At 53.4% G+C, this 57671-nt stretch carries 50 protein-coding genes, 1 tRNA gene and 1 riboswitch; of the genes, 13 read left to right on the forward strand and 38 right to left on the reverse strand.

All coding sequences use genetic code 11. The features are described 5' to 3' along the window. The 8 genes from M1136_05365 to rfbD all read right to left on the reverse strand — a co-directional run. Positions 1-261 (reverse strand): hypothetical protein (locus tag M1136_05365; protein MCL5075066.1); only part of this gene is annotated, 261 nt, incomplete at its 3' end. Between the two features lie 473 nt (positions 262-734). Next, positions 735-1445: a cyclase family protein gene (locus M1136_05370; protein MCL5075067.1), complete on the reverse strand. Its 711-nt coding sequence runs from the start codon at positions 1443-1445 to the stop codon at positions 735-737. 20 nt (positions 1446-1465) lie between these two features. Further along, positions 1466-2311 (reverse strand): ABC transporter ATP-binding protein, encoded by an 846-nt coding sequence (locus tag M1136_05375; GenBank protein ID MCL5075068.1) that lies wholly within the window; start codon positions 2309-2311, stop codon positions 1466-1468. Positions 2312-2344: 33 nt separating this feature from the next. Further along, a complete protein-coding gene (locus tag M1136_05380) occupies positions 2345-3181 on the reverse strand; it encodes an ABC transporter permease (GenBank protein MCL5075069.1) in 837 nt (278 codons plus the stop codon). 57 nt (positions 3182-3238) lie between these two features. Next, a complete protein-coding gene (locus tag M1136_05385) occupies positions 3239-3997 on the reverse strand; it encodes a sulfite exporter TauE/SafE family protein (protein ID MCL5075070.1) in 759 nt (252 codons plus the stop codon). 8 nt (positions 3998-4005) lie between these two features. Continuing rightward, positions 4006-4797, reverse strand: coding sequence for a GntR family transcriptional regulator (locus M1136_05390; protein ID MCL5075071.1), 792 nt, complete (start codon positions 4795-4797; stop codon positions 4006-4008). Between the two features lie 343 nt (positions 4798-5140). Further along, a complete protein-coding gene (locus M1136_05395; protein MCL5075072.1) occupies positions 5141-6085 on the reverse strand; it encodes a glycosyltransferase family 2 protein in 945 nt (314 codons plus the stop codon). Next, positions 6070-6918 carry a dTDP-4-dehydrorhamnose reductase gene (gene rfbD / locus M1136_05400; GenBank protein ID MCL5075073.1) on the reverse strand — a complete coding sequence of 283 codons (849 nt, stop codon included), beginning with the start codon at positions 6916-6918 and terminating at the stop codon, positions 6070-6072. The genes M1136_05395 and rfbD overlap by 16 nt, the downstream gene beginning before the upstream one ends. A gap of 254 nt (positions 6919-7172) precedes the next feature. Here rfbD and M1136_05405 point away from each other — a divergent pair, with 254 nt between their 5' ends. Beyond that, positions 7173-7757, forward strand: a complete 585-nt coding sequence (locus M1136_05405) for a LysE family translocator (GenBank protein MCL5075074.1) — start codon at positions 7173-7175, stop codon at positions 7755-7757. Positions 7758-7770: 13 nt separating this feature from the next. On the opposite strand, the gene M1136_05410 is transcribed toward M1136_05405, so the two are convergent. The 8 genes from M1136_05410 to asnS all read right to left on the reverse strand — a co-directional run bounded on the left by M1136_05410 (position 7771) and on the right by asnS (position 15340). Continuing rightward, positions 7771-8355 (reverse strand): SagB/ThcOx family dehydrogenase, encoded by a 585-nt coding sequence (locus M1136_05410; protein MCL5075075.1) that lies wholly within the window; start codon positions 8353-8355, stop codon positions 7771-7773. Position 8356: 1 nt separating this feature from the next. Further along, positions 8357-9328, reverse strand: a complete 972-nt coding sequence (pfkA, locus tag M1136_05415; GenBank protein MCL5075076.1) for a 6-phosphofructokinase — start codon at positions 9326-9328, stop codon at positions 8357-8359. A 174-nt stretch (positions 9329-9502) separates the two neighbouring features. Then, complete coding sequence (gene gatB, locus M1136_05420; protein MCL5075077.1) at positions 9503-10993, reverse strand: Asp-tRNA(Asn)/Glu-tRNA(Gln) amidotransferase subunit GatB; 1491 nt, start codon at positions 10991-10993, stop codon at positions 9503-9505. Next, positions 10983-11273 (reverse strand): hypothetical protein, encoded by a 291-nt coding sequence (locus M1136_05425; GenBank protein ID MCL5075078.1) that lies wholly within the window; start codon positions 11271-11273, stop codon positions 10983-10985. The genes gatB and M1136_05425 overlap by 11 nt, the downstream gene beginning before the upstream one ends. Positions 11274-11283: 10 nt before the next feature. Beyond that, positions 11284-12261 (reverse strand): sugar phosphate nucleotidyltransferase, encoded by a 978-nt coding sequence (locus M1136_05430; GenBank protein MCL5075079.1) that lies wholly within the window; start codon positions 12259-12261, stop codon positions 11284-11286. Then, positions 12258-13697 (reverse strand): Asp-tRNA(Asn)/Glu-tRNA(Gln) amidotransferase subunit GatA, encoded by a 1440-nt coding sequence (gatA, locus tag M1136_05435; GenBank protein ID MCL5075080.1) that lies wholly within the window; start codon positions 13695-13697, stop codon positions 12258-12260. Before gatA ends, M1136_05430 begins: the two co-directional genes overlap by 4 nt. A gap of 14 nt (positions 13698-13711) precedes the next feature. Beyond that, entirely contained in the window at positions 13712-14002 is a 291-nt protein-coding gene (gene gatC / locus M1136_05440; GenBank protein ID MCL5075081.1) for an Asp-tRNA(Asn)/Glu-tRNA(Gln) amidotransferase subunit GatC, read from the reverse strand. A 42-nt stretch (positions 14003-14044) separates the two neighbouring features. After that, positions 14045-15340 carry an asparagine--tRNA ligase gene (asnS, locus tag M1136_05445; GenBank protein ID MCL5075082.1) on the reverse strand — a complete coding sequence of 432 codons (1296 nt, stop codon included), beginning with the start codon at positions 15338-15340 and terminating at the stop codon, positions 14045-14047. A gap of 150 nt (positions 15341-15490) precedes the next feature. Here asnS and M1136_05450 point away from each other — a divergent pair, with 150 nt between their 5' ends. The 7 genes from M1136_05450 to M1136_05480 all read left to right on the forward strand — a co-directional run bounded on the left by M1136_05450 (position 15491) and on the right by M1136_05480 (position 25727). Further along, the gene (locus tag M1136_05450) at positions 15491-16819 is read left to right on the forward strand and encodes an ROK family protein (GenBank protein ID MCL5075083.1); all 1329 of its coding nucleotides are present in this window, start codon (positions 15491-15493) and stop codon (positions 16817-16819) included. 184 nt (positions 16820-17003) lie between these two features. Beyond that, positions 17004-18398 (forward strand): ABC transporter substrate-binding protein, encoded by a 1395-nt coding sequence (locus M1136_05455; protein MCL5075084.1) that lies wholly within the window; start codon positions 17004-17006, stop codon positions 18396-18398. Positions 18399-18546: 148 nt separating this feature from the next. Further along, positions 18547-20517: an alkaline phosphatase family protein gene (locus M1136_05460; GenBank protein ID MCL5075085.1), complete on the forward strand. Its 1971-nt coding sequence runs from the start codon at positions 18547-18549 to the stop codon at positions 20515-20517. Between the two features lie 200 nt (positions 20518-20717). After that, entirely contained in the window at positions 20718-22817 is a 2100-nt protein-coding gene (locus M1136_05465; GenBank protein ID MCL5075086.1) for an alkaline phosphatase family protein, read from the forward strand. An 85-nt stretch (positions 22818-22902) separates the two neighbouring features. Next, on the forward strand, positions 22903-23985 hold the full coding sequence (locus M1136_05470) for a Gfo/Idh/MocA family oxidoreductase (protein MCL5075087.1): 1083 nt from the start codon (positions 22903-22905) through the stop codon (positions 23983-23985). A gap of 93 nt (positions 23986-24078) precedes the next feature. Next, on the forward strand, positions 24079-24321 hold the full coding sequence (locus M1136_05475; GenBank protein ID MCL5075088.1) for an Os1348 family NHLP clan protein: 243 nt from the start codon (positions 24079-24081) through the stop codon (positions 24319-24321). A gap of 23 nt (positions 24322-24344) precedes the next feature. Further along, on the forward strand, positions 24345-25727 hold the full coding sequence (locus tag M1136_05480) for a bifunctional folylpolyglutamate synthase/dihydrofolate synthase (protein MCL5075089.1): 1383 nt from the start codon (positions 24345-24347) through the stop codon (positions 25725-25727). Here the strand turns inward: M1136_05480 and trxA are convergent. The 7 genes from trxA to tatC all read right to left on the reverse strand — a co-directional run bounded on the left by trxA (position 25701) and on the right by tatC (position 31714). Next, a complete protein-coding gene (gene trxA, locus M1136_05485; GenBank protein ID MCL5075090.1) occupies positions 25701-26024 on the reverse strand; it encodes a thioredoxin in 324 nt (107 codons plus the stop codon). The two genes, M1136_05480 and trxA, sit on opposite strands and share 27 nt — an antisense overlap. A gap of 149 nt (positions 26025-26173) precedes the next feature. Next, entirely contained in the window at positions 26174-27139 is a 966-nt protein-coding gene (locus tag M1136_05490) for an XcyI family restriction endonuclease (protein ID MCL5075091.1), read from the reverse strand. Further along, the gene (locus M1136_05495; GenBank protein MCL5075092.1) at positions 27124-28461 is read right to left on the reverse strand and encodes a site-specific DNA-methyltransferase; all 1338 of its coding nucleotides are present in this window, start codon (positions 28459-28461) and stop codon (positions 27124-27126) included. The genes M1136_05490 and M1136_05495 overlap by 16 nt, the downstream gene beginning before the upstream one ends. A 56-nt stretch (positions 28462-28517) precedes the next feature. Then, positions 28518-29117 carry an AAA family ATPase gene (locus tag M1136_05500; protein MCL5075093.1) on the reverse strand — a complete coding sequence of 200 codons (600 nt, stop codon included), beginning with the start codon at positions 29115-29117 and terminating at the stop codon, positions 28518-28520. A 76-nt stretch (positions 29118-29193) separates the two neighbouring features. Then, positions 29194-30144, reverse strand: coding sequence for a methionyl-tRNA formyltransferase (gene fmt / locus M1136_05505; GenBank protein ID MCL5075094.1), 951 nt, complete (start codon positions 30142-30144; stop codon positions 29194-29196). Continuing rightward, positions 30141-30764, reverse strand: a complete 624-nt coding sequence (locus M1136_05510; protein MCL5075095.1) for a class I SAM-dependent methyltransferase — start codon at positions 30762-30764, stop codon at positions 30141-30143. Before M1136_05510 ends, fmt begins: the two co-directional genes overlap by 4 nt. Positions 30765-31015: 251 nt before the next feature. Then, complete coding sequence (gene tatC / locus M1136_05515; GenBank protein MCL5075096.1) at positions 31016-31714, reverse strand: twin-arginine translocase subunit TatC; 699 nt, start codon at positions 31712-31714, stop codon at positions 31016-31018. Positions 31715-31820: 106 nt separating this feature from the next. Further along, positions 31821-31981, forward strand: a riboswitch (molybdenum cofactor riboswitch). A 115-nt stretch (positions 31982-32096) separates the two neighbouring features. Between tatC and modA the strand changes: the two genes are divergently transcribed. From modA to M1136_05530, 3 genes are read left to right on the forward strand one after another with little or no spacing between them, the layout of a single operon-like run. Further along, a complete protein-coding gene (gene modA / locus M1136_05520; protein ID MCL5075097.1) occupies positions 32097-32987 on the forward strand; it encodes a molybdate ABC transporter substrate-binding protein in 891 nt (296 codons plus the stop codon). After that, positions 32965-33810 carry an ABC transporter permease gene (locus M1136_05525; GenBank protein ID MCL5075098.1) on the forward strand — a complete coding sequence of 282 codons (846 nt, stop codon included), beginning with the start codon at positions 32965-32967 and terminating at the stop codon, positions 33808-33810. The genes modA and M1136_05525 overlap by 23 nt, the downstream gene beginning before the upstream one ends. Continuing rightward, positions 33807-34925, forward strand: coding sequence for an ATP-binding cassette domain-containing protein (locus tag M1136_05530; protein ID MCL5075099.1), 1119 nt, complete (start codon positions 33807-33809; stop codon positions 34923-34925). The genes M1136_05525 and M1136_05530 overlap by 4 nt, the downstream gene beginning before the upstream one ends. A 234-nt stretch (positions 34926-35159) precedes the next feature. Here the strand turns inward: M1136_05530 and M1136_05535 are convergent, their stop codons facing one another. Further along, positions 35160-37619, reverse strand: coding sequence for an ATP-dependent Clp protease ATP-binding subunit (locus M1136_05535; protein ID MCL5075100.1), 2460 nt, complete (start codon positions 37617-37619; stop codon positions 35160-35162). A gap of 142 nt (positions 37620-37761) precedes the next feature. Next, complete coding sequence (locus tag M1136_05540; GenBank protein MCL5075101.1) at positions 37762-39294, reverse strand: S1 RNA-binding domain-containing protein; 1533 nt, start codon at positions 39292-39294, stop codon at positions 37762-37764. A gap of 280 nt (positions 39295-39574) precedes the next feature. On the opposite strand from M1136_05540, the gene M1136_05545 reads away from it, so the two are divergent. After that, a complete protein-coding gene (locus tag M1136_05545; GenBank protein MCL5075102.1) occupies positions 39575-42061 on the forward strand; it encodes a YfhO family protein in 2487 nt (828 codons plus the stop codon). A gap of 22 nt (positions 42062-42083) precedes the next feature. On the opposite strand, the gene M1136_05550 is transcribed toward M1136_05545, so the two are convergent. The 11 genes from M1136_05550 to M1136_05600 form a co-directional block, all read right to left on the reverse strand. Then, complete coding sequence (locus tag M1136_05550) at positions 42084-44588, reverse strand: glycosyltransferase (protein ID MCL5075103.1); 2505 nt, start codon at positions 44586-44588, stop codon at positions 42084-42086. After that, positions 44588-45847, reverse strand: coding sequence for an ABC transporter ATP-binding protein (locus M1136_05555; protein MCL5075104.1), 1260 nt, complete (start codon positions 45845-45847; stop codon positions 44588-44590). The genes M1136_05550 and M1136_05555 overlap by 1 nt, the downstream gene beginning before the upstream one ends. After that, positions 45844-46653, reverse strand: coding sequence for an ABC transporter permease (locus M1136_05560; protein MCL5075105.1), 810 nt, complete (start codon positions 46651-46653; stop codon positions 45844-45846). Before M1136_05560 ends, M1136_05555 begins: the two co-directional genes overlap by 4 nt. Positions 46654-46788: 135 nt before the next feature. Further along, the gene (locus M1136_05565; GenBank protein ID MCL5075106.1) at positions 46789-47991 is read right to left on the reverse strand and encodes a VWA domain-containing protein; all 1203 of its coding nucleotides are present in this window, start codon (positions 47989-47991) and stop codon (positions 46789-46791) included. Positions 47992-48023: 32 nt separating this feature from the next. Next, the gene (locus M1136_05570) at positions 48024-48914 is read right to left on the reverse strand and encodes a MoxR family ATPase (GenBank protein ID MCL5075107.1); all 891 of its coding nucleotides are present in this window, start codon (positions 48912-48914) and stop codon (positions 48024-48026) included. 181 nt (positions 48915-49095) lie between these two features. Beyond that, positions 49096-49908 carry an ABC transporter permease gene (locus tag M1136_05575; GenBank protein ID MCL5075108.1) on the reverse strand — a complete coding sequence of 271 codons (813 nt, stop codon included), beginning with the start codon at positions 49906-49908 and terminating at the stop codon, positions 49096-49098. Further along, a complete protein-coding gene (locus M1136_05580; GenBank protein ID MCL5075109.1) occupies positions 49901-50677 on the reverse strand; it encodes an ABC transporter ATP-binding protein in 777 nt (258 codons plus the stop codon). Before M1136_05580 ends, M1136_05575 begins: the two co-directional genes overlap by 8 nt. A 6-nt stretch (positions 50678-50683) precedes the next feature. Beyond that, entirely contained in the window at positions 50684-52060 is a 1377-nt protein-coding gene (locus M1136_05585; protein ID MCL5075110.1) for a UbiD family decarboxylase, read from the reverse strand. Beyond that, on the reverse strand, positions 52057-53436 hold the full coding sequence (locus tag M1136_05590; GenBank protein MCL5075111.1) for an amidohydrolase: 1380 nt from the start codon (positions 53434-53436) through the stop codon (positions 52057-52059). Before M1136_05590 ends, M1136_05585 begins: the two co-directional genes overlap by 4 nt. Positions 53437-53524: 88 nt before the next feature. Further along, positions 53525-54571, reverse strand: a complete 1047-nt coding sequence (locus M1136_05595; GenBank protein ID MCL5075112.1) for an ABC transporter substrate-binding protein — start codon at positions 54569-54571, stop codon at positions 53525-53527. A 178-nt stretch (positions 54572-54749) separates the two neighbouring features. Further along, positions 54750-55487: a GntR family transcriptional regulator gene (locus M1136_05600; GenBank protein MCL5075113.1), complete on the reverse strand. Its 738-nt coding sequence runs from the start codon at positions 55485-55487 to the stop codon at positions 54750-54752. Positions 55488-55659: 172 nt separating this feature from the next. Between M1136_05600 and M1136_05605 the strand changes: the two genes are divergently transcribed. Further along, positions 55660-56265, forward strand: coding sequence for a hypothetical protein (locus M1136_05605; protein ID MCL5075114.1), 606 nt, complete (start codon positions 55660-55662; stop codon positions 56263-56265). Positions 56266-56426: 161 nt separating this feature from the next. Here the strand turns inward: M1136_05605 and M1136_05610 are convergent. Together M1136_05610 and M1136_05615 are read right to left on the reverse strand one after the other, a co-directional pair. Further along, positions 56427-56503 (reverse strand) — tRNA-Arg (locus M1136_05610). A gap of 501 nt (positions 56504-57004) precedes the next feature. Continuing rightward, a complete protein-coding gene (locus M1136_05615) occupies positions 57005-57187 on the reverse strand; it encodes a helix-turn-helix transcriptional regulator (GenBank protein ID MCL5075115.1) in 183 nt (60 codons plus the stop codon). Between the last annotated feature and the right edge of the window lie 484 nt (positions 57188-57671).

Genomic DNA, 57671 nt, shown 5'->3' on the forward strand with positions numbered 1-57671 from the left:
CGCCCAAAGTTCCTTAGCATCAGCGATAGGGATCTGAGCCCAGCCCATCGAAGGTGACTCAGCGATGGTCAGTTCCACCGGTTTCACGGCCACTTTCGTTGGCGTCGCCTCCGGAGCCTTAGTCGGGGTTGGCGCTGGCTTGGTCGGCGTCGGCGCCACCACTTTCGTTGGCGTTGGCGTTGGGGCAGCCGCCGGGGCACAGCTGGCCACAAGTAGTGACACAAGGCATAGCATCGAGACAGTGAACACAATTCTCTTCATAGTTCGGTCTGCTCCTTTCTGCTTTTAATCTTGGGAATCACCAGTATTCAGCCGACTTCTCTTACTGTCATCACCTCCTTTTATTTTCAGGTGCCCTCATCCCCCTTACCCCCTTCTCCCGCAAAGCGGGAGAAGGGGGAATTGGGAGCTAGGGCGGAGCCCTAGAACCCTCCCAGAAGGGGGATTCCCCTTCTGGACTATCCCCTTGAGAGATGGGGGGATCGGATCTAGTCTGTATCCCGATTCACTCCAAGTAGTGGGGCTGCGCCCTCCCTCCTTGACCACCCCAGCGGGAGAGGTAAGAAGCGTAGGCTAGACACAGCCCCAGAACCCCTCCCAGAGGGGGTGATTCCTCTTCTGGACTACCCCCCAGGCGGGAGAGGGGAAATCATAATCTGGACGTAGCCCCGGAACCCTCCCTAAGTGTGGGGCTCGTCTCTGCCCTCGGTACCCCTCCTCGACCTCCCCATCTACTAGTCCTCCTCGACGGCGATCACCCTGGCCGGGGCGCCATCGGTCCCCTTCAGCTTCAGCGGCAGACAGATGAACGTAACCCTTGGCTTGGTAATCGCCCCCAGGTTGGTACACCACTCGATCAGGATGATCCCTTTTCCCAAGAACTTCTTATGATTTTGTTCATGCAATGGGGATGGCCAACGACGCTCTGGAGGGGGATGCAAGGGATGGTCATCGGTCATGAAATCCTGGGCCAGGGCCTTTATCCCCTTGCTTATCAGCCAGTCACAGGCATCGGGGGCAAGGTGGATCATCTCCTCCCAGAACCGTTCGGTGCCCCAGGCGCGGTCGGTCCAACCGGTGCGGATTATGGCGATGTCACCCTCCTGCACCTCTGCCCCTGAGGCCTCTAAATCAGCAGCCGTGACGGCCTCGTTCGGCCGCTTATGGCTCATATCAATGACCACAGCCTCGCCTACCAGTTGCTCAAGGGGGATCTCATGATTGGCTAGGCCACCCTTTATGCAGTGATTAGGAGCATCGATATGGGTATAGCTCTGAGTCGTGGTCTCGAACCGCTGGACGAAGAAGCCATGCTCCTCGATAGTTTCAATCGTCTCGAATTTCGTCGGCGGCTCTGGCGCCCCCATCACCTTACTGCGGGGAAATTGGACCCATTTCACCTCTGGATCAACGGTTAGACTCAGGTCGATCAGTCGCTTCACCATCAGAGTACTCCTTTTGCTTTTTAAGCTGAAGGGCGGCGGCGCCCCTCCTGGGGCAGAATCGCCTTGACCTCCTGGTCAAAGGCGATCAAGATCTCCTCCCGAATCAGGTCGAGGATAGTATGTTTCGTCTCCACATAGGTGGAGGAGGTGATGATTTCAGGGGTGCGGGGGCACGGGAGGAGGTTAGTGATGATCTGTTTGACCCGCCCCGGACGAGCCGTCATCAGGCAGATCCTGTCACCCAGGAGGATGGACTCATCAATGTCGTGGGTCACGAAGACGATCGTCGTCCGGAATTGTTCACGGACATGCAGGAGCAACCCCTGCATCATGTAGCGGGTCTGAGAATCGAGGGAGCCGAAGGGCTCATCCATCAGCATCACCTTGGGATTGCTGGCCAGGATACGGGCAATGCCCACCCGCTGCTGCATCCCTCCGGAGAGCTCCTTAGGATACTTCCTCTCAAACCCACTCAGTCCCACCAGCTTGATGTACTGCTCGGCTATCTCCCTCCGCGTAGTCTTATCCATCCCTCGCATCTTCAGCCCAAATTCGACGTTCCCCAGGACAGAGAGCCAAGGAAAAAGGACGTATTGTTGGAAGACCACCCCCCGATCGGCCCCGGGCGTGGTCACCGCCTGGCCATCGATGTCGACGAAGCCGGCTGCCGCCGGAACGAAGCCGGCAATGACGTTCAAGACAGTGGACTTCCCACAGCCTGAGGGCCCCAGGAGACAGACGAGCTCCCCTGGCTCCGCCTCCAGATCAAAATCTTGTACGGCGTGTACCGTGCCCCGCCCGGTTTCATAGATAACATTCAACCCCTTGATAACGATCTTGCCTTGCGCTGCGCTGGTTCTCTCCATGACGATCACTCCCCTCTGGATTCACCTCGTCTCCTACTTGGACCAGAACAGCAACTTAGAAGAGACGAAGTTGAAGATGGCATCGGCCGTAGCCCCCAGGATGCCCAACATCAAAAGCCCGACAAGCATCCGATCGGCGCGGAAGATCAGGTGCGATTCCTCGATGCGGAACCCCAATCCGGCCGAAGCACCAGTCATCTCGGCCGCAACCAGAACGATGAACGAGACGGCGATGCCCAGCCGTAGCCCGGCGACGACGAAGGGCAGGGCCGCCGGCAGCACCACCTCCAGGAATAACTGCCTATCTTTCGCCCCAAGACATTTGGCCGCCCGGATATAGTTGATATCTACCGCTCCCACCCCAACGTGTGTGTTCAACCAAACGGGGAAGAATACACCATAGGTGATCAGAAAGAGCTTCGGCGACTCCCCAAGACCGAACCAGAGGATGGCTAAGGGAACGAAAGCGATGGAGGGTATGGGACGGAAGAGTTGGATGATAGGCTCAAATAGCTGCCGCAGTAGTTGTACCCGCCCGGTAAGCAGTCCCATAGCGATGCCGATGAGTGAGCCAAGGGCAAAACCGCCCAGGGAGCGCTTAAGACTGGCGGCCAGGTCCTGCACAAGCATGCGGGTTTGAACCATAGAAATAGCCTCAGCTACCACCACGGTGGGTGGTGGTACGAAGTTGGGATCCAGAAGCCTGAGCCTGGCCGCCATCTCCCAGACGAATAGAAAGAGAAGTATGGAACTGATGCCAGCCAGGCCACCCGTAGGCTTCACCCTTTGCAGCCATCCCCCCCTTTTGGAAGCAGCCAGTAACATAGAACCGGCCTCATTTAGGGCACCTTCCGTTTTCGATATCTCCACCTCGACACCCCCTTATCTAGACATCCTCAACTAGCGCAGGGCTACACCTTCGCCCTATCACCCCCCAAGGATGACCTTCAGGCCGCTTAAGATACCGACCATCCCCGTGCCAATGACCAGGGCGAAGACCAAGCCCTGAAATAGGCCACCTTGAATATACTTGGATAACTTGACACTGGCCAGAAAGCCAACGACCACAGCCGGGGTGAACAACATAGCATTTTGCAGGACATGTCCATTCAGGGCTCCCAGAGGGGACAGCATCCCTATCGCCACCAGGTTTGAAAGGAGGAAAAAGGCCACCAGCGTGGTACGGAACTTCTCCTTGTCATAGCGTTGGTTTGTAAAGTAGAGAGCTACGGGGGGGCCGCTCATGGCGGTGCTGCTGTTCATAGCACCACTGATAAATCCCACAACGGCAGAGGCGAGGGTCTCATTCTTGACCGTCCTCGTGTAGCCAAATATCAGCGGAAGAGAGGAGAGCACCACAGACGTTCCAATCAATATTTTCAATAGTGGGGCACTCATTACTACTAAGAGGTAAGCCCCCAGTGGCGTTCCTACAACACTGGCGATGGACAGGGGCACGATTCGACTAATGTCCAAATAGTGCCTTCCCTGCCAGATGATGAACACGTCCAGCAATGAGCCCAAGAGAAGCACTAACATAACCGTGCTTCTCGGTTCGAAGAACAGGAGGAGAATGGGGGCGCTCACCAGGGCAAAGCCGAAACCGGTCGAGCCCTGCGTGAGTGCGGCAAAAAGGATCCCCCCAAAGGCTAGAAGAGGTAGTTGCTGGGCTAAGAGCTGTCCCATTCAATCTCCTAAGATGGTCTACTGAGCAAGTTAGGGCTGTCGAAATCCAGGACGGTGGCTGGTCTTTTCCTTTTCAACCTCATGGCGTACCTTATTCGATCTCCTCGATAATGTAGCTCCTCATACTCAAGCACTGACGAATCCACCGCAAAGACAGTGCGCTGGATGAGCAGGATCGGTGCCCCCACAGGCACCCCCAGTACTTCTGCTGTATGCTTATCGGCGGCCGATGCTTCGATGCAGTAATCGGCCTCTCCCAGGAGGATGCCATATTTATCCTCCAAGAGGCTGAAGATCGGATGGGCGGTGAGGTCATCTTCAGCAATCTGACGCCCTAAGCGGGGTGGGATATAGGTAACGTCAAGAGAAACCGGCTGTCCATTTGCCAGGCGGACACGTTCGATGCGGACAACCTCATCACCCAGAGAAAGATGGAGCTGCTCAGCCACCCCCTTCGTCGCCGGTACAGTCTCGATGCCGATGACCCTGGCCGTTGGTTGAAAACCGAGGGCTACCATGTCCTCAACGAAGCCAGTGAGCCCGCTGAGCTCCTGTTCGATGCGTGGCTGACGGATGAAGGTTCCCTTTCCTCTTTTGCGATAGAGCAGCCCATCTTTGACAAGGTCGTTGATCGCCTGACGTACAGTAGTACGGCTCACACCAAACCTGGTGGTGAGCTCCTGCTCTGTCTCCAGGCGGGCTCCAGGCAGCAGATCACCCTTCTCGATCTGCTGGCGGATGATCTCGCGTACCTGGTAGTAAAGGGGCAAGGGGCTCTCTTCAGAGACTATCTCCGCCATAGATTCCGCTCCTTGTGGCATCCATCATTCGAGTTATCTTTCCCAGCTGGTACGCTATCGGCCTAAACGCCCACTAATAATTAGTAGTAATGTAGTTACATTATACCATATTTGTCAAGAGATTCCGCATGAAGGTGAATAGCAAGTGGCCAGGGGCAGAACCCTCCGTAGGTCTTTGGAGATGTGCCTCCCTCGTAGCAGGAGCCCCAAAGGCTATCTTGAACATCCCTTGGGAAGTTGGAAATGCTGTTCAACGCCCTCCCCGGAGGCTTCAACCAATATTCGGGTGAGACAACTATGAAAGACTGAACCACAGAGGAAGCCCGCTGTAACAAGGATGATCTCACGACGTCGGCGTGAGGATGGATTCGATATACTCCTCGCTGACCTTTCTTCGCCCTTGGATCTCCTGTCGCTTATGGAGCATCAAGGGCAACTGCAGCAGGGCCGCCAGCTGTCCCCGTAGTCGGGCTCGGGCAGCTGGCTCACAGAGATGGAGCAATGCTTCTCCAGCGAGCCTGAGTTGAGTCCAAACGATGCGCAAAATATATTTCCGCAGCAGTCCCGGCGGCATATCCTTAACGATAACGTTGATGAAATTACGTCCACAATAGAAGCTAGCCACCTCCCCTCCACCACTGGCGCTCAGATGATGATAGACACGAGCGGTAGGGACGTACCGACAGCGATAACCAGCCAGTTGTGCCCGAAAGCTGAGATCGACATCCTCGCAATAGCCGCCAAAATCCTCGTCGAACAGGCCTATTTCTTCCAGCAAGGAGCGCCGATAAGCCGCTGCTCCAGCACAGGCGCCGAAGACATATATCTGGTCATCGAATCGACCATCATCCTTCTGCCAAACGCCACGATTACCTGGCCTTCCATCACAGGTGTAGAAATCGCCGGCCGAGTGAATGGTATCGCGCCGGTCAAACAGTAGAATCTTTGAGGCACAAAGTCTCGCTTGCGGATCACCTTCTAGAGCCGTGCAGAGCTCGGCTAACCACTGCGGCGCAACCTCTGTATCATTGTTCAAAACGGCTATTATTTCGCCCCTCGAACGGCGAATCCCCTCATTAACTGCCCCACTGAAGAAGCGATTTTGGGGCAGCTTGATGAGGACCACTTCAGGATAGTGCTGGGTAATGAGCTGTACGGAATCATCCGTTGAGCCATTGTCGACAACTATCGTCTCAAAGTGCCGGTAGGTCTGGGACCTGAGGGAATCAAGACAGGTGGGTAACAGCCTAGCCCCATTCCAGTTGGGAATGATCACAGAGGCGAACACAAAAAGTCCTCCAGGGCCTCCTCCCAGGGGCGCATGGTGATCCCTAAAGCCGTCGCAGCGCAGAAGTTACGCAGCTCTGAGCAGGTCGGCCTGGCGGCCGGCAGAGGGTACTTTTTAATGTATTCAGCAGTGGTCATCGGCACCAGGCGAACCTTCTTCTTAATTAACCCAAGGATCTTGCTTATATATTCGTAACGAGAGCAGCGGCCTTCATTAGTGAGGTGATAGAGTCCATAGAGCGGACGCTCAATCAATTTAGCTAAGGCCAGGGCCAAATCGCGGGCATAGGTAGGAGAACCGCTCTCATCAGTCACGGCCAGAATCTCCTCCTGCTGCTCAGCCAGGTGCATAATGGTCTTAACGAAATTGCGTCCCGTGGCACTATAGAGCCAGGCTGTGCGCACGATATAGAAGCGATCGAGCAGCATCTGCACGTAGCGTTCGCCGGCCAGTTTGGATTTACCGTACATGTTGATGGGGTTCGGCTCATCGAACTCCAGGTATGGCTCACCCTTCTTTCCATCGAAGACATAGTCGGTGCTGATATAGACCATCGCTGCCCCCACCTGATGAGCAGCCAGGGCTACGCTTTGCGTGCCCAGTCCATTCACACGGTAAGCAGTGTCCGGATCGAGCTCGCAGCCATCGACATTCGTAAGGGCTGCGGCGTGAATGATGACATCTGGGGCAAATTCTTCGATAGCCCTCAGCGTAGCCTCGTAATCCGTAATATCTAGATCGGGTAAGTCAGCCAGGCCAAGTGTCTGAGTCTCCAGAACCTTCTGGAGATCTACCCCCAACTGACCTCGGCTGCCGGTGATGAAGATCCTCATCTTACCTCTCCCTAGCAGGTTCGCCTATCTGGTGGATGTATTCTACCATAACCGTACGTATTGCCCTCTGTATACTTATGGGTGTAACATTGATTTGTGAACTATTTTGTGAACTATGCTGGGTAGAAGAGGCTGTCCTCTTTGACCCATACTGAACATTCTCCAGTAATTGTACTGAAAGGTACAGAACCTTGGACCTTTCCCTGCTCGTCATCTTTATCACCTCTTTGATAGTGGGGCTCTCAGGGGCGCTGATGCCAGGGCCATTACTCACGGTGACTATAAGTGAAAGTGCCCGCATCGGCCGCCGCGCCGGCCCACTTCTGATCCTGGGGCATGGCCTGATCGAGCTAATCTTAGTAGTTGCCCTTTTCATTGGACTCAGCAGACTACTCAGTCATAACCTGGTGGCTGGAAGTATTGGGGCCTTAGGGGGTAGCTTCCTTATCTGGATGGGCTTCAGTCTGACTTATGATGCCTGGAAGGATAGGATACAATTGTTTGGAGGATCAGGTCAGGCAGCTCGGTCCCATCGCCCCATCTTGACCGGGATACTCGCCAGCATCGCCAATCCTTATTGGGTACTCTGGTGGATCACGGTCGGGGCCAGCTATATCATCTGGTCACTACAACACGGCCTCGCCGGACTAATCTCATTTTACACTGGACACATCTTGTCAGACCTGGGTTGGTATAGCCTGGTAGCCGTAATCGTCGTTAGCAGTAGAAAAATAATCAACGATACGGTCTATCGAGGCATCTTTCTCGCCTGTGGACTGTTTCTCATCCTTCTCGGCCTCTATTTCATCAACTTTGGCCTGGGCTTCTGGCTAAGATGAGCAGCCGAGGAGATCAGCGAGGCACACCAACAGGAATAATATAGAGTGGCTGATGATTGGGTGGACAGCCGATAGCCAATTGCACCTTCTGATCGTAGAAGGCGGCGATAGGGACGCTGGCCAGAGCCAGGGCTACCGCCTGTAAATGGACATTCTGCGCTATATGCCCAGCCTCGAGGATGACATATCGCTCGGCCCTAGCACCGTATTTTGCCGCCGTTCGTTCGTAGATGACAGTGATGATCATATTCAATGGGGCTTCCCAGATATACCTCTGTCCGAGAGCCGCTGCTGATAGTTGTTCTCGCCAATCGCCGGGCTTGACCATCTTCAAGGAGTGGTCTCTCGGTGAATAATGATAAATCCCCTGTGACAACACTGCGTACAGTTCCACCGGATAAAGAGCCCCTGCAGAAGGGGCCGCTCGTAATCCTTCCCTCCTATCCGTGATCCCTTGAGCCACCCAGAGCAGTTGGGAAATCTCTTCTAGCGACAGCTCCCTCCGGCTATAGCGGCGAACGGAGCGTCGCCTCATGACGGCCTCTTCCAGAGACATCTGACCCGATAAGCGCGGTGTTGGTAGCTGAATAGTCTCCATCTCACCTGGCCAAGACTTCAGCCAAGGTATAAAGATGCTTATCGACCTTCTTTTTCTCAGCGAGCACAGTGGCGATGTCGGTGGCCTTGATCTCGTTTCCGACAAGACCCACCATTTTACCAGAAATGCCTGATAGCAGCTGCTCCACAGCCACTGCTCCCAGGCGTGTAGCCAGGATACGATCGAAGGCAGTAGGCGAACCACCTCGCTGGATATGGCCGAGGATGGTGACCCTGGTCTCGAACCCAGCTTCTTCTTTCCTATCCTCAATATACTGGGCGAGGGCAGCTGCGTCGTATTTAGCCCCTTCAGCCACAATGGCGATAAAATGCGGCTTGCCCTTGGCATAGGCACGCTTCAGTTCCTCGACCACCATAGCCGGGTTCGCCTCCACTTCGGGGATGAGAACCACCTCCGCCCCACCAGCCATTCCAGCCATCAGGGCTAGATACCCACAGTGACGCCCCATCACCTGAACGATGAAGGCTCGATGATGAGCACTGGCCGTATCCTTCACTCGGTCGATGGCCTCCAGAATGGTATTGAGAGCAGTATCAACCCCGATGCTCATATCCGTCCCCCTCAGGTCATTATCGATGCTTGCGGGTACCCCTACCACTGGGAAGCCCAACCTATGTATGGCCAGAGCTCCATGCATGGAGCCATCTCCGCCGATTACTACTAAACCCTCGATGCCGTGCTCAACCAGATTGCGTACCCCCGCCCTCTGTCCATCTTCTGTTTTGAACTCCTCACAGCGGGCTGTTTGCAGGATGGTACCACCCCTTTGCATGATCTCACTCACAGAACGGCTGTTCAGCGGCTTCAGCTCTCCCTGGATGAGGCCGGCGTATCCCTTCGATACACCCCAAACCTTCGCCTCGCGGCTCAGGGCGACGCGCACCGAGGCTCTGATGGCCGCATTCATGCCTGGGGCATCGCCCCCACTAGTCAAGACCGCAATCCTCTCCATCAATTACCTCCTCATGCCTGAATGTTTGCCGAAAATGGCGATGGCTACGGTGATTCCATTGCCTATAAGATTCACTTTGATCGTAACCGTCTAGTACTTGCTTGAAGGCGAAGAGGTGTGGGCGAACACCCTCAGTTGGCAGAGACAAGCGCCCTTGGTCAAGCCCGAGGCCCATCAACGAGCGTCCAGCTTTGCCCTTAACAATTGATTCACCAATGCCGGATTAGCCTTGCCCTCGGTAGCGCGCATGACCTGCCCAACGAGGAAGCCAAGCGCCTGTGTCTTGCCAGAGCGGTAATCGGCTACGCCCTGGGGATAATCCGCCAACACGCGCTCCACAATCGCCCGCAACGCCTCCGCATCGCTGACCTGGGCGAGTTGTTGCTCCTTGACGATCAGTGCAGGGCTCTTACCCGTATAAAACATCTCTTCGAAGACCATCTTGGCTGTACGACCACTGAGGACGCCTTCATCTATCAACCGCAGCATCTCCGCCAGATGATCAGGGGTGATTCTGGTCTGCTCCAGTTCCAGTCCGCTAGCGTTTAACAGGCGAAACAGCTCTCCACCGATCCAGTTGCTGATGGGCTTGGGATGCGGATAGAGAGTCAGGCAGGACTCGAAGAAGAGTGCGACGGACTTATCAGAGGTCAGGATGCCAGCATCGTAGTCAGATAGTCCGTATTCCCGTTTGAACCTCTCCCACTTAGTATCAGGCAATTCCGGTAAGCGTTGCCGAATCTCCTCGATCCATTCTCGACTCAGGATAAGCGGGGGAAGATCCGGCTCGGAGAAATAGCGGTAATCGTGCGCATATTCCTTGGAACGCTGGGAGACTGTCACCCCCCTATCTTCGACCCAGCCTCGCGTCTCCTGTTCGATACATCCCCCATTGGCCAGCACCTCCATTTGGCGCTTCGCCTCGTAGGATAGGGCACGGTAAACGGCCCGGAAGGAATTCATATTCTTGATCTCTACTTTACTGCCCAATTCCTTACCACCCCAGGGACGAACAGAGATATTGGCATCGCACCGAAAGGAGCCCTCCTCCATGTTGCCGGTTGAAACCCCCAGATAGCGCAGGATATTGCGCAGCTTGATGAGATAGAGTCTGGTCTCTTCAGCCGAACGCAGATCAGGCTCACTGACGATCTCCATCAGTGGCACGCCGGAACGATTGACGTCCAGGAGACTATACGTCTCTCCCGATGGTTCATTGTGATGCAGGAGTTTCGCCGTGTCCTCCTCAAGGTGGACATGATTGATACCGATGCGTTTAAGTTGACCGTTGACTTCGATCATCAGCCACCCCTGTTGGGAAATAGGGAGGGCATATTGAGAGATCTGGTAGCCCTTCATCAGATCAGGGTAAGGGTAGTTCTTACGATCGAAGCGGGTTACTTCGGGTAGACTGCAATTAAGGGCTAAGGCCGTCATAATCGTATACTCTATGGCCTTCCGATTTATCGTCGGTAAGACGCCCGGCATTCCCAAACAGATGGGGCAAACGAGCGTGTTCGGCGGGGCAGCCGCATACTGGGCGCTGCAACCGCAGAACATCTTGCTCTTGGTCAACAACTGAGCATGTACCTCAAGCCCAATGACCACCTCATAAGGGGAGAGCTCCCTCTCCTCAATCGTGATCCGTTGTTCTTCAATCCTCATTTGACCCAACCGCAATAGAGCAATCGTTCATCTTCTGTATCAGCCACAGATCATCATCTTCGTCGTACGATAGTTCCACGATCGTCCCCTCCTCAGTCCGCAGGCGAAAATGGCGACGTCTTCTTCCTGGCACATTGGCCGCGACGCTATACCAGGTATGTAGTATCTCTTTCACTTCATATTCCCTTTCTCGCCAGCGAAAGGAGCAAGGTCTTTCACCGTATCTGCTGCCGGAGTAGCATTTCACCTCGGCTGATTCGATCTTTTCTTCGGGAGACACCTTCGCTCTCCTATTCCATATCTACCTCGGAGGAATCACCGACATTCAACCGTTTGTAGGTTCCCCTTACCCTTGCCTCACTACCGATAAGGGAGCCACTCAACATACTATCTTCGATGACCGAGCCATCGTTGATGATAGAATCCTTGATGATGGAATTCTTAATGACACTGTGGTCAGCGATGGTCACATACGGACCAATGATGGAATTGATGATGGTAGCCGAACGGGCGATATAGACCGGCGGGATAACGATGGAATCGAATACATCCACATTTTGGCCGCCCCCATTACGGAGAAGGTAACGATTTGTCTGTAAGAGGCTCTCGGGCTTGCCACAATCCTCCCAGACCTCCACCTTCGCTGCCTCCAGTTTAGCCCCCTGGTCGATCATCAGTTGGAGAGCATCGGCCAGGAAGTATTCTCCCTGGGTCTTGATTTGGCGGGTGAACAGTTCCTCTATACAACTGAAAAGCAGCGGAGCATTCTTTAGGTAGTAGACACCAATGACGGCCAGGTTAGAGATAGGCTCCTTAGGCTTCTCCAGCAATTTCCCCACAAAACCATTCTTCAGGAGGACAACACCAAAGCGCCGTGGATCGGTCACCTCTTTTACGTAGATTACCCCATCGGAAGCGAGGTCCACCAGTTGTTGCAGGTCAGCCTCGAAGATGGTATCAACGAAGATAATGAGCACAGGCTCATTCACAAGGTCCTTAGCCAGATGGATAGCGTGGGCCTGGCCGAGTCGCTCCTTCTGCTCCAGGAATTGGGCAGGGAAGCTGTAGTTAGCCTTCACGTATTCCTCAATCTGTTCGCCCAGGTAGCCAGTGATAAATATGATCTCGCTGATATCCAGGCTGATGAGCTTATCAAGGATATGTCCCAACACCGGCTTGCCGGCCACGTTGATCAAGGGCTTAGGCCGGGTATGCGTATGTGGCCTCAACCTAGTGCCTAAGCCGGCTAAGGGGATAATAACCTTCATTTTCTTGCTCCTTTTCTACTCTGCTCAAAAGCGTAACCCACGCGCAACAAGGTGCCCTCAGCAAGAGGTTTACCTAGAAGCTGCATGCCCACCGGTAAACCATCAACAAAGCCGCAGGGCACATTCAAGGCAGGGATGCCAGCTAGATTAGCTGTGGTGGTGAACACATCCGATAGATACATGGCCAGAGGATCATCGATCCTTTCCCCTATTTTGAAGGCTGCCGTTGGCGAGGTAGGGGTGACCAGCAGATCGAACCGCTCAAAGGCCTTATCAAAATCGCTCTTAATAAGGGTACGTACCTTCTGCGCCTTCAGATAATAAGCCTCATAATAGCCAGCTGAAAGGGCATATGTGCCCAGCATAATGCGCCGCTTAACCTCCGGCCCGAAGCCGTATTGCCGCGTCTTAGTGTAGGCATCCCACATATCCTCTCCCGGAGCGGAGAAACCGTACTTAACGCCGTCATAGCGAGCCAGGTTGGCGCTGGCCTCAGACGGGGCGATAATATAGTAGGCGGCCGTGGCGTATTCAGTGTGGGGCAATGACGTCTCCTCCATCTCAGCGCCGAGGTCAGCCAGGGTAGCCAAGGCCTGACGCATAACTTTCTCCACGGCCGGTTGCATGCCACTCACAAAATATTCCTTAGGTATACCAATCCTGAGTCCCTTGATCTCAGGGACAAGATCAGCTGTATAATCCGGCACCGGTGCATTCAACGAGGTGGAATCGCGCCGGTCATAGCCGGCGATAATGTTCATCAGCAGAGCACAATCGGTGACATCCTTCGTCAATGGACCGATCTGATCGAAGGAAGAGGCGAAGGCGACCAGACCATAGCGAGAGACACGGCCATAGGTTGGCTTGAGCCCCACTAAGCCGCAGAAGCTGGCTGGTAGACGAACCGAGCCGCCGGTATCAGAACCAAGGGCATATACGGCCAGTCCAGCGGTGACAGCCGCTGCCGAGCCACCACTGCTGCCCCCAGGCACTCGCTCAGTATCCCATGGATTCCGCGTCGGGAAAAAGGCTGAATTCTCTGTAGAAGACCCCATGGCAAACTCGTCCATATTGGTCTTACCAAGCATGACCATGCCTGCAGCCTTCAGTCGTTCGATCACATTCGCATCATAGGGGGGCGTAAAGTTCGACAGAATTCGAGAGGCGCAGGTGGTACGAACGCCCGCTGCACAAATGTTGTCTTTGATCGCGCCAGGTACACCACTAAGCGGCCCACCATCGCCCTGGGCGATAAGGGCATCAGCCTGGGTGGCTTGCTCCAGAGCCACTTCCGGTGTCAGGGTCAGATATGCTCCCAATCGGGCATTTTCGTGCTCTATTCGCTCCAGGAAAAAGCGAGTCAATTCCCTTGAGGATGTCTGTCTGCGACACAGTAAGTCATAGGCCTCATGAATGGTCAATTTACTCAGATCCATCGTACCGCGCTGATCTACTCCTCCAGTACAGCCATAATCCGAATGTAATCCTCCTCAAGACGAGGAGCATTAGCCAGGATCTGCTCTCTGGGGAGAGACGGGCAAGCCTCATCATCCCGCATCACGTTCAAGAGAGGAATAACTTGGGCCGTCGGCGGGATGGCCTTGGTATCGACCTGGCGCAAGATCTCCATGCTCTCCAAGATCGTGGAGAGTTGCTCACTGAACCTCTCCTTCTCAGATTCGGTAAGGCCTAGACGGGCCAGGTGGGCCACGTGCTCAACTTGCTCACGACTGATCCGCATTCGTATTCCTCCTGAACAGCGGCTTCTTCGAATCCCTCTCGCTTATGGATACATCCTATAGAGCATCCTGGGGAAGGGGATCGTTTCCCGTATATGGTCTAATCCACAGATCCAGGCCACCGTCCTTTCGATCCCCATACCGAAACCAGAGTGAGGTACTGAGCCATAACGACGAAGGTCCAGGTACCACTCGTAGGCTTCGCGAGGAAGATGGTGCTCTTCCATCCGCCTCTCTAGAAGCTCTAAATCGTCTAGGCGCTGTCCGCCACCGATGATTTCTCCATAACCCTCCGTGGCCAGCAGATCGGCGCAAAGGGCCACCTCCGGACGCGTCGGATCTGGCTGCATGTAGAAGGCCTTATACCGCAGCGGGTAGCTGTGGATGAAGACCGGCTTTTCAAATTGCTGGGACAGGACTGTCTCATCCTGCCCACCGAAGTCCTCTCCCCAGACAATCTCCACACCGTGGCGTTTAAGAACCTCCAGCGCCTCATCATAGGAGAGGCGAGGGAAGGGCGATTCTACCTTCAGCAGGGGATCGATGTTGCGCCCCAAGACTTCTAGTTCCCGGCGTCTCCTTTGGAGAACGGTTTGGACAATGTAGCAGACGAACTCTTCCTGAAGCCGCATATTCTCCTCTTGATTGGCATAAGCCATCTCCGGTTCAATCATCCAGAACTCCATAAGGTGCCGACGCGTCTTGGATTTCTCGGCCCGGAAGGTAGGGCCGAAACAATAGACTCGTCCGAAGGCCATACAGGCAGCCTCGTTGTAGAGCTGTCCGCTCTGGGTCAGATAAGCCTTCTCCCCAAAGTAGTCGGTTTGGAAGAGAGTAGTCGTTCCCTCACAAGCAGCGGGGGTGAGAATAGGCGCATCGATCAAGATGAAGCCATGGTTATCCAGGAACTCATGACAGGCTCTGATGACCTCCGCCCTGACGGTCAGAATGGCCTGCTGCCGTGCCGAACGCAACCAGAGGTGACGGTGGCTCATAAGGAAGTCTACACCGTGCTCCTTAGGGCCAATAGGGTAATCTTGGGCTATCTGGATGATCTCGAGATCCGTGATGGATAACTCATAGCCACCTGGTGCTCGTCGATCCTCTCGTACCGTACCGGTGGCCAGTAGGGACGATTCCTGAGTCAGCCGGTCCGCCTTCTTGAACACCCCTGTGGAGACATCGTCCTGGAACACGACCCCCTGAATGATACCCGTACCATCACGGATGAGGATGAATTGAATCTTGCCACTCGAGCGCTTGTTGTAAACCCACCCCCGAATGGTCACCTCTTCTCCCACATGCCGTGCCACATCACTTATATAAATCACTTGTGCCATTCCTCAGTAAGTATAGCACCTGGTCTGGTCTCCAGCAAGCGACAAGGCGAGACTTGCTGAAGGCTATTGACAAAAGAGTTTTCCCCATGCTACAGTTTAATTAAATCAATTAATTTAATTAATTTCGCAGCGATACCTTAGAATCGGAAGATGACGCCTCTTCTAGGACGCAACCTACCTCAACTGAAAAGGTTAAACCGCAGTACCGTTCTCCAGGTACTGCTCCGTTATGGCCCCTTATCCCGCCGAGACATTGGCCAGATAACCAGGCTGACGCCGGCCACCATCACTAATATCACCGCAGAGCTCATCGCTAACAGCCTGGTAATACAAAAGGGGAGCGTCGCTGATGACAACGAGAAGGGGAGCGGGCGGAAGAAGGTCCTCCTGGACCTGAACCCCACTGGAGGCTACGTTGGATCAGTACATATAGGAGCGAGGGCCTCCTCGGTGGCCATCGCTGATCTGAAGGCCAATATATTACAGCAAACGAGCTTCCGTCCTGAAGGAGGGGCCACCCCTGAAGCGGTGCTGCCAAGAATAGCGGAAGGGTTCCAACACCTCATAAACAAGGGCGAGATCAACCCCTCCCAGATACTTGGACTCGGCGTCGGCGCGATGGGCATAGTCGATCCGGAAAAAGGAACGATCAAAATAATGCCCGAGATTGGTTGGCAAGAGGTACCGATCAGACAAGAATTGGAGAGGACGTTGAGCTTGCCGGTCGTTGTTGATAACAGCGTGCGGACGATGGCCCTGGCTGAAGCCTGGTTTGGGCGAAGCCGTGACGTTGGTAACCTCCTGATGATCTTCGTGGGAGCCAGCATCGAATCTGGACTCATCATTGATCGCCAGATTTATCGGGGTACTACCTATGCAGCCGGGCAAATAGGACACTTAATCCTCCAGGAAAATGGACCACCTTGCCCTTATGGCCATCGGGGATGTCTAAATGCCCTGGCCTCTGGAGTGGCTATCGCCAGAGAGGGAGCGGAGGCAGCGGCGAAGAACCCGGATACTCTGATCCACCAGCTGGTCGGTGGTCGGTTGGAGCAGATATCAGCCCCCGTAGTAGTTGAGGCAGCCAACAAAGGGGATAAACTGGCCCTGAGCATCATGGAGCGGGCTGGCCAATATCTGGGCATGGCCATTGCCAATGCCCTGAACCTTTTCGACCCTGAGGCTATCATCATCAGCGGACGGATAGCCTTGAATAGCTCGGCATTTCTTCAAGCAGCAAAACAGACAGCCCAGAGCCGTTCTCTGCGAGGCTCTGAGGGGGACGTACAAATAGTCCCCACCAGCTTTGGGCCAGACGTGGCCGCGGTAGGGCCAGCAGCCCTGGCCCTCTCGACCTTCCTCTACTCCCCCATGCTCACCCTACCCTCAGACATGCCTAGAAGACGATGGCTCTTAGCCCAGGTGAGGCAGCAAATGCCCCTGGTCCAACCCTGGGGAGAAGTAGCATCGGGGATGTGATTGCTGGACCAGGTCGTCGGATCTTAATTTCAAGCTCCCTGGATGTAAGGAGGAGGACGGTATATAAGGGAAATTTGTAGACGTGACTCACTTAATGACGAGGGGCCGACCACCCCCATGTCTGAGTCAAGGCGAGTTTGCAACTTTAGAGAATTAAAAAACTGACGGAGGGAAAAAGAGAAAAATGAAGAGATTTCTCAGCATCACTTTGGTTGTCCTATTCGTAGTGCTGGCCATCGGCTGTGCCCCAGCCGCGCCGGCTCCGACACCGACAAAGGCGCCTGTAGCCGCCGCGACACCAACCAAACCAGCGGCTGTCACTCCCACCCCAGCTAACCCAGTAGATCTGGTAGAGCTGAAGGGACCGGTGGAGATCGTCTATTGGCACACCTTCGCTGGAGCGACAGAGAAGGCCCAGCAGAAGATCATTGATGAGTTCCAGAAAAAGTATCCGAACATCAAAATTAAGGCGGAATATGCCGGCAACTTCAACCAAATCGCGCAGAAACTGATGGCCGCTACCCAGGCTGGTAGCCTGCCCGATGTAGCAGTGGCGTACGAGAACAACATCGCCAACTACGCCAAGGCCGGGGTAGTGTTACCCCTCGAGGACTACGTCGCCAGTAAGAAGTACGGTCTCCCTAAGGAGAGCATGGATGATTTCTTCCCCCTCACCATCCAAAGAGTGACCTTCCCTCGCCTGGGGAACAAACTCCTCGGTTTCCCCTTCACTATCAGTAACCTGGTGATGTACTACAATGAGGATATGCTGAAGCAGGCTGGGGTCAGCCCCATACCCCCCACCACCTGGGACGAGTTTCTGGCCGCCTCAAAGGCTGTGAAGGAGAAACTGGGTAAGAGCGGCATCGCTATCTCCCCCAACGCCTCCATCACCCATGCCATAATCTACTCCTATGGGGGCAAGGTGTTCAGCGACGATTGGAGAACATCCCTTTACGACCAGCCAGCCGGGTTGAAGGCCTTCCAACTGTTGGAGACGATTGTCAAGGGTGGTTATGGCTATGCGGTCAAGATCACTCCGACTATCGGCGACGATGCAAATGACTTCGCCGCTGGCAAGACAGCCTTCTGCATCCGCACGGCGACGAACATCCCCTTCTTCCGGAATGCCATTAAGGATAAGTTCAAGTGGAGCGTAGCCCTGATCCCACAGGCAGCAGACAACAAAGACAAGGCCACAGTGACCTTCGGCCCCAGCGTCGTCGTCTTCAAGAGCACGCCGGAGAAGCAACTGGCTGCCTGGGAGTTCCTAAAATTCTTTACCAGTCGAGAGGTGACCGCCGAATGGGCCATGGCTGCTGGATTCCTGCCTGTTCGCCTATCGGCTCGGGAAGACCCGAAATATAAGGCCTTCCTGGAATCTAACCCTGTGTTTAGGGCCGCCTTCGAGATAACCCGCTACGGCAAGCGAGAGATGCCCAACCTGGCCGCCTCAGCGGAGATTCGCAACTATGTAGACAGCACATCAGAAGCGGTAGTCACCCTGACGAAGAGCCCTGCGGAGGCAGCGAAGGAGCTCACCATAAAGGCCAACAAGCTGCTGGCTGAAGAGAAGTAGTCCGGCAGCAATAGGGACAGACATCAGGGGTGAGACCCCAGGCTTCACTCCTAAGAATGGCCCCCACTGAGCGGGGAATTCCCCGCTCAGTGGGGCCTAAACAGGAATAGATCCTTCTCCTCATAATTACCCATAGGAGCAAATGAGTATGAAAAAGAAGGCCATCGTCATCGGACTCGATTCGATCAGTCTTCCCTGGGTGAAGCGGTTCGCCGCCGAGGGAGCGCTGCCCAACATGAAGCGCCTGATGGAGATGGGCGCAACTAATAAGGCGATGCCCTGTATTCCAGCTTATACACCGACCAACTGGGCCACCATCGCCACCGGCGCCTGGCCGGGCACACACGGCGCTGGCAATTGGAACGATCGCTCCCCTGCTGATCCTGCGGCTCGGGTTTCACTTTCCACCTTTGATTCTCGCGCCATTATGGCCGAAACCATCTGGGGGGTAGCCGAGCAGGCCGGTCTACGAAGCCTGGTGATCGCCTACCCAGGATCATGGCCCCCTCGGATCACCAATGGCTACGTCGTTGCCCCCTTGGACAAGGGGCTTGTTTCGCGACAGATGATCCCAGGTGCAGAGTATACTACCGCAGCAGCTGGACCGAAGGCCATCAATGTGACCCTGACCCAGACCAAAAATGAGCATTTCGCCTCTAACAAACGGCCCCTGGAGACGACCATCATCGTCTCCCCACAACACCCAGCGCTTACGGGCAAAACGGAGAGAGGGGTGCCCTGGGGTTTTGATTTGGCCCAGCAGGTCGGCGCTGTAGAGGATGGGGCAGACCTGGAGACAGCTGTTATAGAAGGGAGGATACACGCCTCGACAGCAGCGGTCTCTGCCAGTGAGGCGGTGTTTCACGCCCTTGTGCTAAACTCTCAGGGTCAGGGATATGATCGCCTTCTCCTCTATGAGGGGAATGATAGCAGTCACCCTGCGGCCGATCTGAAAGTGGGCGATTGGAGCCCCTGGTTTTTCAAGCGGTTTGAACTCAATGGCCGAAGAGAGGGCGGCTCTTTTCGCTTCAAGCTCCTTCACCTCTCCCCCGACGGCCGGGAACTCCGTTTGTTGCGCTCGGAAGTCTACCCAACTGCTGGCTTCACCCACCCTTCAGGACTGGCAGAGGAATTGATCGCGAAGGTCGGGCCGTATTTCGAGCATCCTGTCCTGAAAGAGCCTCGTACACGAGAGGAGGAGGACGCTGTCATCGAGGAGGTACGTTATCAGGCGATGTGGCACGCCAGGGTGGCCGAATACTTGAATGGGCATTGGGATCTTTATTATAGCCACTGGCACTGGACCGACTCCGCCGAGCATCGCTGGCTGGCCGCCAGTGACCCTGCCTCGCCAGCCTACGATCCGGCTGAGGCCCAGAGGTGCCTGGATTTCCGCCGCCGTTCCTACCAGGGGGCTGATGAAATGGTCGGCGCCTTCCTGAAAATGGCTGACGAACAGACTTACATAGCCGTCATCTCCGACCATGGCAACTCCCCTAACATCCGGGTATGCAGCACACTGAAACTCCTGGCCGAAAGTGGGCTTACAGTCTTCCGGGGAGATCCATACCGTCCACTGGGCATCGATTGGACCAGATCACGTGCCTACCCGCACGGTGCACTCCAGATATGCGTCAACCTCAAGGGCCGGGAACCTCAGGGGATAGTCTCAGCGGAGGACTATGAGAAGGTACAGGAAGAGATCATCGATCTCCTCTACAACTGGCGAGAGCCGCAGACAGGCAAAAGGGCTATAGCCCTGGCCTTGAAGAAAAAAGATGCCCCTCTAATTGGTTTCTGGGGGGAGAGGGCCGGAGACGTGATCTTTGTCTTCAATCAGGGCTTCGGTTGGGGCAGACCGACGGCGGGCACAATCGATGTGGCTCCTCTCAGCGCCAATCATGGGCCTCAGGTGCCGACAGCTGAGACAAGTCTGTCCTCCAATCTGGCCGTCCTGATTATGGCCGGTCCTGGCATAAAGAGGGGTTATGAGCGTGATTATCAGCGCTACGGACTGATGCGACTGGTAGATTTCGTGCCCACACTCTCATTCTTGCTTGGCTTCAAGCCACCAGCGCAAAGCGCCGGCACGGTGCTTTATGATCTCCTGGAGGAGTAGGGGGAAAGAGAGAGGTAGTCCAGAAAGGGGTAACCCCCTCCTCGAAGTCCGCCGAAGGAGGACGGGGTGTGCAGAGGGGCAAAGCCCCTCTGCTGGGGCTTGGGGTATCCCCAAACCTCTATTCTCCCCCTTCTCCCGCCTTGCGGGAGAAGGGGGCAGGGGGATGAGGGCATATACTAAAGTATTAGGAGGAATCAATTATGCTTTTCGGGAAGGCCAAGAGGGTCATCCTCATCGGACTGGATGCGCTGATGCCAGAGATGGTGGAAAAGTTCGTGGCTGAGGGCAATATGCCGGCCATCAAGCGTTTGATGGCTGAGGGGGTCTTCTCACCCATGTACTCCTCCCCACCCGTGGATACACCGACCAACTGGACCTCCCTGGCTACCGGCGCCTGGACGGGCACCCACGGCAACAACACCTTCGGCGTCCATTTGCCCGGTGAGCCTTTCGACCAGATTCACGACTTCAGCGAGAACATCTTCCCCAAGTTCCCCAACAGGGCCAAGGATAACCTCAACCAGTTATCGCGGGCTGAGTACATCTGGCAGGCAGCGGAACGGGCGGGCAAGAGATGTATCCTGGTCAACTATCCCGGTGGCTGGCCACCCAACATCAAGAAGGGCATCGTGGTTGACGGCTCTGGCCCCTACTCCTCCGTGCTGTCGAGGCTGAGTTATCCCAATCGCTACGTTGCGGGAGATGATGAGGTGCCTGATTCCCCATCTCCCGAGTCCATACTGGCCGGGATCAGAGATAATCCACGTGGTCCTATCCCGCTCAACCTTGCTCCGGCTGCTGGCTGGCACAATCTTCCCTCCTCCTCTCGTCCACCCCTGGATGGGGAACTTATGGTGCCTCGCTCGGTGGGGCTCTGGGCGGACAAGGAGGGGCGCTGGAGGGTAGGTGACCCCGCCTCCGGGGAGAAGCTGATCTATCATCTTCTCCTCCTCCTGGGCGCTCAAGGTGGGGGATATGATCGGGTGCTTATCTCCAGGGAGAAGGATGCGGAGAAGGCTCTTGGTGTTCTCAAGGTAGGGGAGTGGAGCGAGTGGCTTCGTGCTGACTTTGAGACGCCCTATGCCCCGGTGCGGGGCAAGTTCAAGATACATCTGGAGGAGTTATCGTCTGATGGGAGGAGGGTGAGCCTACAGCGGACGGTGGTCTTCAATGCTCAGGGCTGGGCCTATCCGGAGGGGGTAGGGGAGGAGTTGATTGAGGAGATGCTGGCCCTAGAGAGTGGTGAGCAGGTGGGGGAAGAGGAGGAGCTAACCCCAAAGGTGCCGGTCATCTGTCCGGTGTATGAGCCCACGTCCATTCCGCACCAGGCGGCGGGGATAGCGGCCATGACGCGCTATCTGGCGCAGAAGCATCCCTGGGACCTCCTGTTTGTCCAGCTTCATGCCCCGGATGGGCTCTACCACGAGATTCAGAACGAGATCTGTCCCGATTGGGCCCTTTATGATCTCCAGCGGGCTGACGAGGCCTGGGAGAGATTTCGCCAGGAGTACAAGGTGCTGGACCAGATGGTGGGGGAGATCCTGGGTAGCTGCGCTGATGAAGAGACGCTAAAAGTGGTCCTCTCCGACCACGGAGCCATACCAGCAGTGAAAATGGTCTGGGTGGGAAAGCCTCTCGTCGAGGCCGGGCTGCTCGTTTACAAGGAGGAGAAGGGACGACTGGTGCTGGATTGGGCGAAGAGCAAGGTGGTGCTCGGCGATCACCCCCTGGCCCAGAACATCTGGGTGAACCTCAAGGGACGAGGCCCCCAGGGCATCGTGGAGCCTGGGGAGGAGTATGAGCGAGTGCGCACTGAGGCCATAAAGGCTCTTTACTCGATGCGGGACCCAGAAACGGGCGAGTGCCCGGTGGCGCTGGCTTTACGCACTGAAGAGGCCAGCTTCCTGGGGCAGTGGGGAGATAGGGTCGGCGATATCGTCTATTACCTTGCACCGAAATATTCCACTAATAGCACTATCCATTCAGTTGGACCCTTCGATCTGGCCCTCATCCCCGAGACTGGCTTTGAGCCGATACATCAACAGGTGTGGGGTCGCCATGGTGGCCGAGTGCAGCGCCTGGCCTGCGGAATGCATCATTGCTACCTGCCCACAGCCAGGTACAGTGGATGTTCGGTGCAGGCCGTCCTGGTGATGGCTGGGCCGGGGATAAGGCGAGGCCATCGCCTTCCCATGCCACCCTGGACAGTGGACGTGACTCCCACTATCACCCACCTGTTGGGCATCCCAGCCCCGGCTCAGTCGGAGGGAAAGATCGTGAGCGATGCGCTTGTTATTTAGCCGCCGATAGGTTAAATTAAGCGCTGATCGAGACTCGATGATAGCCGCTTAGAGAAATAATTCCACACAGGAGGGATGATTATCTGTGGCCCATGAATTGAGAGTAGCTGTAATTGGTGCCGGTCATATCGGTAGCGTCCACGTGCGTGCCTTGCGCGCCTTAGGCCAACCGGTGGTGGCTCTGGCCAGCTCCGATCCAGAGCGGGCCACCCGCCGGGCAGAAGCCCTGGGGGTGCCCCAAGGTTATGGAGATTATAGGAAGCTCTTAGACAACGAGCGGGTTGATATCGTCCATGTCTGTACCCCACCCGCCCTCCATTATCCTATAGTAAAGGACTGCCTGGAGCGTGGGAGACATGTCGTCTGCGAGAAGCCTCTCACCGCTGATCCAACCGAATCGGCCGCCCTGAACGACCTGGCCTCACAGAAGGGCTTACTGAACGCAGTCTGCTTCAATATTCGCTACTATCCAGCGTGTCAAACGGCTGGGGAAAAGGTACAGAAGGGTGAGCTGGGAAAGGTACATCTTATTCACGGCTCATACCTGCAAGAATTCCACCTTCCAGAAACGCCCTGGGGCTGGCGCTTCATACCGGAACTGGCCGGGCCGATGCGCGCCATAACTGAGATTGGCTCGCATTGGGTGGATCTCGTCAGTCATATCAGTGGGTTTCGCCCCCAGGCAGTGATGTCCCATATGGGCACCTTCTTCCCCACACGCCAGAAACCCCTCAACCCTCCTCAGACTGGGTTTGAGACGGCGCAGGTTACCTCCGAGGATTACGCCAGTGCCCTCCTCTCCTTCGGGAGTGGAGCACTGGGAGCCCTTACCGTATCCGAGATCAGCAGCGGACGTAAGAACAGGCTCTTCTTTCAGGTGGACGGCTCTGATGGCTCCCTTTGGTGGGATTCGGAGATGCCCAATCGTCTCGCCCTTGGTCACAAGACGAGGGCCAACGAGGAGCTGGTGAGCGGCCAGGCCACTGGATATGCCGAGACCTTCCGCTTGCTCTTTGAGGACGTGTACCGTCATTTGTGCCAGGGCAGTTTCCAGAAGCCAGCTCAGCCAACCTATCCCACCTTCGCTGATGGACATGCAGCCGTCTTGATCTGCGACGCCATATATAGAAGTGCTAAAGAGCAGCACTGGATCGAGGTTCAAATCTGAGGACAAGAGCCGAGGGTTTCCTAATATGGCTCGACCAAGTGCCTCATGCTATAATGAGGCGGAATCGGTGAGACTATACCCGAGGGAAGCGGCGTGAGCAAAGAGACGGCCATGTTCATCCTGCACAAGGCGGCCACGGATTTGCTATTTAGGGACCAGCTAGTGCGTGATCCCTACGCTGTCCTGTGCAAACTTGACCTAACCCCGCAGGAGATCGAAGCGCTTATGGTCGGTGATCCTGAGAGGTTAGCGGCCTGCGGACTGGATCCGCGCATCGCTGGTTGGATTCCATGGCTAAAAGTAAATCGCAGAGCGCTCGAGTTCGATGAGAATTAGAGAGCAGAGAAGTAGGGTCATTAATGAATTATGAGGAGGCGCTCAATTACATTTACAGCTTCACCGACTATGAGAGAACCACTGTTCAGCTCTACGGTGCCCCCGCCTGCAATCTAGAGCGCACCGAGCATCTTCTGAATCTCTTAGGCAACCCTCAGCATCATTACCAGTCCATTCATATCGCCGGAACCAAGGGTAAAGGTTCCACAGCAGCAATGATTGCCTCTGTCATGGAGGCTGCTGGCTATAAGGTGGCCCTTTATACCTCTCCTCATCTCCACTCCTTTCGGGAAAGGATCAGGACCAATCAGCATCCTATCCCAGGCCATCGACTGAGCACCATCATCTCTCAGATGAGACCGCTGGTAGATCAGGTGCACTCCGATTGCCCCGATTTAGGGCGACTGACTACCTTCGAGGTGAGCACGGCCCTGGCTTTCACCTACTTCGCTACTGAGGCCGTCGACTTCGCCGTCATCGAGGTTGGGATGGGTGGACGGCTTGACGCGACCAACGTCTTACGACCCCTCGTCTCCATCATCACTTCGATCAGCCTCGACCATGTTCCTATCTTAGGAGATACCCTGCCTCAAATTGCCGCTGAGAAGGCTGGCATTATCAAGGATAACGGTCTAGTGGTCAGTGCCCCTCAGAGGCCAGAGGTGCTCGCCGTGCTTGAGGAGACCTGCCACGCCCGTAAGGCCCGACTCTTCCTCATAGGCCAGGACTGGCGCTGGGAAGCAAGGGCTGGGCAGTATGATTGGAAGGAGGGTCGGCTCCAATCTTTCGATGTGCAGGGGCCCTTCGGAGAACATAAGGGTCTGGAGATTCCCCTATTAGGCCGGCACCAGCTGGTTAACGCCACGACGGCCGTGGCTGCGCTGGAGTTATTGCGCGAATATGGCCTTACGATAGACGCTTTGAGCATTCGCCAGGGGCTGCGTCAGGTCATCTGGCCAGGTCGATTAGAGGTCGTTTCCTGGAGACCGTTGCTTGTTCTAGATGGCGCCCACAACGCCGACTCAGCCGAAAAACTGCTGGCCGCTTTACAGGAAGGACTGCACTACAAGCGACTCATCCTGATTCTGGGCACCTCAGCTGGCAAAGACATCCCCGGTATCATCAGAGCCTTGGCCCCGGCGGCCGAGTTGATTATCACCACTCAATCTAAGCACCCAAGAGCAGCTGACCCCCAGCTGCTACAACAGGAAGGGGCCAAATATGGCTGTCAAATTCGGGTAGTAGAGGACGTCCAAGCGGCTTTAGACGTAGCGCTTGATATGGCCGACGAGCATGACCTGATCTGCGTCACCGGCTCGCTTTTCGTAGTGGCCGAAGCGCGTGAGTCCTTGGGGCGAGCGCCCCACGCTCAAGAGATGTTAGAGGTGCTGGGCAAGAGTGCTTAGCAGACTCGCCTTTGGCATATAGCCAACCAGGCGCTCGACAGCCTTACCTTCTTTAAAAAGGATTAGGGTGGGAATGCTCATCACCCCGAAGCGGCGGGGTACATGGCGATTGGCATCAACATCCAGCTTGGCCACCTTGATCTGGCCATCGTATTCAGCAGCGATCTCCTCCAGTATGGGAGCGATCATACGGCAGGGATTACACCATGCCGCCCAAAAATCGACCAGGACCGGTGTGGTTGACTGGAGGACTTCACTGTCAAAGGTAGCATCGCTGACGATTATAGGATCACTCATCGGCTAAAAACCTCCTTAGTTCTATCTGAGGACACGCAGAAAAGTCAATCTCCGAATCTCTTCTTCATTGGGGTACCCTTATTCTCCCATCGCTTCTCCCTTTGGAAGAAGGGGCGAAGTTATACAGGGTAGTACCCTAGAATCCTCTTTCAGATACCGAGAGGATCAAAGACTTCTCCGCGCTTACTTTCATTTTCCAAAACATCCTCTATAGTAAACCAATAGTTTACAGCATCACGATTGATCTCCAAGTCGTGTCTTGCCTTTTGTGTGACTGATACTCCTTGAAGAATGAGAATTGTGATAGATTGATGGTTCTCCTCTCCGGCTCGGCGGAGACTTTTGATAGCGGCACCAACTCGCTCTAAGACGCCAGCGGTGTCTATGCCGCCTTTGATTTCAACTGCCGCCCAGATTTTGTTGTCTTGGTAAATTGCCACATCAGGTTCATCGGCGAATATAACGACTCGCCCGTCTTTCAACTGCATTCTTAACCCATCTTCTTTCTCGTCCGACACAACTCCCTTCTCCAGAAGTCTTCGCTGTAGAATTCCTTTGACGATGACTTCAACCCTGTTTCCCTTTGTATTCTGCCAAGACCCCTGAGCTTGTGAGCCTGCTGCCATTCCTCGCCATAGATCGAACTCACGAGCATCGATCTTCTCATCAAGTTCGACGAGGCGGCTGATTATCTGATTCAGGTGTCTGACGATAGCTAAGGCAGTTGCATCATCAGGATTATCTTTACCAGCCTCGTAGCAGGCAACTGAAAGCCCTACCCTATTCATCGACTTCTGCGATACCATTGCCAGCATCCGGTAGTATCCTACAGAGCCAAATACGCTTTTCAAGATGGAGGGATGTGCAAAAACAATTACCGGCTTGATCCCGCGATGAATAACCTTGTCCCATGCCCGTTTTGCTATTCCCAACAGACTCAAATCCCAATCCAGAGTTTCGCCTTTGATCCTCTCTATTTCGGCTGCCACTACCAGCAGCCCCCACTCGTGGAGTTTCTGATGGAAGAACTCGCTTTTTGTGAGTTGGTCCAGAGACCACGCCCCGTAATCTCCACTTGATTTCATAAGGGGTTTCTTCTTCAGGGCTTCCTCCATATCACGATACTTTCTCGAACCGGCACTCGGCCGTATTTCCCCATCTGCTGGGAACTGTTGCCCTTGTAGCGAGCGACGATGATCTCCTCAACTTGGAAACCCGCTTCCTCCGCCATATCCGAAAGCACAAGATCAACGGGCAACGACTCACCCTCGAACCTTACATTATCGACGACCATAGCGACCCTTGCTCCCGGTCCCAAAACCCACGCCCATTCCGTAATCACCCTTTGCATGTCCACAAAATAGCCTGTCAGCATGTCTGGAATTCGCGGATTATTGAGTGCCTTTCCCCTTTCTCTGAGAATATCTACAACTTCGCTTACAGCTCGGTGAGGCGGTTTTTCCCGAGAGTCCACTTTTGATTCGATGTGTGAACGAAGGATACTGAATCGTAGATCTTTCAATTCGGCGAAGTTTCGGACAAAATGAAAGCAAAGCTCCAAGGAGTATGTGCGTGTATAATCATAGCGATTGGCATAAGGTGGAGATGTAATAATAGCTGTTGGTTGACATTCAAAGGCTATGTCACTGAGGTTACGAGTGTCCCCAAGATAAACGGCCGGTGACTGAACCGGTTGCTTCCATCTGATCTCCTTGACCAATCGGATGTCTCTTTCAGCTTCATAAACTTTTCCCTGAAGCGCCTCTTCCGTATCGGCGACCTTTTTTTCTCGAATCAAGCGCAAGAACTGACCATCTTTGGACGTATAACTGCACGGCTCCAATATGGAAAGGAACAAAAGCAGGAAAACATCCCTGAGAGGCGATTCCAAATCGTCTATCACCGTTTTCCATTTTCGCAGTGCCAGCAGCGTATCAGGAGGGAAGGCTACTTTCATAATGGTAACATCCAGAGCGATGACAGCAGGAGGTGCTTGCAGGACCTTGGTCCTCAACTTCTCAAAGGTCTCTTTAATTTGCCCAGGTTCTAGCGTGTAGAACAGTGGCAGTGTCTGAGCAACAAATACAGCGATAGGAAGTTTGTCCACGCCAATAGAGGGGATACCTTTTTGAGAAGCCGCAAACAACGTTGTTCCCATCCCACAAAAAGGATCGAAAATGTAGTCCTTTTCGCACAAACCAAAGCGTGAAATAAACTCTTCCACAAAGCGGAAGGCAAAAGCTTCTTTGTATCGATAAAGCCGAAGAACAGGTATGCCCTTATTTCCTACGTAGGAGACCAAATTTGCTAATCGGAGTTCTTCATGCAGTAGGCCAGCAAACTTGCCTTTAAGGCAATGACGGTATGAGTGGTTTGCTGCCTTGGCCGGAGCTCCCGTTATAATTTCGTCCTTCTCAAACAGATTCAATTGTCTCATTACCTAACATCCTTATGGTCTCTTATGAGTCCCGCCGTTTCGCCTATCTACAGAAATTAGCGACGGGCCAGTCGCACAATCTTCTGTACAGCTGGGACCAGGTCCTGAGAGGTATCAATGACTAGGTGCGAACGGACGATCCTCTCTTCGCGTTCCTGAAAGCGCTCGTAGACGGGCCAATCCGCATCAGAGAGATCCGCTTCGCTCAGCCCAGCTGTCCTCTGCTGTAAACGTCTCCTCACTACCTCAGGTGGGGCTACCGTCCGCACGATCACCAGGTTGACCTTCATCTGTTCGGCCAGATGATAGAGCGCCTCCCGCTTCCTCTCCAGTAGATTGGTGGCATCGAAGATGATGTTCACCCCCTCAGCCAGCAGATCGGCCATCAGGACCTGGCTAACCTGATAAACGAAGCGGCTCTCCGGACCGGTATAACCGGGATGCCGAAAGAGAAGTTTCCGAACGAAGTCAGTCTCGATGATGAGGCAAGGCATCTGCCGGGCAATCTCACGGCTAAGGTGAGACTTACCCGTGCCCGGTAACCCACTGATAAGGATAAGCGCTGGCCTGGCCGTCCTCTCGGCTGGTATCGAGATATGCCGTTTGAGCCTCTCGACCGCTTGTCTTAGGTCAAGATAGGAAGCCTCCGTAACCATAACTTCCCGTATCCTCATCCCAATTATAGCAAATCTGTTCTTGCTAAGGAAATCTCGGAGGTGCCTCTTGCGAGACTCAGGACAAGAGCGTGCCAACAATGGCAGGGTGACCACGCAGAAATTCAGTCGCTGTCATAGAGCGTTTACCCTCAAGTTGCAATTCTTCGATGATCAGGGTACCCTGACCAGCGACCACGCCCAAAAGAAGGCCCGGAGGCTGTTCAGTACGGCGCAGCAAAACCCGACCAGGCTGATCCCCATTCGGCCAAGGCCCGTCTGGGCGCACGCGTCGCAGCTTTAGTCTCTTACCCTGCCAGAAGGTATAACTGCCTGGCCAAGGGAAGTAGGCCCGACATTGTCGCCAAAGCTGTTCGGCCGGCAATCGCCAATCAAGGTGACCATCCTCTATCCGCAACTGGGCAGTATAGGTTGCCGCCATCTCAGCCTGAGGTTGGGGGATGATTTGTCCAGCAGCCCAGCGTGGTAGGGTAGCCAACAGCTGAGTGGCTCCCAAGCAGGCCAAACGTTCTCCCAGTGACTGGGCCGTATCCTCGGCCAGCAGTGGTATCTTTTCCTGGGCCAGGATGAGACCTGTATCCATTCCCTCGTCCATCAACATTATGGTCACACCGGTTTCCTCCTCGCCATCGAGAATGGCCCCGGCAATGGGCGAGGCACCACGCTGCTTGGGCAGCAACGAGGGATGTACATTCAAGCAGCCAAGGGGAGGAAGCTGCAGTATAGGTGGCGGTAGAATATGACCAAAGGCGGCGACGATGATGACCTCTGGCTGTAGCTCGGCCAACCGTTCCGCTACCCCTGGCTCGCGGAGAGAGGCCGGCTGCAAGACTGGCAGATTGTGGCGGAGGGCGATCTCCTTAACTGGGGGTGGTTCGACCCGGCGATAGCGACCGACCGGTCTATCCGGCTGGGTCACTACCGCGGCAATCTCATAACCTTCGTTGATTAAAGCACACAGAATGGGCACTGCGAACTGCGGTGTTCCCATAAAGATTAACCGCATCATTTTGGCTTGGAGGTACCCTTCCTACATACCGCAGCATAGCGCACCGGTGGAACATCAATGAGGGCCGTCAAACGTAAGCCGGCCCTCTCCACTAGCGAGGGTAGCTCCTCCCTGGCCACCCTGATATGAAGCGGTGGACCAACATCGTAGAGCGAGTCCGACGCCGGACGCTCTTTCTTATCGTAATCCACGATGAAGGCACGACCACCCAGGCGTAACAGACGAGCGCTTTCCTGCAGGAGTGCTATCTTATCCTCAACCTCGTGCAAGATGTGAGCCAGGATGACCACATCAGCCTGCCCCGAAAGCAAACCTGTGGCCAAAACATCTGCTTGAATCGTCTCAATATTAGTCAGTCCCTCCTCGAGACAACGTTTCTTCACTTCCTCCAGCATCTCCAGATTAGCATCAACCGCCAGCACCTGGCCACCTTTGCCGATGATATGCGCCGCGGCGATGGCGAAGAATCCGGTACCGCAGCCGAGATCCACCACCCCTTCACCTGAGCCCAGGCTCATTTTCACTAGCAATCTATCCGGCTGCAACTCTTGATAACGCTCCGGCCGTTCCAGGTTCTGCTTAAACCTAGCATCAAAGCACAAATCGTCTCTCCCTTTCATGGGAACCTACTTCCTTATCAATCTTGATAGGTATCAGGGAACTCTCGCCAGATGTTCAACGCCCTCCCATCGGCCGTCCGATCAGCTAAGGTGTAGATCATCCTGATGGGGCCAATCCAATACATACGACCCCGCGCGAAGTCCTGCCACACTCCAGTTCCAGCCTGTCTGGGCTCTATCGCCCAGCCCAGGCGTTCTTTTATCCTGGCGCCTCGACAATCGCTTCGTTCCCATCTCCTTGGCCTCCTCCTTTACGCCAGCTTGGCTAACAAAATGCCTATCTCAAAGAGCAGATAAAGAGGTATGGCGACCAGGCTTTGGTTGAAAGGATCCGGGGTGGGGGTGATAATCGCTGCCAGGATAAAGACACCAAGGAAGGCATATTTACGGAAAGAGGCGAACTTACGTGCACTTACCACGCCAATCTTAGCCAAAAAATACATAACCAGAGGAGTCTCAAAGCCAACTCCCATCCAGAAAAGGATAAGGGTGGCGAAGGAAATATAGTTACCGATCTTTATGAATGGCTCAGCGATGCCGCTGAAGGTGAGCAGGTATCTGATGGCGTAGGGAAGGAGAACGAAATAAGCGAAGGCTGCTCCACTAAAAAAGCAAAGGAGGACGGCAGGTAACAGGGACAGGGTGTATCTCCTCTCCTGGGGCATAAGTGCTGGAGCAATAAAGCGAATGAAATGATAAACAAAAACCGGCATGGCCAGGCCAGCACCAGTGAACAGGGCCACCTTGAAATAGGTGATGAACATCTCAGTCATCTCGGTATAGATGGGTTTGAATCCGGCCGGTGCCGGGCGTAGGAGCAGGTCGAAGACCTGAGTAGCGAAAAAGAGGCTAAAAGCGGTCGTGATAGCCAGAGCGATGAGACAGAAGATCAGCCGGTGGCGCAATTCCTCGAGGTGCTCGATGACGGACATTCTCTTTTCATTATCCATAAGCGATGTTTATTCACCTTCCATAAATAAGGTAAGGAACGCGCCTATTATAGCATAGTGTGCTTGACACATCTGCCGCATAATGACTATAATCGTCATGACAATCGAATACGGTCATCTCCGAGTCTTCCAGCCTTAAGTCCCTTGGGCCATGGCTGAGTAGATCGTTCGCCGAAATGGTGGTTTGAGGCTTCGGCCTCATTCTCGGGTAGGGGAGGAAACGACCCTGCCTCCTCGTGCTTGGAAAGGAGATGCTTGGTGGAGCCGTTCAGCCAGATTTTACTTGACTGGTTATCAACGTGCTCATAAACAAAAAAGCCAACCATCCCATTTCTGAGATGGTTGGCTTTTTTGATATTGATTGTTTCGGAGGCATTTATAGATGAGAAAAATAGTCTGGGTAGGAACGGTGTTTAGCATGATTCTCTTAGGCTTCGCTCTAACGGTTACCGCTTGTGGCACGCCGAAGGTCGATAACCCAAGCGAGATACAGCGGCCATCGACTGGGTCGCCCATCGAGGCAACCACCGCGCCTTCGACAGGCAAGACAATCGTTGTCTTCGCTGGGGCAGCCTCCAAGCCAGCCCTGGAGGAGGCCGCGCAGACCTTCGAGAACAAGACGGGCACGAAGGTGGAGCTCACCTTCGGCGGTTCTGGGACAGTGCTCTCCCAGATGATCCTGAGCAAAAAGGGAGACCTCTATATCCCCGGTACGCAGGATTTTATGGATACAGCCGAGAAGAAGGGTGTGGTCGATCCCAGTACACGGAGAGTTATTGCCTATTTAATACCATCCATTGGCGTGCCGAAGGGTAACCCGCTGGGCATCAAGGGGCTAGCAGATTTGACCAGGCCTGGGGTCCGAGTAGGCATCGCCAATCCAGAGACCGTCTGCCTAGGCAGCTTCGCCTTGGAGATCTTCGATAGAGCTGGACTGCGGGCGGCCATCGAAAAGAACATCGTCACTCAAGCCAAGAGCTGCGAAGATGTAGCTACCCTTATCAAGCTAAGGAAGGTGGATGCCGTGATCGGCTGGACCGTCTTTGCAGCCTGGCATCCTCACGATTATGAGTCCATCACCCTTCCTCCCGATAATGTGGTTAAGATCGGCACCGTCCCAGTGGCCATATCCAAATTCACCAAGGACCGTCTAGAAGCTGAGCGCCTGGCTGATTTTCTGAGCTCAGAGGAGGGCAAGGAAATCTTTGCCAAACACGGTTATATCACTAATTTGGCGGAGGCACGCCGCTATGCACCAAGCGCAGCCTATTAGGGCTCAGGAGATAGCCAGGGTAAATCAGGGCGTGATTGGGAGGAGACTCTTCACCCTGGCAACGGTTGGCTCGCTGGTCTTCCTGGGGGCTTTCATCGTCGCGCTCCTGCTATCGATGGCTTGGTACACAAACCCGCAGACCATCCGGACCATCCTCGCCTCCCCGGAGCTGGCCTTCGCCATTAAGCTGAGCGTGATCACAGCCACACTGAGTACTATCCTCTCCATCACCCTGGCCATACCGGCGGCCTACACCCTCTCTCGCTACACCTTCTGGGGCAAGCATATAGTTGATGTCCTTCTTGATATACCACTTGTGCTCCCCCCCATCAGCTTAGGCGTCGCCTTACTGGTCTTTTTCAATACACCTATGGGGACAGCCATAGAGAGGAGTGGGTTGCGCTTCGTCTTTGAGCAGCCGGGTATCATCCTGGCCCAGTTTGCTGTGGTAAGCTCTTTTGCGGTGCGAATGATGAAAGCGACCTTCGATAGCATTGGCCCTCGTTATGAGAACGTGGCCCGAACCTTAGGCTGTAGCCAGACACGAGCCTTCTTCGCTGTTACTCTGCCCCTGGCCAAGAACGGCCTTTTGGCTGCACTGGTGCTCACCTGGGCCAGGGCGATGGGTGAGTTTGGAGCAACGGTTACCTTCGTAGGAGCAACCAAGATGAAGACAGAGATAATGTCGATCGCCATATTCCTTAGTCTGTCCTCGGCCAACGTTGAACAGGCAGTGGCCCTGGTATATGTCCTCATCACTGTAGCGGCTATGGCCTTAATCATTCTCAGATATGTAGGTGGGGAGAGCTACCGCATAGAATGATCGAGATCAGGAACCTGGGGTTGGCTCTGGGAAACTTCTCCCTTCAAGATGTTCATCTGAGCATCAAACCGGGGGAATATCTAGTCATCATAGGACCAACAGGTGCAGGTAAAACGGTGTTGTTAGAGTGCATTGCCGGACTTCGTCTGCCCCAAACGGGGGAGATCCTGCTTGAGAATCAGCGTGTTACCACCCTACCCCCAGAAGCGCGCGGGATCAGCTACGTACCCCAGGATTATGCCCTCTTTCCCCATATGACTGTGGAAAGAAATATCTCCTTCGGACTACGCATGCGGCGGACAGTGCCGACAGAAGTCACACCCAAAGTGCGGCAAATAGCTGAACTATTGGGCATAGACCATCTTCTGGATCGCTGGCCGCAGAACCTGAGTGGTGGGGAGAAGCAGAGGGTAGCTTTGGCCAGGGCTCTGATCGTGGGACCCAGGCTGCTGCTGATGGATGAGCCCCTCTCGGCCCTTGATCCGAACACGCAAGGAGGCCTCTGGGTGGAGCTGAAAAGAGTTCATCGCCACCTTAAAACGACGACGGTACACGTCACCCATGACTTCGAAGAGGCCTTTACCCTAGGAGATAGGATCGCCATTCTGCTGAATGGACGAATCAAGCAATTAGGCACAGGGGAAGAGATCTTCTCCCACCCCCATAGCCGAGAAATAGCCGAATTTACTAATACTAAGAATATATTTCCAGGCGTCGTCACCTCGGCTAGCCAAGATCAATTGACCATTCAAGCCGAACGGTTCTCCCTCATCTCCCCTTATTTTCCCTTCTCTGTGGGGGAGCAGGTCGAGTTCTGCATCCGGCCGGAGGAGGTGATGTTGATTCGTCCCGATCGTCCAGAGCGTTCAGCCATAAAGGAGAATCAGTTGGAGGGTCGGATCGTCGAGGAAGTTCCTCATAGCAGCAGCTATACCCTGCTCTTCGCCTTGGGGGAAGATCCTCCCCTCTCCTCAGATTATGACCTCGAGATAGAATTGCCCAGCCATGCCTATCAAAGGTTAGGCTTGAGGCCGGGGAAGCGGGTAACAGTCTCTCTCAAGAAAAGTGCCATACATGTCATGGGGAAGACCTCCGCTTCCTCCAACTTCCGCTAAAAACCAGACATGACGCCCTTTGCCCCACAGGTAGGGCACATCCCCTGCCTCTCCCAATCTCAGGATTATCCAGCCGTAAAATCACTTGGGAACTTCTCCCTAACCGCCACCGGTTGCTCCATCATCCTAGAAGGTGAGAGGATCGCCACAGATAGGCCAGTTCTCATATCATAAAACAAAAGGGGAGTTTTGAACCTCCCCCAATAGCGTTATCCAGTCTCAAGATGTACACGGTTAGGCAGGTACTAGAGATTTCGACTCCATTTTTAGCTCGCCGTCGTCCAGGTAGATACGAATCGTGTCCCCTGGATGGAAGCGACCTTCGAGTAGAGCCTCGGCCAACGGATCCTCCACCGTATTCTGAATTACGCGTCGTAATGGGCGGGCTCCAAACTGAGGATCGTAGCCCTTCTCTGCCAGGTAATCCTTGGCCTTATCGGACACTTCTAAAGTTATTTGCTGCCCACTGAGCTGAGCCTGGACGCGCTTCAACATCAGATCAACGATAGCTCGCACCTGCTCTCGCGTTAACGCCCGAAAGACGACTACCGCATCAATCCTATTGAGGAATTCTGGCCGGAAGGTCTTCTTCAATTCACCCAAGACCTTCTCTTTCATCTTCTGATACTCCGCCTCAGCCGCCTTAGTTTCCTCTTTAGGCACTGCAAAGCCAATCCCTGTATCCCGCCTCAGGAGCTCCGCTCCCACATTGGAGGTCATAATAATGACTGTATTGCGGAAATCGACACGGCGTCCCTTGGCATCGGTCAGGTTACCATCCTCCATAATCTGTAAGAGCATATTGAAGACCTCCGGGTGAGCCTTCTCGATCTCATCTAGCAGGATCACCGAGTAGGACCTTCGTCGCACCGCTTCCGTAAGCTGCCCACCCTCATCGTAACCCACGTAACCTGGTGGCGCTCCGACCAAGCGAGCTACAGAATGACGCTCCATAAATTCGGACATGTCTATTTTGATCATGGCATCTTCGCTGCCGAACATGAATTCGGCTAGAGCCTTCACCAGCTCCGTCTTGCCTACGCCTGTAGGGCCAAGGAAAATGAAGGAGCCAATTGGGCGTCGTGGATCTTTCAAGCCAGCCCGTGCCCGTCTGACAGCGCGAGAGACAGTGGTTATTGCCTCATCCTGTCCAACGATGCGACGATGCAGCCCTTCCTCCATCTGCAACAGCCTGGTCGACTCCTCTCGGGCGATACGCGTTACTGGAATGCCCGTCCACATGGAGGCCACCTCAGCAATGTGTTCTTCGGTCACTAGCGGCCTATCTGCCACTTGTGTCTCCTGCCAACCGGACTCTACCTTCTCAATCTTCTCTCGCAGCTTCATTTCCCGGTCACGTAGTTCTGCTGCCAACTCGTATTGTTGAGCGGCGATAGCCGCTTCCTTCTCCTTCTGAACCGCTTCCAGGCCACGCATTGCTTCCCTTAGACTAGGTGGTGTCGCCGACATCTGCAAGCGCACACGGGAGGCCGCCTCATCCATCAGATCAATAGCTTTATCCGGCAGAAACCGATCAGTAATATATCTGGCCGCCAGATCTGCCGCTGCCTTTATAGCTTCATCGCTGATTCTCAAGTGATGATGAGCTTCATATCTCTCTCTGATGCCCATCAATATTTCAATCGTCTGCTCCACCGTCGGCTCTTCAACCATAACCGGTTGGAAACGCCGCTCTAAGGCTGCATCACGTTCTACATATTTACGATAATCATCCAAAGTTGTCGCTCCAATGCATTGGAGCTCACCACGGGCCAATGACGGCTTAAGGATATTAGCGGCGTCAACTGCCCCTTCAGCCGCACCAGCTCCGACCAGGGTGTGCAGCTCGTCTATAAACATCACACAATTGCTGGCTGTCTTTATCTCCTCAATAATCTTTTTCAGACGCTCCTCAAACTCACCGCGATACTTTGTGCCCGCCACTAATGCCCCTACATCAAGGGTCAAGAGACGCTTGCCCAAGAGTGTTTCGGGCACATCGCCGGCTACAATTCTCTGAGCCAGCCCCTCCACAATGGCCGTCTTACCCACGCCCGGTTCACCGATGAGGGCAGGGTTGTTCTTAGTGCGTCGGGAGAGGATTTGAATTACCCGCTCTATCTCCTTCTGACGACCAATAACCGGATCCAACTTACCGGCACGCGCCGCCGCGGTAAGATCGATGCCCATCTGATCAATGGTTGGTGTACGACTTGTTTGGCGAGTCTCTTGCTGAGCATACAGCGAGCTCTGACTCAAGACTTGTATAACCTGGGCACGCACCTTTTCCAAACTCACGCCCAGACTCTCCAAGACTCCAGCAGCGATCCCCTCCCCCTCTCGGACCAAACCGAGAAGCAGGTGCTCAGTACCAATATAGTGGTGATTCAACCGACGTGCTTCATCAACAGCCAACTCAATAACCTTCTTCGCCCGAGGCGTCAAGCCGATCTCACCCACTACCATCCGATCACCACGACCGATGATGAACTCCACAGCCGACCGGACCTTATTTAGCTCGACCCCCATGTTGGCCAAAACCTTAGCCGCTACACCCTCTCCCTCTCTGACCAAGCCAAGGAGAAGGTGCTCTGTACCAATATAATTGTGGTTGAAACGCTGCGCTTCCTCTTGGGCCAGTGTCAATACCCTACGCGCTCTTTCGGTGAATTTATCAAATCGATCAGCAGGCACCCTAACAACCCCCTCTAGGCCATCTCACAGCCAGCCGGACAAAAATCGTGCCGCACACCCACCTGACTGGATCACTTGTAGATCAACCTCTCCACGTTCATTGCTGCACACCTGTCTCCGACCACAGCGAAGGAGAGACACCTTATTCCGCCACATCCTCCATTGTTTGCGATACCTCTTCAACGATCGCATGCTGTTCCTCAACCTCACCAAGCGCCTGTTCTGTAGCTTTGACAGCTACCGGCTCTCGGATCTCCACCCCAACCGCTTCCTCACGAGCCTGTCGCAGGCTCAAGCCGATGCGCCGGCGGGCGGGATCCAGACGAATGATCCGGGCTGACAGACAATCTCCTTCCTTCACTATATTTCGGGGATGGACTACCCGTCCATCAGCCAATTCACTAATGTGGATCAACCCCTCGATCCCATTCTCAAGCCTGGCAAAGGCCCCAAAATTGGCCAGCTTGGTGATGGTAACCTCGAGCAGATCGCCCACGTTGTACTTCTCAGAGACCCTCGCCCATGGCTCAGGCTGGATACGCCGCAGACTTAAAGCAATCCTCTTTTTTTCTCGGTCAACACCAAGTACATAAACATCGACCTCTTCACCGACCCGAAGCACACTGCTGGGATGGGCCACTGGGCTCCAGGAGAGCTCTGACAGGTGAACTAAACCATCGGCGCCACCAAGGTCGATAAAAGCGCCAAAATCGCAGATACTGCTCACCTTACCACGTCGAATCTCCCCCTCCCGCAACTCAGCGAGCAACTGCTCCTTACGCTGGCTACGCCTCTCCTGGATTGCTGCCCGCTCTGACAGGATCAAGCGGCTACGTCGGCGGTTTACCTCCAGGATCTTCAGAGGTATCCGTTGACCAACCATAGCACCCAATTTGCTCTCGATCTCGACCTCCGCGCCCATATTCTGCCGAAGACCTACCACCTGCGACATTGGCACGAAGCCCCGGATATTATCTACATTGACGATAAGCCCACCCTTATTGTAGTCGATCACCTCAGCCTCAATAATGTCACCCTGGGCCATGTGTTTTTGGACGTTGCGCCAGCTCCTCTCAGCTCTCGCTCGCATTAGCGATATAACTACATGCCCATTCTGATCCTCGGGATTGAAAACATAAACCAGTATCTCTGAACCAACACGAATCTGCGCTTGCTCCTCTGGGGTGAAGCTCTGAATCTCATAGGCGGGAATAATGCCCTCAGACTTAGTACCTATATTAACTAAAATCCCATCCTTATCCACCCGCACTATCGTACCCTCCAGAATATCACCACGGCGAGGGCTCCGATATTGCTCCGTCACCTCATGCATCAGGCTCTCCATCGAACGGGAGGCCATCTCAGAGGGTAGCATCGCAGCTGGGCTTGATACCTCCTCAGCCACTGGTTCATCGACCGATACTACAACATCGCCAACCGTCCGGGCAGGAACTACTTTCTCCTGAACCTCCAGATCGGCCCTATCCTCCGGAATAGGCCCTGTCGCCCCTTCGCCGTAGTCAGGACCCGCATCGAGTTCCCCTTCCTGCGTCAGTTCAACGGTCTGAGGGTCGGTCTCAATCGCCTCGTACCCCTCTTCTTCCCTTATCTTCTGAGGCTGAATAGACGCTCCCTTAACCTGTTGGGGCTCGCGCTCCTCGTAACCTTCCTCCATATACCCTTCCTTAGCGATGCTAGTATCACTAATATTATAGGACATCAACCCATAAAACGCAAAACAGCCCCTTTGGCAGGGGCCTGGATTTGTTCGCTTCTGCACAATTGGCCAGGACATTGCTTTGACCAGAATCGATTTTAGTATGGGCTATCTACATCCAGGGCAAAAACATTGACTTCAGCCCCGAACAGTGTAAAACTACCATCAACTCAACCTGTTACGCATCAGATACACGAGGATAGAGTAAGGCTAGGAGACCTCTCTAAAGAATAAAAAGATGAAGCTATCTTCTAATAATTTACTTAAATTATTCCCATCGCTACTGCTGGGCGGCTTAACCCTCTCCTTCTTCTGGCGGGTGGTCATCCATAGTGAGGTCCTCTTGCCGGCTGACATACTCTGTCTCCTTAATCCGTGGCACTACTATCAAGGCCACAGGAGCGTTTGGAACTCTCTCCTTTCAGACCCTATCCTCCAATACTACCCGTGGCGCCACTTCCTGGCCGAGTCCCTCAAAGGTGGCGTGCTACCCCTATGGAATCCTTATATCTTTGCTGGTACCCCCTTTCTAGCCAACCCCCAGAGCGCAGTCTTTTATCCCCTGAATGTAATCTTCCTCCTTCTCCCCACGCCGCTCGCTTATACCTATCAGATACTTCTACACATCTTTCTGGCTGGTCTCTTCACCTATCTGTACCTTAGAAAGCTGGGAACAGGTCAGCTGGCGGCCCTGGTGGGCGGGGTTGTATTTATGTTCAGCGGTGTCCTCGTCGCCTGGGCGGAGTTTGCCACCATCCTGAGTACAGCCATCTGGCTACCACTCCTTTTCCTTTTCGTCGAATTGGCCTTCCGAGATGGTAAGATCAGGTATGCCCTGCTGGCCGGAGTCGTTCTAGCCACCCAAATCTTCGCCGGTCACCCTCAATACGCCTATTACGCTATCATCGCCCTGTCTCTCTACCTTCTCTTCCGCCTATCCTATATTATGGCATTAAATAAACGGCCAAAGGATATGGTCCGTCTTATCCTTATCGCCTCCTTACCCCTTATAGTTGGCTTTGCCCTGGCCGCTGCCCAGCTCCTACCAACCCTGGAACTTAGACAGTACATCTCTAGAGAGCACGAGAGTAAAGAGTGGTTAGCAGGGGGTGCCTTACCCGTAGAGCACTTGATCACCTTCGTCGTTCCTGACTTTTGGGGAAATCCGATCGACAATAACTATTATGGGAAGGGGAATTACACCGAATACGCCGGCTATGTGGGGATTCTACCGCTCTTTTTGGCCACAACGGCCCTGTTTGCTCGAAGAGATCGATATACCCTATTCTTCTCCATCTTAGCCATATTCTCCCTGGCACTAGCCCTGGCGACGCCCCTATTCAAGGTGATGCAGGTCGCTGTCCCGATGTTCAGCAGCTTCAGGGCCCCCCAGCGATTTTTGTATCTGTACGTCTTTTCTATGGCTATCCTGGCCGGTTTGGGAGCAGATTACCTGATCAACGCCTCTAGGAAGCGAGGGGTAGGGATCGTCTTCTTCGGGTTGCTCCCAGCCATCCTTGTGATAACCGGGTTAATGATCCTGGAGATAGCCATCGTTCGAGGCTGGCTTCCGCTTAATCCTGGCTCTGTTCGTCCCTACGTTGTGAACAAGATTCTTCTTAGCCTCTCTTTCCTGATGGCCACGATCACCCTTCTGGCCACCTTGGCCAAGGGAGTGATCAGGCCTAACAGATTTGCCATCCTCGCCCTTACGTTGCTGGTGGTCGATCTGTTCAGTTCAGGAATGAGATACAATCCTTCAATTGATAAGAGGTTGGCTTATTTTGAGACAGAATCTACCCGCTTTCTCTCTGCCGACCCTAGCCCATATCGCATCGTCAGGTATGGTGATGAACTGCTGTCGGCCCCCTTAGCCTCAAACACCGCTATGGTCTACAAGATTGCCGACAGTCAGGGCTACGACTCCTTCCTTCCAAAACGCTATTTGGAATTTCGCAACCTCATCGAGAATGATCGTGGTTATGCCTATTGGAGTGGTAGGATAAAAAATCTCAGCGCATACCGTTCGCTTACCTCACCATTACTCGACTTACTAAACGTCAAATATGTGCTCTCCAGTCAACCACTCCCTACCGCCAGCGTACAGCATAATCCCTCCGACACAGCTACTAGAGAAACCCATAGCGCTAGAAAACTGGGTGACAGGCTGCAACTTGTTTTTGCCAAAGAGATATATATTTATCTTAACCAGAATTATTTTCCACGCGCCTTCATTGTCCATCACGCTGAGATCATCGGCGATAAGCCAGCTATCCTCACCAGATTAACCGATCCCCAGTTCGACCCAGGCCAAACGGTCATCTTAGAAGAAGAGCCGCCTTCACGAGGAGACAATGAGCCATTCCCTGGACCTGACTCTATGGTGCAAGTCATCACTTATAATGCCGACAGAGTGTACCTCGAAGCGACGGCGGAGAGGAGTGGCCTCCTTATCCTTGGGGACATGTATTATCCGGGTTGGAGAGCGTTCGTTGATGGAGTGGAGACGAAAATCTACAGAGCCGATTATTTGCTGCGGGCTGTCTACTTAGAGAAGGGCATCCACCGCGTAGAGTTTGTTTTCGATCCGCCTTCATTTAAGATAGGACTAACCATTACAGGGCTAACCGGCATCCTCTTACTGGGACCATTGCTTTCCAGTCTCTGGCAAGGCCAAAGACAAGATGGCCTTCTAGATAAGGGAGAAAGCTTTCTACCAAAGTAGTAATGATGATAAGTGGATCAGTCTACCGCTCTAATCGCCAGAGAATGTATTGCCTGATCTCCTGCCAGAGGGCCGCCAGCCCACTGCTCCGATAGCGCTGCCAGGCCTTAAGTGGCAGCTGCCACAACGGCGTGGGGACAACGCTTGCTAGGCTCTCAGGCGTATTGAGAGCCAGGTTCAGCTCATAGTTTGCCCGGTCCGGTGCCCGCTGAGGGTTACGCAGGAAGCGCGCCAATGGCTCGACCGCTTTATCCCAGGTGAACCTTGCCGCCACCCGCTCAAAATTAGCCCGATACTTCTCGCGCAGGTCTGGAGTGTCCAACATTTCGGTCAGGACAGCGACCAATTGCTCCACATCCCCTGGATCGACGAGCCGACCCAACCCCTCCTCTTCCACAAGGTCGCTCAGATAATCGCCCCTGGTAGTAAGGATAGGCAAACCAGCCCAAATATAATCAATGAGCCGTGTCCGAAAGGCGAAGCGGGTTTCAACATAGTCGAAGTGTAGACTCGTACCGATATCGGCTTCAAGGAGGTAATTCTCACGCTCCTCATAAGGCACCCACCGGTTAAAGAAAACGTGCTTGTCATAGAGTCCTAGCTCCTGACTGAGTCGAATCGCTCTCGAACTCATATGCATCTCGGGGACGATCGAAGGATCCATGTGCTGTGTGCCCATGAAAAATAGCTTCACGTCATCTCTGTGCCGAGTGATCCTGGCTACGGCCTGAATCAATGTCAGGGGATCAAACCAATCCCAAATCCCCCCAGCCCAAATAATGACCTTATCATTCGAAGAGATGTTCGGGTATACCCCCTTCAAGACCTGTTTGCGGTGCTGAGGAGGCTCAGCCGGCATACCGATGGGAACAACGTCAATAAGGGAACGCATACTCTTATCTTCAGCATAGTTGGAGGGGTTGATCCGTCCGTTAGCTGCCAGCATGCCCAACCAAAAGTCGCGCTGCCTCTCGCTCGCACAGATATAAAAATCACCCAGACGCAGCTGGTTGTTAAGAATACGCAGGTACTTATCATTCGTCTCATTCTGGTCCGGCAACGATAGCTGCGAATGAATCTCCAGATTCTCTAAAATGAAGGGGACATAGATGTCAACGATGAGCGGTTTACCTAAGTTCCCCAGGAGAGGCAGCTCGTGCAGTAAATAGCCAAAGGCGAGAACGACATCAGCGCTATTGACCAGATGAATCAGCGTCTTCTCATCAGAACGAGAGTAACCCTTAACCCGAAAATTCGGACTGCTTAACCGCGGCTCTCCGGGACAGGCTAGGGTTACCTCGAATTCTCGGCTGAGAGCCTTGGCTATCTCCCAATAACGCATCCCCGGTCCGGCCATATTAGGACCCACCACATCGTGTGACACGATGAGCACCCGGCAAGGTAGCGGTTTTGTGAATACGGCCGGCAGGCCAAGCGTATTGACCAAAGTATCCTGGAACTTAACATAGGACTGTCCTGGGAAGATCGGGTCAGTCAACTTGAAATGGAACAACTCAAAGATCTCCTCATCGGTGCGTTTTCTCATCTGCTGAATGGACTCTCGCTTCTCCATCAGTTTGGGTAAATTAGCTACAACCTGCTCCGCACCAATCAAATAGCTGAGCCCTAACCTGGGCACTTTCAATTGAGTCACCACTTGGCCATCCCTCCGACTATCAAGGAGCCAGTCCTTCTCTTCAATTTTGAAATTAAGTAATGCCCGTTTTATCAGCAAGAACAGGGACAGAGGTAAAACTTTATCTAAGTTCTGCTGTTCATAGTTTTTTATAATCGTGTACAAGGCATTGCGCTCGTACAGGACACGGAGCTGATATAAGGGCATTTTACGGGAGGTACCATGATGTTTATGATAGACGATCGCTTTTGGAGCAAAGATCACCTTATAACCTAGCAGCCAAAGCCGCCAACCCAGATCTACATCCTCAAAGAAGGCAAAATAATCCTCATCAAAACCACCGCTTTCCAGAAAAATCTGGCGGTCAATAAGCATGGCCCCACCGCATGAGAAGGGTAGCAATCGCTCATCCATATAGCTTCGCTCGCTGTTAGAGGCCCCAAAGTCCAGCTGAAAGCCATGGCCGTGAAAATTTATCTTGCCTCCCACAAAATCGACCAGATGACCACCCCAGTCCAAAATCTTTGCCCCCGCACAGATTATGCCTTCCTCCCGACGGATAACCCCTACCATATGTCGCAGCCAATCTGGATCCACCCGCATATCATTATTGAGGAAGGCGACGAATTCGCCACTAGCCTGTTGCGCCCCAACATTGTTGCCCCTGGCGAAGCCAAGGTTTTCGCCATTCTCAATGACCACCACTTTTGGGAAATGCTTTTGCATATATTCTATCGATCCATCGGTAGAGCCATTATCCACCATAATCAGCTCAACTCTATCACGGGGATAAACAAGCTCCTCCAACGACCGAAAGCAAGACTCTAAATGCTCTAATCCGTTATAGTTCACAACAACGATGGAGACCGTCGGCCACGACTTTTCCGCCATCAGGTCCCTTCCTCCTCAGGTAGTTGTCGTCCGTTATGTTGTGACCAACGACAGGGCATATATACCATCCCATATCTCTGGCTTAGGCGCGTGGCTCTAACGAAGAGGGTATAGGTGCGGTCGTGGTGATCATAAGGATGTGTGCAGGTAGAATCATAAACAGCGGCTGAAAATTCATAGGTTCCCTCCAGCAGCGGTAACGACTGAAACACACAGTCCACTATTCCTTCACCCTCCACAAAGGGTATGTGGTAACCGGAGGTGCTCGTATTTGGCCCGGCCAGATGGGCCCCGCTATCACGATAAATCGCCACTCCGAACACCGGCGCTTCAAGGCGTTCATGGGCTACATAATGCAAACGGGCTATCATAGTCTCTCCAGTGACAAATGCGTTCTTAACCACACCATTGGCATCCAGAAACTCCACGGCCGTGATTTCGATCTCACCCGACCCCCATCTCTTACCATCCCATGTCCTGGCAACCGGTCTTCGTCCGGATACCTGGAGACGCTGTGCCTCCTGTTCATTGGCCTGGCGCAGATAGGCATCGATGACTGCATCGGTCTTCCCCTCTACCCTCAAAACGCCATTGTCTAGCCAAGCGGCGACATCACATAGTGCCCGCACCGCATCCATGCTGTGCGAGACTAACAAGATCGTGCGGCCTTCGCGCTTGAACTCCGCTATCTTGTCCATACACTTCCTTTGAAAGGCCTCATCGCCAACAGCTAAAACTTCATCAATGATAAGAATCTCCGGGTCCACGCTTACAGCGATGGCGAAGCCAAGACGCACATACATACCTGACGAGTAATGTTTTATGGGCACATCAATAAAACGCTTCAGCTCGGCAAATTCCACTATGGACTCAAATTTACGCTCCATTTCCTTGCGGCTTATGCCCAGCAGCGATCCATTCAAATAGATATTATCTCGGCCACTGAGCTCAGGATGAAATCCTGCCCCTAACTCCAGTAGGGCTGAAACCGTGCCATCGACTGTCACACGGCCATTCGTTGGTTCAATGATTCGCGTCGTCAGCTTCAAGGCTGTGCTCTTGCCTGAACCGTTTTGGCCTACTATACCAAAGGCTTGCCCCTGTTTGACCTCCAGGCTCACGTCACGTAAGGCCCAGAACTCCTCCTTGGAGATATTGCGCCGAAAAAGATTCACCATCACATCCTGAAAAGAGCGATTTCGTTCATGACGGATGATAAATCTCTTGGATACACCCTCGAACTGAATAGCCGTGGTCATAACTCCTCACCAAATAGACGAGCCTTCCTGAGGAAGAAAGTATACCCAATGAGCAAAACGACCAGGGCCGTAACAAATGTTCTGGCCATAAAGTCGAAGGCTGGCAGAGATCCCTCACCAAGCAGGACAACCCGATAGGATGAAATAATCGCGGCCATCGGGTTGATTATATACATCAGCCTTTCATATCGGGGGGAAAGTACCTTTATATCATAGAAGATAGGCGTCAAAAAGAACCAGGCCAGCAGCAGCACTTCCATAATCACCTCGGTATCCCGGTAGAAGACGTTCAGGGCTGAGAGAAGGAAAGCTACACCGAGTAAGAAAACCATTTGAATGACGATCACCACTGGCAGAAGCAGGGCGACCATCGTCAGCTTTACCCCAAAGGCCAATAACATGAGGAACAAAACGATTAGAGCCAGAAGGAAATTCACCATATTGGAAATGACGACGGCCGTGGGCAAGATCTCCCTGGGGAAGTAGACCTTCTTAATCAAATGAGCGTTCCCAACTATGCTCTGAATCGAGCCCATCACTGCTGAAGACAGCCAGTTCCAGGGTAGGATAGCACAGAGCAAGAAGACCGGAAAGTAACGAGCAGGAAAACTACCGACAGCGCTGCCAGGCATCATGACCCCAAAGACCGCGGTGAAGACGAGCATCATAAGGAGCGGATTGAGCAATGACCAGATGAAACCAAGGAAACTACTCTTGTAGCGTACCTTCAGATCCCTGATGACCAGGTTCTTGACCAGTTCGCGATACTTCCACGCTTCAACAATGCTTTTGGGTGTAGTCAACATCGGTGAACCTCAAACAATCGGGACGCAGGTCCTAGAATGGCTTTAGCCACGATGGCCCGACCGACGCTGCAGTATAGCATACGACCAACCGTGAATCTAGTTGCTCTATTGTAGCCCACGACCATGATTCCTGCACTACGCAGCCACTTGAGCCAACGACTTCAGCGTCCTGGCTAAGGCGAGTAAGCTCGCTAAGTTATGTAAAGGCAGGAAATAATCCACATAGGGCAGGGCTGCCTTCATACCTTTACAGATAGGCTTATAACCCGGACTTCCCAACAAGGGATTAAGCCAAATTACCTTGTGTACCCTCTTTTGGAGGCGACGCATCTCATCTGCCAGGAGGTCCATATCGCCTGTGTCCCAGCCATCACTCACGATGAGCACTATAGTCCTCTTGCCGAGCTGCCCGGCAGCAGAGCTGTGGTTCAACTCGCGCAGGCAATCCCCAATCTTTGTCCCTCCCGACCAGTCCTGCACCGTTTTAGCTATCAATTCCAGGGCGTCACGGAGCGGTCGCCCGCGCAATAAATGGGTAATTCTGGTCAGTCTGGTGCTCAAGACAAAGGTCTCCACTCCTCGCAGGTGGTTTTGTAAACCGTAAACGAATTGGATGAGGAAGTGACTGTAGGCATCCATTGAACCACTCACATCGCAGACCAATACTATCTTCGTCTTCCTCAGGCGTCGCCTTCGTTTGGACAGTTTTACCATCTCACCTCCATAACGGAGATTAGATCGCAGCGTTCGCCTCAGATCGAATTCAGCACCCCTCGGATAAGGTCGTCTACGCCGGCTCAGCACGGTGGCGATCTTGAGGGCAAGGTGGGCGATGGCCTCTCTGATCTGCTCCAGCTCAGCGTCGCCAAGAGAGCCGAAGTCCTTGGTGGCCAGAACCTCTGTAGGGCTATAGCCTCCCCTCTTTTCTTCTGTCCAATCGCTCGGCAATGACTCTTCAACACCCTCCTCTCGTCGGAGCAGCTCCATCAACTCTTGCTGAAAATTCTCCTCATCAGAAACGATGGGTTCATTGTTGAGTGCTTCTTCAGCCAAGCTTTTCTCCACCATAAGGTGTAAGGAGGGCATTTGCCAGAACGACTCGAATGCTTCATCGAAATGCTCTAGGTCCTCATAGCGAGAGACGAGATTGGCCCGCAGGGCATAATAAAAATCTTCTCTACGCGAGAGATCGATGTAGGTCACACTGTGGCAAGCATCAAGAAGACGGCTGGCTGTGACGTCAATTCCTTTCCTTCTCAACAGCCGGCCGAAGGCAATTATGCTATGCAAGAGGGTTTTATGACGAGTCAGAGCAGGACCTTCTGACAGCTTCCCCATCTTGATCCCCATTAATTGTCCCTGGAGGGAGACTATAGACTGGGTACACACACCCTGGCCAGTATCGCGTCCAATTCAGCCATCATCTTTTGCATATCCTCGCGATACTTAAAGAGACAGCCAAGCGTAGCAGTAACTGTCTCTTTGTCCAGTTCATCCACGCTTAGAGCAAGCAAGGCTCGCGCCCAGTCAAGCGTCTCGGCCACCCCCGGTCGCTTAAAGAAATCCATTAGACGAACTGCTTGCATAAAACGACAAACCTGAGCGGCTAGCCTCTCATTGATAAGCGGAATTCTAGTAGTAACGATCTCGTATTCCCTCTCAAAAGTTGGATAAGCGATCCACAGGTAAAGGCAACGTCTCTTCAGGGCATCGTGGATCTCTCTCGTCCTATTAGAGGTTAGGACGACAAAAGGTGGTTTCTTAGCGACGATGGTACCAATCTCTGGGATGGTGACCTGGAAATCGGATAACACCTCTAGTAGAAAGGCCTCAAATTCCTCATCGGAGCGATCGATCTCGTCAATGAGCAGTACCGGTGGCCTGAGGCTATCGCTGGTTATCGCCTCAAGGAGTGAGCGCTTGATAAGATATTCCTCACTGTAAATGCTCTTTTCCAGATGTTCTTTAGGCTTATCACCTTTCTCTTCCAGCCTGATCCGCATTATCTGCTTAGCGTAATTCCATTCATAGAGAGCGTGGTTCGCATCGATACCCTCGTAACACTGGAGGCGGATCACGTTGGTATCGAAGACCTTGGCCAGGACCTTAGCCACCTCCGTCTTCCCCACCCCGGCCTCGCCCTCCAGGAAGATCGGTTTTTGCAAGGCTTGAGCCAGGTAGACGGTCGTAGCCAGGGCACGGTCAGCGATATATTGGTGTTCAGCCATGGCCTGCTGAAGCTCTTCAATCGAAAGCGGCATTGTTTCACACCTACCTAACTCACTTCACCATAATCTAGTATAGGTGGGGGTACCTGCCACGTCAATATCGGCGCTAAGCAAGCGATGAACTGGAGGAGAATAAGACACAGCTTAGAACAGTTGTACTGAATGCAGCGGAGACCCTGAATGGGCAGCGCCAATGGTTGCCAGAGTGCCCGCCTCACACCGAGGTCGTGCCCTCATACCAGGACAAGAAGTAGCGCTCAGCCAGGCTCACCAGAAGAAACAGGGAGATGCCTAAGGCAGCCAAGATAGCAATGGCCACGAAGAGTAACTCGGTATCGATGCGGGTTGTGGCGTGAATAATCAAGTAGCCGAGTCCGGTGTCCGATCCGATAAACTCGCCCACAACGGCTCCAATAACACATGTGGTCACCGACACCTTGAAGGCGGCAAAAATAAACGGTAAAGCCGCCGGGAAGCGAATCTTGGTAAAAATTTCCCACTGTGTGGCCGAAAGCGAATCCATTAGCTCCAACACACGGTAATCCACCGCATTGAGTCCCCGAATAGTATTGATCAGGATCGGTAAGAACGAGATGATGGCTGAAACGAGCACCTTTGGGAGCATACCAAACCCGAACCACAGGATCAGCAGGGGGGCAATAGCAATGATAGGTATCGTGTGGAGAGCCACAAAATAAGGATAGACGGTCCATTCCACTACCTGCGAACTGGTGACCAATACAGCTAGAGACACCCCCACTATACAGGCCAGGATGAAGCCAGAAACCGATTCATACACTGTCACTGAAGTATGCTCCCAGAGGAAGGAGCGCGTGGCAATGAACTTCTGGAATATGCCGCTTGGGGTAGGCAAGATGAAGGCTGGGATATGGAAGAGCCTGATGGCTAGCTCCCAGCTGGCCATAAACAAGAAGAAGAAAATGACGGGATAGATATAGCGCTTGTCAATCATTGGTAGCGGCTTCGCTTGTGGCATAGCCTCGGCCGTATCAACAGCCTTATTCATAGACTTCACCTAGACTTTCTCTTACCCTCTTAATCAGCTCGACAAACTTGAGCGTTTGCGCCATTTCCACCAGGCGTGGGCGAGGCAAATTGATGGTGACCACACTGCGGATCACGCCCGGGCGTGGCGACATGACCACCACTCGATCGGATAAGAAGATCGCTTCAGCGATACTGTGCGTAACAAAGATTATCGTCTTCTGGGTTTTGGTCCAGACATTCAACAACTCAAGCCCCATCTTTTCTCGGGTGAATTCATCCAGCGCCCCAAAAGGCTCATCCATTAACAGGATGGAGGGGTTGAAGGAAAGAGCCCGCGCAATGGATACACGCTGTTTCATACCCCCTGATAGTTGGCGTGGCAGCTTGTCGTCGAAACCCTCCAAGCCCACCAATTGCAAGAGCTCCATAGGCCTGGTATGGCGTATCTCGGCCGAAGCCTTAGTCACTTCCAGAGGCAAGCAAACATTGTCTCGGACGCTTCGCCAGGGGAGCAGCACCGGGTCCTGGAAGACGAAGCCAAAGGCTCGTTTCCGCTTGGCCATCTCCGCATCCTCCCCCTTAACCAAAACCCTTCCGTGCGTCGGCTCAATTATAGCCCCTATAATTTTAAGCAGGGTGGATTTGCCACACCCGGATGGGCCGAGGAAGGAAACGAACTCACCATCGTGCACGACCAGGTCGATTCCACGTAGGCTCTCGACGGCTCCACCTTCCGAGAAGTAGGTCTTGTGGACGTCCTCGATCTTGATCAGGGACTCATTTCTCATAGCCCATCACCGTTCTCCCGTTTGTCCCAGACGCTCACCTATATCGGACTGAACACGAGCCATAACCGCTTGAGGAACGGTGCATTTCACCACGCCCATATCCAGAGAAGCGGTAGCATCAATGATCATCTTGGCCGACATCCCCCCTGTGCTTGAAGGATCCAACAAGTTGCACATGACACCCGAAAGGATGGATACATCCCTATCCGCCTGCATTCGGGTAGCTAAGGCCCACATCATCTCTTCCTCGTTATTAAGGTCGATATCCTCGTCGACTACCACAATCAGTTTGACATAGGGATCGAGTCCCAGAAGGAGCAGGGCAGCCTGCCGAGGCTGTCCTTCGAATTTCTTGGCCAGGGCAATGTAGGCGTGAAAGTGGGTGCCTGACTTCGGGTAGTAGATCGCCTTTACATCAGGCAATACCTCCCGCATCTTCTGCCATACAGCGGCTTCCTTTTGGACTCGGCCGAGGAGAAGATGGTCGCTGGAGAAGCCAGGACAGACATCCAGGTAGATGGGATGCCGACGCATCATTATAGACTCGACCTCAAGGACATTCTCCGTGGAACGGCCCGTGGCATAGCCGGTATACTCCCCAAATGGTCCCTCTGGCTCACGGATTTGGGGCAGTATCCGACCCTCCAGCACAATCTCAGCATAGGCGGGCACCTCCAAACCCACCGTTTCACAGGGGACAAGCTGCAAGGGCTCGCCCAATAATGCCCCTGCTATATCGTACTCATCTGTATCCATGTCCACCTTGCTGGCCGCTGCCAGGAGAACAGCCGGGTGAGCACCAATCACCACAGCTACCTCCAGCGGTTTCCCCGCTTCCTCACTGCGTCGGAAATAATCCCATAAATGCCCCCGCGAGTGCAAGCTCACCCCAAGACGCCTCTCGCCCTTCACCTGGAGACGATGAAAACTGAGATTTCTCACGTTGTTATCTGGGTCTTTGGCCACAACGACGCCTGAAGTAATGTACCTTCCGGCATCTTGCTCGAAGTGTCGCAATATGGGCAGCTTACCCAAGTCGACCCTGTCTTTGGTCCAGATGACTTCTTTTATTGGACCGGTAGAGATCATCGTTGGTTTGATCAGTGTCGCTGTGACTCTGGCCCAGTGCGCAGCCATCTGCTTCTCTTCTCCTAGAAGAAAGGCGATGCGCCGGCGTGAGCCAAAGACGTTCGTGACGATGGGGATAGCGTAACCTTTTACCTTTTCAAAGATGAGGAGCGGTGCCAATCCACTTTTTTCCGAGGCAAGGGTATAGGCTGTAATGGTGTAATCAGCATCGACCTCATTGTAGATATGCCAGACCTCATCCGAATGGGTTTGCTCATAAGCCTGGAGAAACGACCTTAAGTCTTGTCCTATCATTGCCCATACTTCAAGCGTTCCGCTCGCCTCCCCACCACCCCCTGGCGCTCATCTCTTGCCCGGTCAAGTAGTCCGAATCCGTATCGGGTAGCCCGTGTCATCAACTCCTCCTCGTCCATAAAGGTGAGGTGTCGGTCTCGCACCAACAGACGGCCACCTACCATCACCGTGTGCACATCACCACCATTGGCCGCAAAGACGAGATGGGAGACCACGTTAGAGTATTGTCCTGTAAAGATAGGCGTCAGATGAAGACGCCGCGTATCGATCAAGATCAAATCGGCCCATTTTCCCGGCTCAAGTGAGCCGGTCTCTTTTTCCAACCCTAGGGATTTAGCCCCACCCAGGGTGGCCATTTCGAGGACCTCATAGGCAGGCAGGATGGTGGGATCTAGGTTATGCACCCTTTGCAGCAAAGAGGCGACCTTCATCTCCTCGAGCATATCCAGATTATTATTGGCTCTGGCCCCATCGGTAGCTAAGCCCACATTTACTCCCCGTCTGCGCAGCTCGACGATGGGTGCTACACCACTACCCAGCTTAGCGTTGCTTGTAGGACAGTGCGCTACGTGAGTGCCTGTTTTGGCCAGGAGCTCCATCTCTGACTCGCTCAACCAGACACAATGGGCCAACACTGTGCGCAATCCTAAGGCCCCTAGACTGTGGAGATACTCAACAGGACGCTGTCCGAAGCGTTCCTGAGCGAGTTTGCCCTCCCATTCCACTTCGTTGGCATGTATGTGGATACCCACACCACTTTGCTCGGCCAATTCGGCAGCACGTCTGATCTGCTCCGGGGAACAGCTAAGGATAGAATGTAGGCCAAACCAGGCTCTGTGCAAGCCGTCCCCTCCTGAAAGCTCGCTTACCAACGTTACATTGTCCTCTAACTTGACCCCAAAATCCAAGCCATCGGCCACATATGGAGCCAAGGTGCAACGTATGCCAGACCGTCTGGCTGCCTCTAATCCGGCCCGCGGCCAAAGGCTCATGTCCAAAACACAGGTAGTACCCGACTTGAGCATCTCCGCAAAGGCCAGCAACGCTGCCCAGTAACACTCTTCATCGGTTACAGATCGCTGTTCTGGCTCAGCGTGTTCTTTCAACCAGGTTAGGAGCGGTGCGTCATCAGCCGTGCCCCGTGTCAGGGTAGAATGGGTATGAGCGTGAACGTTGACAAGTCCCGACAGGGCCACTAATCCACTAGCATCGATTACCGTGTTGGGTTCACAACACGCCTCCAACGACGCGGATGGTCCGACCGCAACGATGCGTCCGCCAGCGATGGCGATGGCCCCGTTTTCCAGGAATTCCCGTTGACTATTAAGAGTGATAACCTGAGCATTCTTGATGAGACAATCAACAGCCTGTCGCATAATTCCTCTTCGCTCGCACAATCTTTGATTACTTGATAGGTGAGTAACCCCCGGATGACGCCCGGGGATTACTCACCACCAGCCGAATTCACTTCAAGGCCGCATTGCTGAACATTCTGTCCACATCGGTCTTCTTGGCGATGACGCCTAGATTAAAGAGGGTATCTTGAGCCTCCTTCCATATCCCAGCTTCCTGCCAGCCTAGCCCATTCTTCTTCGTCGCCTCGCTCTCGACGATAGGCAGGGTCGCCTTCAAAGTATCCATCTCCAGCTTGCGATCGGCTTCAGGACGCGCTTTCAAGAAGATATCGATGGTCTTCTCGGGATTTTGAAAGGCGTATTGCCAGCCTTTCAGTGAGGCTTGAACGAAGCCTTTAACTAGATCTGGCTTATCCTTCAGAATCTGCTCATTGGTCGTCAGCGTCAAACCATAGAGCTTCACACCATAGTCGGCAACCAGGAGTTCATCGATATCCATGCCTTTATGGCGGATGGTCACTGGTTCAGAGTTCGTGAAGCCCATCATCGTCTCCACCTGCCCGGCTAACAATGGCTCCACCCCAAACCCGATAGGAATGATCTTTACCTCCTCCTTCTTGATCTTCTGGGCAGTAAGGAGAGCCTCTAGGCCAATGGTAGTTGCACTCTTGGGATTGGAGCCGATAGTCTTTCCCTTCAGATCACTGGGCTGCTTTATGTTCTGCTTGCCCTTAAGCCAGAACAGGGAGATGGGCGTCTTCTGGTAGATCACGGCCACGCTAACTACCGGAATCTCCTGGCTTCGGGCCGTGATGAGAGCTGCACCATCAACAATACCAAACTCGATCTTGCCTGTGCCAACCAGCTTGGAAGAGTCGGCTGAACCAGAACCCTCGTCTATGGTCACATCTAGTCCGACATCTCGATAATAACCAAGCTCTTTGGCCACATAGTACGGGGCATGCTGAGCACCCACTTTCCAGTCGAGGCGGAAACGGACTGGCGTGAGCACCTTAGGCGTGGGTGTAGGGACAGCCGTGGGTGATGGCGCCACTGGCTTAGCCGTCGGGGTTGGTGGCTGAGCAGCCGGTGCACAACTGACCACAAACGTGGTGAGCAAGAACAGGATGCCAACCTTGAGCAATATCGCCTTCATCTGAACCTCCTTAGTTTGTTCCACTTGATGCCCTGCGAGACCTGACACGACCGCATCCATTTCCCTTAAGGGAGTCGACGTCCTCCAAAGGTCTGGTCGCTACGGGAGAGATATACTTCAGCTACCACCTCCTAAGAAGCCACGAACCGGAGTGGCGATTGAATTGGGTCACCTATGACTATATCTTGGTCCGCACTATCTTGAAGCGCAGATACCTATCCAGATAGTACTCTTCGGAGTAGATAATGGGCACATCCTTACCGTTGAAGCCCACCTCTTCGAACATTTGAATGAGTTCGCCCTGAGTGCAGCCGAGGATTTGAGCAAGTTCGGCGCCAGCTACCAATGGCCTGATCTCCGTGATGTTATAGAGTACGATCTCACCACAGCACTGAGATAAAAAGAGAAAAATAGATTGGTTCAGTTGCTCGTATCCATACTCTTGACGGATTAGGGCTGTGGGGATTCTATCTACATCATAGATAAGTGGCTTACCGTCAGCCAGCCATACTTTGGCCATCTTCAACACTTCGTCAGTAGGGGGGATATTCAATTTTTGAGCGGCTTTGGGACCCGCTTGCTCTACGTTGAAATCAATAGATTGCACGGCCGGTTGATAGCCACAATCGCGCAGTAGATCGGCCAGATCTTTCTCTACGTCGAGACGAGCGTTGAGGTCAAGCACCTTCCGGTTGATGAATGTGCCCACGCCGCGTTGACGGACGATGAAACCGGCCTTTTCCAGGAGGATCATAGCCAGCCTGACCGTGGGGCGGCTTACCCTGAGATCTCTAGCGATGGATTCCTCGCTGGGAAGCCTAGTCAGGCCCTTGTATCGCCCATCTTTGATCTCAGCAAGCAGAAAATCTCTTAAACGTTCTGGTAAGGGCGCGGTCTCAAATATTATGGCATTCATGGTGATCATCTTGTTAGACGTCTACCAAGTAGACGTCTAACAAGATTAATTTATCACATATGTCAACCATTGTCAAGTAATCAGAGGGCACAAATATTGACATCAACCCCGAGAAGTGTGAAACTGAAGATGGAGGTTTCCCAGCACCCTCTGACAATGAGGAGGTGAGGTGATGTCTATAGCCAAAGAGGGTTTTCTGGAATTCTTCTACTTAACGACTATCTTTCATAAGACCAAGGAGCTCTTAACCACCTATCTCGCTCACGAGGGCAATTTGCCCCAGGAAGGGGTGGAATATTTAGCCACCTTCACCCTTTCACATATCGATGATATGCAGAGCGGCTTTAAATGGGCCCTACGCGCCTCAGATGCAGCATTGGCTGAGCTACGCTATCTGTTACGGGCAGCTGATCTGCTTTTAGGCGCAGAGGATGCCGAATCGGACGCCTTCGGCAGGCGCGCTCCCATCCCACCTGAACTCAGAAAGCTGCAAGCCATACAACACGCCAAGGTCGTCTTCGGACTATTACCCCGCATTCCAGAGAAGGATGTAAGCTATCCCTTCTGGAAATCCTACATTGATATCCCTGTCCCCAAGACGATGGCCGACCTGGCCGACCGCATCACCGAGCTGGAGCGTGGTGTTTGGGACACGGCCACGCAGAGACCTGTCGAGTCCCTTGATCGCCACTCTTACCGTCGTGTCTACGGTTTCTTCGACGCTGCCAGCTGGTTGGCTATCCATCATATTCGTTTATTCCAACAGAAACATAATTAATAACGCCATCCCCATAAGGCCCAATTCTTTCAGACAGCCAGGGATTGAAGTTACTCATCTTGACTGTCACAATCAACTTAGACGGCTTGAATTGGAAACAAAAAGGCGCCTATACGTTGGTGCCCAAATTTAGCGTGCACGCGCTAGCTGTTCTTACTTTTTGGCGCGCCCGAAGGGATTCGAACCCCCGACACCTGGTTCCGAAGACCAGTGCTCTATTCCACTGAGCTACGGGCGCAGCGGTCTACACTAGCACTATAGTAATGGGCTACTTACGCTTTTTATCCCCCAATGGCGTCTTTCATCCAACATTGCCGTAAAGAAGTGTTGTAAAAGTGTTGTACTGATGCCGTACGCCCCACAAAGCGAGAAGCCCGCCAGGGTAGTTGTCCTGACAGGCCATTGTGTGCTAAGCTATGTCCGTCAGTCGCACCCTGACTGGCCACGCTCTGGGATGTATCTGCATCGCCAGGGCATTTTTTTTGTAAACGTTCTATATCCATTGTAACACACCTGTCAAGAAAAAGCTCTTTGAAAGAGCCAGGAAGGTCAAGGAGGGGATCTGGAGATGTAGTCGGAGTATATCTCGGAGTCTATCTTGGCCTCATAAGCGCTGCCATAGTCGGGGTAGGTAGGACTATAGCATGTGGGGGTTAATATGGTGGTTAATATTACCATCAGGAGTATAATAATTGCTAACACATTTTCAGCAGTGTCTAAATACCTTTTCATAAATTAGCTAGAGCCAGAGCTCTATAGGAATTCCGGCCATATCCCAGAAAGCCTTGGCCACTTTGGCTGAGGCCTTCTGCTTGCCGTTAACAATGCGGTTCACATAGCTTTTGCTTACCCCTGCTGCTCTGGCGATGTCCACTTGGCGAATCTCGGCGACGAGAAGTCGCCACTTTAATGGCGGCATCATTTGGCCCTAGGATCCTGGGGGAAGATGTTCGCTGAAGTCATGAATCTGGTCATCGGTCTTTTCCTCCTATGCTAAAAATATCTAAAAAGATATATACATTAATTACCTAAGTGTACTAGTTAATGGCCTCTAAAACAAGTGAGCGATATGACCCACCCCAAATTCCAGCTGAATTCAAGCTAATTCGAGCGCTCGAATTCTCCCCTCTATGACCTATCTTTATGCCTAAATTCGGGGCAAAATGAGGGATGAAATTCAAGCGAATTCAAGTTTTTTTAAAGAACTCGGCAAATAGCCACTTGGCTAAGATTTTGAACCCCCTCGATGTTTTTAGAATTCCAGCGAATTCCAGCGAATTCAAGCTACTTGAATTCAACCCCCCAAGTTAATTTAAACAACCTGACAAGCAGGCAATTTCCCAAATTACTCAGGGGTTGAAAATACCCTTGGGCCTTATTTACCCCTGGCTTTCTAACCAGGGTAC

Source organism: Chloroflexota bacterium (assembly GCA_023475225.1).
GTDB lineage: Bacteria > Chloroflexota > UBA6077 > FW602-bin22 > JAMCVK01 > JAMCVK01.

What these genes read in the sequence shown, in the direction of transcription:
- M1136_05370 (MCL5075067.1), bottom strand. Translation starts at nt 1,445, where the DNA reads ATGGTGAAGCGACTGATCGACCTGAGTCTAACCGTTGATCCAGAGGTG.
- M1136_05375 (MCL5075068.1), bottom strand. Translation starts at nt 2,311, where the DNA reads ATGGAGAGAACCAGCGCAGCGCAAGGCAAGATCGTTATCAAGGGGTTG.
- M1136_05385 (MCL5075070.1), bottom strand. Translation starts at nt 3,997, where the DNA reads ATGGGACAGCTCTTAGCCCAGCAACTACCTCTTCTAGCCTTTGGGGGG.
- M1136_05390 (MCL5075071.1), bottom strand. Translation starts at nt 4,797, where the DNA reads ATGGCGGAGATAGTCTCTGAAGAGAGCCCCTTGCCCCTTTACTACCAG.
- rfbD (MCL5075073.1), bottom strand. Translation starts at nt 6,918, where the DNA reads ATGAGGATCTTCATCACCGGCAGCCGAGGTCAGTTGGGGGTAGATCTC.
- M1136_05405 (MCL5075074.1), top strand. Translation starts at nt 7,173, where the DNA reads ATGCCAGGGCCATTACTCACGGTGACTATAAGTGAAAGTGCCCGCATC.
- M1136_05410 (MCL5075075.1), bottom strand. Translation starts at nt 8,355, where the DNA reads ATGGAGACTATTCAGCTACCAACACCGCGCTTATCGGGTCAGATGTCT.
- pfkA (MCL5075076.1), bottom strand. Translation starts at nt 9,328, where the DNA reads ATGGAGAGGATTGCGGTCTTGACTAGTGGGGGCGATGCCCCAGGCATG.
- gatB (MCL5075077.1), bottom strand. Translation starts at nt 10,993, where the DNA reads ATGAGGATTGAAGAACAACGGATCACGATTGAGGAGAGGGAGCTCTCC.
- M1136_05430 (MCL5075079.1), bottom strand. Translation starts at nt 12,261, where the DNA reads ATGAAGGTTATTATCCCCTTAGCCGGCTTAGGCACTAGGTTGAGGCCA.
- gatA (MCL5075080.1), bottom strand. Translation starts at nt 13,697, where the DNA reads ATGGATCTGAGTAAATTGACCATTCATGAGGCCTATGACTTACTGTGT.
- gatC (MCL5075081.1), bottom strand. Translation starts at nt 14,002, where the DNA reads ATGCGGATCAGTCGTGAGCAAGTTGAGCACGTGGCCCACCTGGCCCGT.
- asnS (MCL5075082.1), bottom strand. Translation starts at nt 15,340, where the DNA reads ATGGCACAAGTGATTTATATAAGTGATGTGGCACGGCATGTGGGAGAA.
- M1136_05450 (MCL5075083.1), top strand. Translation starts at nt 15,491, where the DNA reads ATGACGCCTCTTCTAGGACGCAACCTACCTCAACTGAAAAGGTTAAAC.
- M1136_05455 (MCL5075084.1), top strand. Translation starts at nt 17,004, where the DNA reads ATGAAGAGATTTCTCAGCATCACTTTGGTTGTCCTATTCGTAGTGCTG.
- M1136_05460 (MCL5075085.1), top strand. Translation starts at nt 18,547, where the DNA reads ATGAAAAAGAAGGCCATCGTCATCGGACTCGATTCGATCAGTCTTCCC.
- M1136_05465 (MCL5075086.1), top strand. Translation starts at nt 20,718, where the DNA reads ATGCTTTTCGGGAAGGCCAAGAGGGTCATCCTCATCGGACTGGATGCG.
- M1136_05480 (MCL5075089.1), top strand. Translation starts at nt 24,345, where the DNA reads ATGAATTATGAGGAGGCGCTCAATTACATTTACAGCTTCACCGACTAT.
- trxA (MCL5075090.1), bottom strand. Translation starts at nt 26,024, where the DNA reads ATGAGTGATCCTATAATCGTCAGCGATGCTACCTTTGACAGTGAAGTC.
- M1136_05490 (MCL5075091.1), bottom strand. Translation starts at nt 27,139, where the DNA reads ATGGAGGAAGCCCTGAAGAAGAAACCCCTTATGAAATCAAGTGGAGAT.
- M1136_05495 (MCL5075092.1), bottom strand. Translation starts at nt 28,461, where the DNA reads ATGAGACAATTGAATCTGTTTGAGAAGGACGAAATTATAACGGGAGCT.
- M1136_05500 (MCL5075093.1), bottom strand. Translation starts at nt 29,117, where the DNA reads ATGGTTACGGAGGCTTCCTATCTTGACCTAAGACAAGCGGTCGAGAGG.
- fmt (MCL5075094.1), bottom strand. Translation starts at nt 30,144, where the DNA reads ATGATGCGGTTAATCTTTATGGGAACACCGCAGTTCGCAGTGCCCATT.
- M1136_05510 (MCL5075095.1), bottom strand. Translation starts at nt 30,764, where the DNA reads ATGAAAGGGAGAGACGATTTGTGCTTTGATGCTAGGTTTAAGCAGAAC.
- tatC (MCL5075096.1), bottom strand. Translation starts at nt 31,714, where the DNA reads ATGGATAATGAAAAGAGAATGTCCGTCATCGAGCACCTCGAGGAATTG.
- modA (MCL5075097.1), top strand. Translation starts at nt 32,097, where the DNA reads ATGAGAAAAATAGTCTGGGTAGGAACGGTGTTTAGCATGATTCTCTTA.
- M1136_05525 (MCL5075098.1), top strand. Translation starts at nt 32,965, where the DNA reads ATGCACCAAGCGCAGCCTATTAGGGCTCAGGAGATAGCCAGGGTAAAT.
- M1136_05530 (MCL5075099.1), top strand. Translation starts at nt 33,807, where the DNA reads ATGATCGAGATCAGGAACCTGGGGTTGGCTCTGGGAAACTTCTCCCTT.
- M1136_05540 (MCL5075101.1), bottom strand. Translation starts at nt 39,294, where the DNA reads ATGGAGGAAGGTTACGAGGAGCGCGAGCCCCAACAGGTTAAGGGAGCG.
- M1136_05545 (MCL5075102.1), top strand. Translation starts at nt 39,575, where the DNA reads ATGAAGCTATCTTCTAATAATTTACTTAAATTATTCCCATCGCTACTG.
- M1136_05550 (MCL5075103.1), bottom strand. Translation starts at nt 44,588, where the DNA reads ATGGCGGAAAAGTCGTGGCCGACGGTCTCCATCGTTGTTGTGAACTAT.
- M1136_05555 (MCL5075104.1), bottom strand. Translation starts at nt 45,847, where the DNA reads ATGACCACGGCTATTCAGTTCGAGGGTGTATCCAAGAGATTTATCATC.
- M1136_05560 (MCL5075105.1), bottom strand. Translation starts at nt 46,653, where the DNA reads ATGTTGACTACACCCAAAAGCATTGTTGAAGCGTGGAAGTATCGCGAA.
- M1136_05565 (MCL5075106.1), bottom strand. Translation starts at nt 47,991, where the DNA reads ATGGGGAAGCTGTCAGAAGGTCCTGCTCTGACTCGTCATAAAACCCTC.
- M1136_05570 (MCL5075107.1), bottom strand. Translation starts at nt 48,914, where the DNA reads ATGCCGCTTTCGATTGAAGAGCTTCAGCAGGCCATGGCTGAACACCAA.
- M1136_05575 (MCL5075108.1), bottom strand. Translation starts at nt 49,908, where the DNA reads ATGAATAAGGCTGTTGATACGGCCGAGGCTATGCCACAAGCGAAGCCG.
- M1136_05580 (MCL5075109.1), bottom strand. Translation starts at nt 50,677, where the DNA reads ATGAGAAATGAGTCCCTGATCAAGATCGAGGACGTCCACAAGACCTAC.
- M1136_05585 (MCL5075110.1), bottom strand. Translation starts at nt 52,060, where the DNA reads ATGATAGGACAAGACTTAAGGTCGTTTCTCCAGGCTTATGAGCAAACC.
- M1136_05590 (MCL5075111.1), bottom strand. Translation starts at nt 53,436, where the DNA reads ATGCGACAGGCTGTTGATTGTCTCATCAAGAATGCTCAGGTTATCACT.
- M1136_05595 (MCL5075112.1), bottom strand. Translation starts at nt 54,571, where the DNA reads ATGAAGGCGATATTGCTCAAGGTTGGCATCCTGTTCTTGCTCACCACG.
- M1136_05600 (MCL5075113.1), bottom strand. Translation starts at nt 55,487, where the DNA reads ATGAATGCCATAATATTTGAGACCGCGCCCTTACCAGAACGTTTAAGA.
- M1136_05605 (MCL5075114.1), top strand. Translation starts at nt 55,660, where the DNA reads ATGTCTATAGCCAAAGAGGGTTTTCTGGAATTCTTCTACTTAACGACT.
- M1136_05615 (MCL5075115.1), bottom strand. Translation starts at nt 57,187, where the DNA reads ATGATGCCGCCATTAAAGTGGCGACTTCTCGTCGCCGAGATTCGCCAA.